Annotated in this window: 48 protein-coding genes and 3 pseudogenes (1 of these 51 running past the window's edge); 21 read left to right on the top strand and 30 right to left on the bottom strand. The window is 71.9% G+C overall.

The genetic code is table 11. The annotated features are described in order from the left end of the window. Positions 1–222: 222 nt before the first annotated feature. On the bottom strand, positions 223–1,611 hold the full coding sequence (locus OG510_RS21965; RefSeq protein WP_406138952.1) for a transcriptional regulator: 1,389 nt from the start codon (positions 1,609–1,611) through the stop codon (positions 223–225). A 258-nt stretch (positions 1,612–1,869) separates the two neighbouring features. On the opposite strand from OG510_RS21965, the gene OG510_RS21960 reads away from it, so the two are divergent. From OG510_RS21960 to OG510_RS21950, 3 genes are all read left to right on the top strand, one after another. Then, positions 1,870–2,538, top strand: coding sequence for a bifunctional DNA primase/polymerase (locus OG510_RS21960; protein WP_406138950.1), 669 nt, complete (start codon positions 1,870–1,872; stop codon positions 2,536–2,538). A gap of 95 nt (positions 2,539–2,633) precedes the next feature. After that, entirely contained in the window at positions 2,634–3,410 is a 777-nt protein-coding gene (locus tag OG510_RS21955) for an ABC transporter ATP-binding protein (protein WP_164267259.1), read from the top strand. Further along, positions 3,407–5,047, top strand: coding sequence for a transporter (locus tag OG510_RS21950; protein ID WP_406138948.1), 1,641 nt, complete (start codon positions 3,407–3,409; stop codon positions 5,045–5,047). The genes OG510_RS21955 and OG510_RS21950 overlap by 4 nt, the downstream gene beginning before the upstream one ends. A 165-nt stretch (positions 5,048–5,212) precedes the next feature. Here OG510_RS21950 and OG510_RS21945 read toward each other — a convergent pair whose 3' ends face one another. Beyond that, entirely contained in the window at positions 5,213–6,079 is an 867-nt protein-coding gene (locus OG510_RS21945) for an alpha/beta fold hydrolase (protein ID WP_406138946.1), read from the bottom strand. A gap of 806 nt (positions 6,080–6,885) precedes the next feature. Continuing rightward, positions 6,886–7,578: a metal-dependent transcriptional regulator gene (locus tag OG510_RS21940; protein ID WP_164267262.1), complete on the bottom strand. Its 693-nt coding sequence runs from the start codon at positions 7,576–7,578 to the stop codon at positions 6,886–6,888. Between the two features lie 126 nt (positions 7,579–7,704). On the opposite strand from OG510_RS21940, the gene OG510_RS21935 reads away from it, so the two are divergent. Together OG510_RS21935 and OG510_RS21930 are read left to right on the top strand one after the other, a co-directional pair. Then, positions 7,705–8,475 carry an SIS domain-containing protein gene (locus OG510_RS21935; RefSeq protein ID WP_406138944.1) on the top strand — a complete coding sequence of 257 codons (771 nt, stop codon included), beginning with the start codon at positions 7,705–7,707 and terminating at the stop codon, positions 8,473–8,475. A gap of 162 nt (positions 8,476–8,637) precedes the next feature. Beyond that, positions 8,638–10,041, top strand: a complete 1,404-nt coding sequence (locus OG510_RS21930; RefSeq protein WP_406138943.1) for a (2,3-dihydroxybenzoyl)adenylate synthase — start codon at positions 8,638–8,640, stop codon at positions 10,039–10,041. Positions 10,042–10,225: 184 nt separating this feature from the next. Here the strand turns inward: OG510_RS21930 and OG510_RS21925 are convergent, their stop codons facing one another. Then, positions 10,226–11,821: a PAS domain-containing protein gene (locus OG510_RS21925; RefSeq protein ID WP_406138942.1), complete on the bottom strand. Its 1,596-nt coding sequence runs from the start codon at positions 11,819–11,821 to the stop codon at positions 10,226–10,228. A gap of 122 nt (positions 11,822–11,943) precedes the next feature. Between OG510_RS21925 and iscB the strand changes: the two genes are divergently transcribed. Then, entirely contained in the window at positions 11,944–13,221 is a 1,278-nt protein-coding gene (gene iscB / locus OG510_RS21920; RefSeq protein WP_406142479.1) for an RNA-guided endonuclease IscB, read from the top strand. A gap of 319 nt (positions 13,222–13,540) precedes the next feature. Here iscB and pdxH read toward each other — a convergent pair whose 3' ends face one another. Next, positions 13,541–14,179: a pyridoxamine 5'-phosphate oxidase gene (pdxH, locus tag OG510_RS21915; RefSeq protein WP_406142478.1), complete on the bottom strand. Its 639-nt coding sequence runs from the start codon at positions 14,177–14,179 to the stop codon at positions 13,541–13,543. Positions 14,180–14,457: 278 nt separating this feature from the next. On the opposite strand from pdxH, the gene OG510_RS21910 reads away from it, so the two are divergent. Then, complete coding sequence (locus OG510_RS21910) at positions 14,458–15,570, top strand: citrate synthase 2 (protein ID WP_164264814.1); 1,113 nt, start codon at positions 14,458–14,460, stop codon at positions 15,568–15,570. A gap of 63 nt (positions 15,571–15,633) precedes the next feature. Here OG510_RS21910 and OG510_RS21905 read toward each other — a convergent pair whose 3' ends face one another. Then, the gene (locus tag OG510_RS21905) at positions 15,634–16,944 is read right to left on the bottom strand and encodes an alpha/beta hydrolase family protein (protein ID WP_406138941.1); all 1,311 of its coding nucleotides are present in this window, start codon (positions 16,942–16,944) and stop codon (positions 15,634–15,636) included. A 184-nt stretch (positions 16,945–17,128) separates the two neighbouring features. Between OG510_RS21905 and OG510_RS21900 the strand changes: the two genes are divergently transcribed. Next, complete coding sequence (locus OG510_RS21900) at positions 17,129–17,788, top strand: TetR/AcrR family transcriptional regulator (protein WP_406138940.1); 660 nt, start codon at positions 17,129–17,131, stop codon at positions 17,786–17,788. Between the two features lie 130 nt (positions 17,789–17,918). On the opposite strand, the gene OG510_RS21895 is transcribed toward OG510_RS21900, so the two are convergent. Both OG510_RS21895 and OG510_RS21890 read right to left on the bottom strand, forming a co-directional pair. After that, positions 17,919–18,914, bottom strand: coding sequence for a pentapeptide repeat-containing protein (locus OG510_RS21895; protein WP_406138938.1), 996 nt, complete (start codon positions 18,912–18,914; stop codon positions 17,919–17,921). Positions 18,915–19,045: 131 nt separating this feature from the next. Beyond that, positions 19,046–20,032, bottom strand: a complete 987-nt coding sequence (locus tag OG510_RS21890; protein WP_406138937.1) for a helix-turn-helix domain-containing protein — start codon at positions 20,030–20,032, stop codon at positions 19,046–19,048. 111 nt (positions 20,033–20,143) lie between these two features. Here OG510_RS21890 and OG510_RS21885 point away from each other — a divergent pair, with 111 nt between their 5' ends. Together OG510_RS21885 and OG510_RS21880 are read left to right on the top strand one after the other, a co-directional pair. Continuing rightward, a complete protein-coding gene (locus OG510_RS21885) occupies positions 20,144–20,920 on the top strand; it encodes an alpha/beta fold hydrolase (RefSeq protein WP_406138936.1) in 777 nt (258 codons plus the stop codon). Between the two features lie 123 nt (positions 20,921–21,043). Continuing rightward, positions 21,044–21,250 (top strand): annotated as a pseudogene (locus OG510_RS21880) (nitronate monooxygenase); the annotation flags it as partial. A gap of 41 nt (positions 21,251–21,291) precedes the next feature. On the opposite strand, the gene OG510_RS21875 reads toward OG510_RS21880, so the two are convergent. The 5 genes from OG510_RS21875 to OG510_RS21855 form a co-directional block, all read right to left on the bottom strand. Beyond that, entirely contained in the window at positions 21,292–22,281 is a 990-nt protein-coding gene (locus OG510_RS21875; RefSeq protein ID WP_406138935.1) for an NAD(P)H-dependent glycerol-3-phosphate dehydrogenase, read from the bottom strand. 145 nt (positions 22,282–22,426) lie between these two features. After that, positions 22,427–23,002: a hypothetical protein gene (locus tag OG510_RS21870; RefSeq protein ID WP_406138934.1), complete on the bottom strand. Its 576-nt coding sequence runs from the start codon at positions 23,000–23,002 to the stop codon at positions 22,427–22,429. Beyond that, the gene (locus OG510_RS21865; protein ID WP_406138932.1) at positions 22,999–24,252 is read right to left on the bottom strand and encodes a hypothetical protein; all 1,254 of its coding nucleotides are present in this window, start codon (positions 24,250–24,252) and stop codon (positions 22,999–23,001) included. Before OG510_RS21865 ends, OG510_RS21870 begins: the two co-directional genes overlap by 4 nt. Continuing rightward, the gene (locus tag OG510_RS21860; protein ID WP_406138931.1) at positions 24,249–24,995 is read right to left on the bottom strand and encodes an ABC transporter ATP-binding protein; all 747 of its coding nucleotides are present in this window, start codon (positions 24,993–24,995) and stop codon (positions 24,249–24,251) included. Before OG510_RS21860 ends, OG510_RS21865 begins: the two co-directional genes overlap by 4 nt. A gap of 140 nt (positions 24,996–25,135) precedes the next feature. Further along, the gene (locus tag OG510_RS21855) at positions 25,136–26,260 is read right to left on the bottom strand and encodes a PP2C family protein-serine/threonine phosphatase (protein ID WP_406138929.1); all 1,125 of its coding nucleotides are present in this window, start codon (positions 26,258–26,260) and stop codon (positions 25,136–25,138) included. A 192-nt stretch (positions 26,261–26,452) separates the two neighbouring features. Between OG510_RS21855 and OG510_RS21850 the strand changes: the two genes are divergently transcribed. Further along, positions 26,453–26,884: a hypothetical protein gene (locus OG510_RS21850; protein ID WP_406138927.1), complete on the top strand. Its 432-nt coding sequence runs from the start codon at positions 26,453–26,455 to the stop codon at positions 26,882–26,884. 105 nt (positions 26,885–26,989) lie between these two features. Here the strand turns inward: OG510_RS21850 and OG510_RS21845 are convergent, their stop codons facing one another. After that, entirely contained in the window at positions 26,990–27,553 is a 564-nt protein-coding gene (locus OG510_RS21845) for a TetR/AcrR family transcriptional regulator (protein ID WP_406138925.1), read from the bottom strand. Between the two features lie 237 nt (positions 27,554–27,790). On the opposite strand from OG510_RS21845, the gene OG510_RS21840 reads away from it, so the two are divergent. Continuing rightward, entirely contained in the window at positions 27,791–29,620 is a 1,830-nt protein-coding gene (locus OG510_RS21840; protein WP_406138924.1) for a flavin-containing monooxygenase, read from the top strand. A 53-nt stretch (positions 29,621–29,673) separates the two neighbouring features. Next, positions 29,674–29,895, top strand: a pseudogene (locus OG510_RS21835) (SDR family oxidoreductase); the annotation flags it as partial. Between the two features lie 47 nt (positions 29,896–29,942). Here the strand turns inward: OG510_RS21835 and OG510_RS21830 are convergent. The 9 genes and pseudogenes from OG510_RS21830 to OG510_RS21790 all read right to left on the bottom strand — a co-directional run bounded on the left by OG510_RS21830 (position 29,943) and on the right by OG510_RS21790 (position 41,540). Next, positions 29,943–30,608 carry a TetR/AcrR family transcriptional regulator gene (locus OG510_RS21830; protein ID WP_406138923.1) on the bottom strand — a complete coding sequence of 222 codons (666 nt, stop codon included), beginning with the start codon at positions 30,606–30,608 and terminating at the stop codon, positions 29,943–29,945. Beyond that, the gene (locus OG510_RS21825; RefSeq protein WP_406138921.1) at positions 30,596–31,366 is read right to left on the bottom strand and encodes an enoyl-CoA hydratase family protein; all 771 of its coding nucleotides are present in this window, start codon (positions 31,364–31,366) and stop codon (positions 30,596–30,598) included. The genes OG510_RS21830 and OG510_RS21825 overlap by 13 nt, the downstream gene beginning before the upstream one ends. Further along, entirely contained in the window at positions 31,363–32,985 is a 1,623-nt protein-coding gene (locus tag OG510_RS21820) for a 4-coumarate--CoA ligase family protein (RefSeq protein ID WP_406138920.1), read from the bottom strand. The genes OG510_RS21825 and OG510_RS21820 overlap by 4 nt, the downstream gene beginning before the upstream one ends. Before the next feature lie 16 nt (positions 32,986–33,001). Beyond that, complete coding sequence (locus OG510_RS21815) at positions 33,002–34,201, bottom strand: acyl-CoA dehydrogenase family protein (RefSeq protein WP_406138918.1); 1,200 nt, start codon at positions 34,199–34,201, stop codon at positions 33,002–33,004. Next, on the bottom strand, positions 34,198–36,249 hold the full coding sequence (locus tag OG510_RS21810; protein WP_406142477.1) for an acetyl/propionyl/methylcrotonyl-CoA carboxylase subunit alpha: 2,052 nt from the start codon (positions 36,247–36,249) through the stop codon (positions 34,198–34,200). Before OG510_RS21810 ends, OG510_RS21815 begins: the two co-directional genes overlap by 4 nt. Before the next feature lie 26 nt (positions 36,250–36,275). After that, a complete protein-coding gene (locus tag OG510_RS21805) occupies positions 36,276–37,877 on the bottom strand; it encodes an acyl-CoA carboxylase subunit beta (protein ID WP_406138916.1) in 1,602 nt (533 codons plus the stop codon). A 230-nt stretch (positions 37,878–38,107) separates the two neighbouring features. Then, a pseudogene (locus OG510_RS21800) lies at positions 38,108–39,748 on the bottom strand (acyclic terpene utilization AtuA family protein); the annotation flags it as partial. A 62-nt stretch (positions 39,749–39,810) separates the two neighbouring features. After that, on the bottom strand, positions 39,811–40,644 hold the full coding sequence (locus tag OG510_RS21795; RefSeq protein ID WP_406138914.1) for a TIGR03084 family metal-binding protein: 834 nt from the start codon (positions 40,642–40,644) through the stop codon (positions 39,811–39,813). Between the two features lie 35 nt (positions 40,645–40,679). After that, the gene (locus tag OG510_RS21790; RefSeq protein WP_406138913.1) at positions 40,680–41,540 is read right to left on the bottom strand and encodes an alpha/beta fold hydrolase; all 861 of its coding nucleotides are present in this window, start codon (positions 41,538–41,540) and stop codon (positions 40,680–40,682) included. A gap of 168 nt (positions 41,541–41,708) precedes the next feature. Between OG510_RS21790 and OG510_RS21785 the strand changes: the two genes are divergently transcribed. After that, positions 41,709–42,146, top strand: coding sequence for a winged helix-turn-helix transcriptional regulator (locus OG510_RS21785; RefSeq protein ID WP_406138912.1), 438 nt, complete (start codon positions 41,709–41,711; stop codon positions 42,144–42,146). Here the strand turns inward: OG510_RS21785 and OG510_RS21780 are convergent. Both OG510_RS21780 and OG510_RS21775 read right to left on the bottom strand, forming a co-directional pair. Next, positions 42,103–42,753, bottom strand: coding sequence for a TetR/AcrR family transcriptional regulator (locus OG510_RS21780; protein WP_406138911.1), 651 nt, complete (start codon positions 42,751–42,753; stop codon positions 42,103–42,105). The genes OG510_RS21785 and OG510_RS21780 overlap by 44 nt on opposite strands. Positions 42,754–42,757: 4 nt before the next feature. Further along, positions 42,758–43,429: an SAM-dependent methyltransferase gene (locus OG510_RS21775; protein WP_406138910.1), complete on the bottom strand. Its 672-nt coding sequence runs from the start codon at positions 43,427–43,429 to the stop codon at positions 42,758–42,760. Positions 43,430–43,533: 104 nt separating this feature from the next. On the opposite strand from OG510_RS21775, the gene OG510_RS21770 reads away from it, so the two are divergent. Then, a complete protein-coding gene (locus tag OG510_RS21770; RefSeq protein WP_406138909.1) occupies positions 43,534–44,106 on the top strand; it encodes a helix-turn-helix domain-containing protein in 573 nt (190 codons plus the stop codon). Between the two features lie 48 nt (positions 44,107–44,154). On the opposite strand, the gene hutG is transcribed toward OG510_RS21770, so the two are convergent. Together hutG and hutU are read right to left on the bottom strand one after the other, a co-directional pair. Continuing rightward, the gene (hutG, locus tag OG510_RS21765) at positions 44,155–45,210 is read right to left on the bottom strand and encodes a formimidoylglutamase (protein WP_406138908.1); all 1,056 of its coding nucleotides are present in this window, start codon (positions 45,208–45,210) and stop codon (positions 44,155–44,157) included. Further along, positions 45,207–46,889: a urocanate hydratase gene (gene hutU / locus OG510_RS21760; protein WP_406138907.1), complete on the bottom strand. Its 1,683-nt coding sequence runs from the start codon at positions 46,887–46,889 to the stop codon at positions 45,207–45,209. The genes hutG and hutU overlap by 4 nt, the downstream gene beginning before the upstream one ends. A gap of 225 nt (positions 46,890–47,114) precedes the next feature. On the opposite strand from hutU, the gene hutC reads away from it, so the two are divergent. Next, a complete protein-coding gene (gene hutC / locus OG510_RS21755) occupies positions 47,115–47,870 on the top strand; it encodes a histidine utilization repressor (RefSeq protein WP_406138905.1) in 756 nt (251 codons plus the stop codon). Here hutC and OG510_RS21750 read toward each other — a convergent pair. Beyond that, entirely contained in the window at positions 47,837–48,697 is an 861-nt protein-coding gene (locus tag OG510_RS21750; RefSeq protein ID WP_406138904.1) for an IclR family transcriptional regulator, read from the bottom strand. The genes hutC and OG510_RS21750 overlap by 34 nt on opposite strands. A 180-nt stretch (positions 48,698–48,877) precedes the next feature. Between OG510_RS21750 and OG510_RS21745 the strand changes: the two genes are divergently transcribed. Continuing rightward, the gene (locus OG510_RS21745; RefSeq protein ID WP_406138902.1) at positions 48,878–50,302 is read left to right on the top strand and encodes an amino acid permease; all 1,425 of its coding nucleotides are present in this window, start codon (positions 48,878–48,880) and stop codon (positions 50,300–50,302) included. A 119-nt stretch (positions 50,303–50,421) separates the two neighbouring features. Further along, on the top strand, positions 50,422–51,966 hold the full coding sequence (hutH, locus tag OG510_RS21740; protein WP_406138901.1) for a histidine ammonia-lyase: 1,545 nt from the start codon (positions 50,422–50,424) through the stop codon (positions 51,964–51,966). 157 nt (positions 51,967–52,123) lie between these two features. Here the strand turns inward: hutH and OG510_RS21735 are convergent, their stop codons facing one another. Then, positions 52,124–52,927: an IclR family transcriptional regulator gene (locus OG510_RS21735; protein WP_406138899.1), complete on the bottom strand. Its 804-nt coding sequence runs from the start codon at positions 52,925–52,927 to the stop codon at positions 52,124–52,126. Positions 52,928–53,050: 123 nt separating this feature from the next. On the opposite strand from OG510_RS21735, the gene hutI reads away from it, so the two are divergent. The 3 genes from hutI to OG510_RS21720 all read left to right on the top strand — a co-directional run bounded on the left by hutI (position 53,051) and on the right by OG510_RS21720 (position 56,011). Continuing rightward, positions 53,051–54,328, top strand: a complete 1,278-nt coding sequence (gene hutI / locus OG510_RS21730) for an imidazolonepropionase (RefSeq protein WP_406138898.1) — start codon at positions 53,051–53,053, stop codon at positions 54,326–54,328. Next, complete coding sequence (locus OG510_RS21725) at positions 54,325–55,116, top strand: HutD family protein (protein ID WP_406138897.1); 792 nt, start codon at positions 54,325–54,327, stop codon at positions 55,114–55,116. The genes hutI and OG510_RS21725 overlap by 4 nt, the downstream gene beginning before the upstream one ends. Before the next feature lie 109 nt (positions 55,117–55,225). Continuing rightward, a complete protein-coding gene (locus tag OG510_RS21720; RefSeq protein WP_406142476.1) occupies positions 55,226–56,011 on the top strand; it encodes a MurR/RpiR family transcriptional regulator in 786 nt (261 codons plus the stop codon). A 67-nt stretch (positions 56,012–56,078) separates the two neighbouring features. Here the strand turns inward: OG510_RS21720 and OG510_RS21715 are convergent, their stop codons facing one another. Beyond that, positions 56,079–57,028, bottom strand: partial view of a Glu/Leu/Phe/Val dehydrogenase dimerization domain-containing protein gene (locus OG510_RS21715; protein ID WP_406138895.1) — the 3' portion only. The gene runs 301 nt beyond the window's last position; only the last 950 of its 1,251 coding nucleotides appear in the window; its start codon lies off the right edge, out of view; the stop codon is at positions 56,079–56,081.

Here is a 57,028-nt window from a genome sequence, read left to right as displayed (position 1 = left end):
GCGCTGTACTTGGGGCGGTGGACGCCTGCGTACGCGCCCCAGTGGCTTGTTCTCGCCCCTGCCGTACACGGATCCCACAGCCCGCACACAGACCGGCCGGGCAGACCAGGGCGGGCAGACCAGGGCGGAGGCAGGGCGGTACGCGGTCGCCCGGGCACCGCCACACCTCCGCCTCCGCCCCCTCCTCCAACTCCTGGCACTCCCCCGCCGGCCCGCCGTGCGCTACGCCGCCCGGATGTCCATCCGCGCCCCCAGCTCCCGGACCACCGGCTCCTCCGCGAACGGCTCCAACCGCCCCCGCAGGTCGTCCAGATAGTCCGACCCGCGGCCCGACCGCACCGTGTCCAGCAGCTCCACCGCGCGGGTCCCCGTCCGGCACGCCTGTTCCACCTCGCGCTGCTGGAGCTGCGCCGTGGCCAGCAGGACCAGGCCGATCCCCCTGCGCCTGGTCTTCGTCTCCGGAAGGCCCGCCAGGGCCTCCTCGGCCCGGCTCTCGCCCGCCGCCCCCTGGCCCAGGTCGCGGTGGCAGTGCGCCAGCTCGTCGGCGAGGTACGCGCCGTCGAAGTGGGCGATCCACTCCGGGTCGTCGCCCGCGTCCGTGGCGGACTCCGCGCGGTCCATCGCCGCCAGGGCCCTCCCGGCCACCTCCTCGGCCGCGCGGGCGTCCCCCATCAGCGCGTGGCCGCGCGCCTCCGCCGCGTAGAACATCGACTCCGCCCGTGGCGTGACCCTCCCCCGCGCGCCCTCCTGGGCCGCCCGCGCCAGCTGCGCGATCTCGCGCGGGGTGCCCAGCTCGGCGGCGAGATGGCTCATCGAAGCGGCCAGCACATAACCGCCGTAGCCGCGGTCGCCCGCCGCCTGGGCCAGCCGCAGCGCCTGGATGTAGTAGCGCTGGGCGAGGCCCGGCTGACCGGTGTCGACCGCCATGTAACCGGCGAGTTCGGTCAGTCTGGCGACCGCGGCGAACAGCTCGCGGCCCACCCCGTCGCGGTACGAACCGGCCAGCAGCCCGGACACCACGCTGTTCAGGTAGTGCACGACGATCGGCCGCACATGGCCGCTGCCGAACCGGTGGTCAAGCTCGGTCAGCGCGGCGGTCGTCGCCCGCACCGCCTGTACGTCGGACGGCCCGACCCGCGCCCCCGCGGCCCGCGCCACCTGTGCGTCCGCTCCGGTGATCAGCCAGTCCCTGCTCGGCTCGACCAGCGCGGACGCGGCGACCGTGGAGCCGGAGAGGAAGTCCCGCCGGCCCACATCGCTGCGCCACAGCTCACAGACCTGCTCGATCGCGCCGAGCACGGTCGGCGAGAACTGCAGACCGACCCCGGAGGCCAGATTCTTCCCGTCGGCCATCCCGATCTCGTCGATCGTGACCGTACGGCTGAGTTTGCGGCCCAGCGCCTCGGCGATGATGCCCGGCGCCCGGCCGCGCGGCTGCTGCCCGCGCAGCCATCGCGCGACGGACGTCTTGTCGTAGCGGAGGTCGGCACCTCGCTCCGCCCCCACCATGTTCACGCGGCGGGCGAGGCCGGCGTTGGAGCAGCCGGCTTCCTGGATGAGTGCCTGCAGCCGTTCATTGGGCTGACGGGCGACGAGCGGCCTGGCGGCCATGAATACCCCCTGAGACGTGCGGCGATCACTGATCCGGTCGGGTTGATCACTGCCCGGGAAATGTCGGGAGAATGCGGTGGAAGACGGGAGTAATCCCGGCATTCTCCTTGCGTCCCGCTGAGGAATACCCGTTCCGGGGGGTGCATTCGCCTGCGCGCCCCCGCCCATGCCTCCATGCGCCCCACATGCCGTCAAACCGCTGCTCTGCCCCGCCCGTTGACCCCGTAACCCCAGGTGACGGCGGGAGTTGAGCTGTTCGTGAAAGAGACCACCACGGGCACGCAGGCCGCACCGATCCCCAGGCAGCGCACAGAACCGCTGCTGGACAGCGCCGTACGGTACGCGGAGGAGCGGCACTGGGACGTGCTTCCCGGCACCTGGCTGGAGGCGGTGGCGGGCGTCGAGCGGTGCTCCTGCGGCGACACCGCGTGCTCCGCGCCCGGCGCACACCCCACGCGCCCCGACTGGGCGGCGGAGGCCACCGGCAGCGCCGTCGCCGCCCGCGCCCTGTGGTCCGGCGAGCCGCGGGCCTCGGTCCTGCTGCCGACCGGGCGGACCTTCGACGCCGTCGACGTCCCCGAGACCGCGGGCTTCCTGGCGCTGGCCAGGATGGAGCGGATGGATGTGACGCTCGGCCCGGTGGCCCGCACACCCGACCGCCGGATGCTCTTCTTCGTCCTGCCGGGCGCCGGGGCCAAGGTGCCCGGTCTGGTACGGAGGCTGGGGTGGACGCCGTCCGCGATCGATCTGGCGGTGCGCGGCGAGGGCGGCTACGTCCCCGCGCCGCCCACCCGGGTCGGGTCCGCCGGTGCGGTGCAGTGGGCCCGGCGGCCGACGGCCGTCAACCGCTGGCTGCCCGACGGGGAGGAGCTGGCCGGGCCCCTCGCGTACGCCTGCGGCCAGGAGGCGCGGGACGGCCGCGGGTAGCGGGAGGGAGAGGGGCGGAGACGGCAGGGCCCCGGTCCGGTGGCGGCCGACCGTAGGGTGGTCGCAAAAGCTGGGACTCCGAAAGGCGCTGCACCATGCAGGACCAGGCAGCCGTACGGGTAAAAGGACTGTGGAAGCGGTTCGGGGAGCAGATCGCGGTCGCCGGGATCGATCTCGACCTGCCCGCAGGCCAGTTCATCGGTCTGGTCGGCCCCAACGGCGCGGGCAAGACCACCACACTCTCCATGGTGACGGGCCTGCTCAGGCCCGACCAGGGCACGGTCTCCGTGGCAGGCCACGACGTCTGGCAGGACCCCGTCGCGGTCAAGTCACGCATCGGCGTCCTGCCCGAGGGCCTGCGGCTGTTCGAACGCCTCTCGGGGCGTGAACTCCTCGCGTACAGCGGGCGGCTGCGCGGGCTGCCCGGCCCCGAGGTCGACAAACGGGCCACCCAGCTGCTGGACGTACTCGACCTGGCGGGCTCCCAGCACAAGCTCGTCGTCGACTACTCGACCGGGATGCGGAAGAAGATCGGGCTGGCCGCGGCGCTGCTGCACAACCCCGAAGTGCTCTTCCTCGACGAGCCCTTCGAAGGCGTCGACCCGGTGTCCGCGCAGACGATCCGCGGTGTCCTGGAGCGCTACACCCGCTCCGGGGCGACGGTCGTCTTCTCCAGCCATGTGATGGAGCTGGTCGAGTCGCTCTGCGACTGGGTGGCGGTGATGGCGGGCGGCCGGATCCGCGCCCAGGGCCCGCTGGCCGAAGTACGCGGGAGCGCGCCGTCCCTCCAGGAGGCGTTCCTCGAACTGGTCGGCGCGCAGGGCAGGAACGCCGGGGAGAGCCTCGACTGGCTGGGCGGTGGCCCGCGATGACCGCACCGGCCGCAGCGGCAGCCCCGAGCGCCTCCGGCACCTCACCGGCCCCGGCGTCGCTCACCTCCGTCGTCATCCGGCTGAAGCTCTCCCTGCTCCGCAACGGACTGCGCCAGTCGTCGGGCCGCAAGGCCGCGTACATCGCGTCCGTCGCCGCCGCCCTGTTCTTCGCCGCGCTGCTGCTGCTCGGCCTGGTCCTGCTGCACGGCCACGCGCACGCCGGCACCCTGACCGTCATCCTCGCGCTCGTCCTCGCGATCGGGTGGGCCGCGATGCCGCTGTTCTTCCCCAGCGGGGACGAGACGCTGGACCCGAGCCGTCTGGTGATGCTGCCGCTGCGGCCCGAGCCGCTGGTACGGGCCCTGCTCGCCGCCTCACTGGTGGGCATCGGGCCGCTGTTCACGCTCTGTCTCGCGGTCGGCGCCGCCTTCGCCGTGGCGACGAACGCGGCGGCCGCGGTGACCGCCGTCATCGCCGTACCGCTGACCGTGCTGGTCTGTGTGGCGCTGGCCCGGGCGGTGGCCGCGGCCAACGTCCGGCTGCTCACCTCGCGCAAGGGCCGCGATCTCGCCGTACTGAGCGGCCTGGTGATCGCGATCGGCATCCAGGCGGTCAACTTCGGTGCCCAGCGGCTCAGCAGGGCGGGCGGTCTCGCCGCGCTCGACCCGACCGGGGACGTGGTGCGGTGGCTGCCGCCGTCCTCCGCGATCGGCGCGGTCGGCTCGGCGAGCGCCGGGTCGTACGGAACGGCCGTGGCCCAACTCGCCATCACCGCGGCCTTCCTGGTGATCATGCTCCGCGTCTGGCGGCGCACCCTGGTCCGGCTGATGACCTCGCCGGACGGCTCGACGCTCGCGGCGGCCGGAGCGAGCCGCAAGGAGTCGGCGGGCGGCTTCTCACGGCTGCTGCCCGAGGGGCGTACGGGCACGGTGATGCTCCGCACCCTGCGCTACATCTGGCGCGACCCGAAGACCAAGGCCGCGTGGATCGCCTCGCTCGCGATCGGGCTGATCGTGCCGCTGCTCAACGCGGTGCAGGGCAGCGGCTCCATCTACTTCTCGTGCTTCGCGGCGGGGATGCTGGGCATCCAGATGTACAACCAGTTCGGCCAGGACACCTCGGCGTTCTGGATGGTCGCGCAGACCATCGCGTCGCCCCGGGACGCCTTCGCCGAACTGCGGTCGCGCGCGCTGGCGCTCGCGCTGGTCACCGTCCCGTACACCGCGCTGGTCACGGTGGTCACGGCCGGGCTGCTCGGCGACTGGGGCGCGCTGCCCGAGGCGATGGGGCTGGCCTTCGCGCTGCTCGGCGCGATGCTGGGGACGGGCGCCGTGACCTCGGCGCGCTTCCCGTACTCGATCCCGCAGGACAACGCCCACAAGAACGTCGCCCCGGGGCAGGCGGGGCTCGCCTGGATCTCGATCTTCGGCGGCATGGTCTCGGCCGCCCTGCTCTGCTCACCGGTGATCGCCCTGCTGATCGCCCTGCACGTCACGGGCAACGAGCCGTATCTGTGGATCCTGCTGCCGCTGGGCGCGGTGTACGGGGCGGGGACGGCCTGGGCGGGACTGCGGGCGGCCGCGCCCCAGGCGGCCGGCCGCCTGCCGGAGATCCTCCTGGCGGTCAGCAAGGGGTGAGGCGGTGCCCTGCTGTGGTGGGGTGGCGCGGGGTTGGTGGCGCAGGGTTGGTGGCGCGGGGTTGGTGGCACCGCGCGCGGGGTCGGTGGTGCGGGTGGGGCTCGCGGGGTGGGCCCTGCCGCTGTGGGCGGCCACCACCCCGAGTCCGTCCCGCTGGGTCAGGGCCTACGGGGCGACCACCGCGTCCAGGAACGGTTCTATCGCCGCGCGCCATGCCTCGGGCTGGTCGTAGTGGACCAGATGCGCCGCGTCGGCCACTTCCGCGTACTCCCCCCTGGGCAGCACCCGGACCATCTCCTGCGACTCCGCGCGGCCCAGCTCGCCGTCCAGTCCGCGGACCACCAGCGCCGGGCACTGCACCTGGGCCAGCTCCTCCCAGTGCGCGTCGAAGACCCAGGTCTCGCGGGACTTCAGCATCTGGCGGCGGGAGAAGACCGGCCGCCAGCCGTCGGCGCTCTCCGCCATCACCTCGGCGAAGAACTCACCGCGGGACGGATTGGGGCGCTCCACCCACGGGTCGTCCTCGCCGAACCACTTCCGTACGTCGGCGAGCGTCGCGAAGGGGACGGGCCAGGACATGAACCAGTCCTCCCATTCGCGCTGGGAGGCTATCCCCAGGGCGGAGGCCCGCATGTCGCAGATGACCACGGCCCGGACCAGGTCGGGCCGCTTGGCCGCGAGCTGCCAGGCGGTGAGGGCGCCCATCGAGTGGCCGATGAGGGTGACGGGCGCGAGCCCCAGCTGGATGATCGCGGCCTCGGCGTCGGCCACATAGGCGTCCCGGGTGTACGGGCCGTCGGCCGGCTTGTCGCTGCGGCCGTGGCCCCGCTGGTCGAGGGCGACCGCGCGGTGGCGCCCGGAGAGCCAGCGGGCGGTGGAGGCCCAGTGCGAGGCGCGGCCCATCAGGCCGTGCAGCAATAAGACACCGGGAGCATGCCCGGCGTCCCCCTCGGCCTCCTTGGGCGGGTCGGCGAACTCCCAGGCAGCGAGGCGTACGCCATCGGGTCCGGTCACGTCGATGCGCTGCACCATATGTTCAGGCACCCCCTTCAGTCCCCCGGGTGGTCGGTCCCGCACCTGCGGCAGGCCGCTCAGGATGGATCCGTAGCTGATTCACGGAGCTGATTCACACAGGCTATCGAACTCGCATTCGAAAATGCGGTTCCCTTGCTCAACACCCCACCTTCGAGTGACAACGCCCAAGGATTGAGGGTTGCTGCCCGGGGGAGATTTGGTGCGGGGGGCGGACCACTCGGGGATGAGGGTCCGGCCAGACCGACCTTGAGAGCTCGGGGCTCCAGGTCGGTGCGGGGGAGGTCAGGCCCCGGCGCTCACGAGCGCCGGGGCCCTCGCCGTCCGGGACCGGGCCGGCGAACCGACCCGAGACGTGATCCGAGACGTGATCCGAGACCTGGTCCCAGATCGGGACCCGGGACGAGATCGGGGCTCCAGGTCGGCACGAGGCCGAGGCCGAGTACGAGGTCAAGTACGCGGCCGGGTTCGAGACCCGGTGAGGCCATGACGGACGCATGCACCGCTCCCTCCCTGCCGGATGGGCGGACCACATGGGGTCGCATCGCGCCGGACCGGCACCGTCGTCAGGTCACAGGCGCCAGCCTCGCACGGCTTGCGGGCGGCCGGGGCGGTTCCCGCACCATTGCGCGGACCGGCCACCACCGCCCGCCCGGCCAGTACCGGACGGACCCCTGCCCCTGCTCCACTGCTCTCGACACAGCTCGCGTCTCGATACAGCTCCACGTCTGCATACAGCTCGCGTCTATACACAGCTCGCGCCGCTTCTCGCGCTACCGCTGCGCAGCCGCCGAGCCACCGCTTTCCTACTGCTTGGCGACAAAGACGTGCGAAGCCACCTCGGGGTTGAGCTCGGCGGCCTCTCCGCCGCTGCCCACCAGGACCCCGCCGGCCGACTCCGTGACACTCACCACCGAGCCGGGCTGCACCCCCGCGCGACGCAGCGTGTACATCAGCTGGGCATCGGTCTGGATCGGCTCACCGATCCGGCGCACCACCACATTCTTCCCGTCCGGCCCCGGGTCGAGCTCGGCCAGGCTGAGCAGGCCCTCGTCGAGGAAGGGATCCGCCTCGGCCTTCTCGCCCAGCTCCTCAAGGCCCGGGATCGGATTCCCGTACGGCGACTCCGTGGGGTGACGCAGCAGCTCAAGGACCCGCCGCTCCACCGCCTCGCTCATCACATGCTCCCAGCGGCACGCCTCGGCGTGGACCTGCTCCCACTCCAGGCCGATCACGTCGACGAGGAGACACTCGGCGAGGCGGTGCTTGCGCATCACGCGCGTCGCCAGCCTGCGGCCCTCCTCCGTCAGCTCCAGATGCCGGTCGCTCGCGACGGCCACCAGGCCGTCACGCTCCATGCGCGCCACGGTCTGGCTCACCGTGGGGCCGCTCTGGTCGAGCCGCTCCGCGATGCGGGCGCGCATGGGCACCACACCCTCCTCCTCCAGCTCGAGGATGGTGCGGAGGTACATCTCCGTAGTGTCGATCAGCCCACTCATACGTGCCCCTATGTTCCGCTACCGCTATGGCCCTCATCCAATTCTGACGCATACCTCCGACAACCGGCCCGCGCAGGACCGGGGCGGTATTGACACTGCCGTGGTACGGACCGCACCGTGATGCGCATGAGCAGCGAGAACAGCGGGAACAGCGGCCTCGCCGGCGAGTTCTTCGACGCCGCGATCGACCTGCTGCGGCGCGTACGGGACGAGGAGTCACCGAGCGTGACGGCGGCCGGTTCCGCGATAGCCGACACCGTGCAGGCGGGCGGCCGCCTCTTCGCCTTCGGCGCGGGCCACTCCTCACTCGCCGCCCAGGACGTGGTCTACCGTGCGGGCGGCCTCGCCCTGATGAATCTGCTCGGCGTTCCCGGCACCCTCGGCGTCGACGTCAGGCCGGCCACCCTCGGCTCGGCCCTGGAGCGGGTCACCGGTCTCGCGAGCGCCGTGCTCGAAGCCGGCCCGGCGGCGGCAGGCGACGTCCTCGTGATCATCTCGCTCTCCGGACGCAACGCACTGCCCGTGGAGATGGCGATGAGCGCCCGCGCACTGGGCCTGAAGGTCATCGGCGTGACATCCGTGGCGTACACGCAGCAGACGGCGTCGCGGCACTCCTCAGGTACGTACCTCAAGGACCACTGCGACATCGTGCTGGACAGCCGGATCGCGGTGGGCGACGCGGAGCTGACCGCCGAGGGCGTCGAAGCCCCCTTCGCCCCGGCGTCGACCGTCGTCACGAGCGCCCTGATGCAGGCGATGATGGCCTCCGCCGCGGGCGAACTGGCCCAGCGGGGCATCGAGCCCCCGCTGCTGCGCTCGGGCAACGTCGACGGCGGGCACGAGTGGAACCGGCGGGTGCTGGCCGAGTACAGCGACCGGATCTTCTACCAGCACTGAGGGAACCCGCGGCGGTAACTGTGCTTTCGTCCAGCCGAGTTGCGCACATATCAACCGGAACTCCCATTGAGTGCACCACGGTCCGGCCATAGGTTCGCGCCGAGACCGATGTGTCCGCCCGCGTCGGGATCACCGCATCCGCGCCCGCAGGAGGACAGGACCATGCTCGACGGCTTCACCCCCTGGCCCGGCGAGGAAGCGGCACGCTACCGGCGGGCCGGGTACTGGCAGGGCCGTACGCTCGGCGGCCTGCTGCGGGACTGGGCGCGGGAACACGGCTCACGGACCGCCCTGGTGCACGGGGAGAGCCGCATGACGTACGCGCGGCTGAACCGGCGGGTGGACCGCATGGCCGCCGGTCTCCGGCTGCGAGGCATCCGTCCGGGGAACCGGGTGGTGGTGCAGCTGCCGAATGTGCCCGACTTCGTCATCACGGTGTTCGCGCTGTTCCGCACCGGGGCGATTCCGGTGTTCGCCCCTGTCACCCACCGTGCTGCCGAGATCCGGAGTCTCGTCCGTACGACCAAGGCTGTCGGCTATGCCGGTCCCACTTCCTACGGTGGTTTCGACCACGCCGGGATGGCGGCCCGGATATCGGACGAATTCCCCTTTTTGCGACGCGTCTTCACCTGGTCCGGACCCGGTCCGCAGACCGGCGGATTCTCCGTGTCGTCGGACGGGTGCCTGTCCTTCCCGCTGAGCTCCATCGACGCCCCGCCGGAGCCCGACCCCTCGCTCGACGCCGGTTCGGTGGCCTTCTTCCTTCTGTCCGGCGCACCGGTGTCCGGCTCTTCGCCGTCCGGCGCACCGGTGTCCGGCTCTTCGTCGTCCAGCGGGCCGGTGTCCGCCGGGACGGCCGCATGGCCCGGGCTGATACCGCGTACCCATGACGACTACGCGTACCAGGCCCGCGCCGCCGGCGAACTCCTCGGGCTCTCCCGGGAGGATGTGTATCTGGCGGTTCTGCCCGCGGAGTCCAACTTCGCCTTCGGCTGTCCCGGCATCGTCGGCACGCTCGCCGTCGGAGGGACCGTCGTCCTGATCGAGGACCCGGATCCCGCGGAGGCGTTCCGCGCCGTCGAAAGGGAACGCGTGACGTTCACGTCCGTGGCGCCGGACATCGCCGCGCAGTGGCTGGACGCGCTGCCCACCGCGGCGGAGGACCTGTCCAGTCTGCGGGTGATGCAGACCGGAGGCGCACCGCTGCACCGTGCGTCGGCTGAACGGCTGCCGCCCGGGTTCGGCTGCCGGTTGCAGCAGGTGTACGAGAGGGCCGAAGGGGTGCTGTCCGCCACCCGCCTCGATGACGCGGAGAACACCGTCCTGGGTACGCGGGGGCGGCCGGTGTCGCCCGCCGACGAGATCCGCATCGACGCGCCCGCCCGCCCCGGGCAGACCGGGGAACTGCTGGCCCGCGGCCCCTACACCTTCCGCGGCTACTACAAGGCGGACGCTCACAACGCCGGCGCCTTCACCGAAGACGGCTTCCACCGCACGGGCGAACTGGCCCGCCTGGACGCACACGGCAACCTCATCGTCCAGGAGAAGGAGCCGTCCCGGGAGTAGCCGCCGAGCGGGGGCAGGGGCGGCGTTCAGGCCGCACCGGATCGGGCGGGACGGGCGGGGCCGGACCAGGCCAGGCCAGGGGCACACCGGATCGGTCCGGGCCAGGACGGGGCACACCGGATCAAGCCGGGCGGACCGGGCCGGACCGGACCGGGCCGGATCGGGTGGGGCCGGATCAGATCCCTCAGGCTCCCGCGCCGGCGCCCGCCCCCAGCGCCAGGGCCAGATCGATCGCGGAAGCCACCCGTAAGGCGACGCTCTCCGCGTACACCGCGTCCGGCCTCTCGAAGGCGCGTCGGCTCGCCCCGCGCAGGAACGTCACGACCCCCAGCGTCCTCCCCCGGCTCCGCAGCACCACGCACAGCGCGTGCACCGTACCCGGCGGCCACCGCCGCTCCGCCGCCCACGCCTCCGCCGCGTCCCCGGCCGGTCCGTCCGTCGGCGCCGACCGACGCGAGGCCGCCGCGCTGGTCCGTACCGCCCCGGTCCTGGCCACCGCCTGGAGCGCCGGATGACCGGCACGGTAACTCACCGGCAGAGCGGCGCCCGCCACCGGCAGACACGGCCCGGAACCACCACCTGACGGCGTCTCGGCCACCCGCACGAGCCGCGCGGCCGGAGGCTCCCCGACGGAGAGACCGGACGACAGGGCGCCGGAAGACAGAGCGCCGGAAGACAGAGCGCCGGAAGTCAGCGCATCGGAAGTCAGCGCGTCGGCGGATATGTCGATCAGCGCGTGGTCCGCGAACCCGGCCAGCGCGAAGTCCAGATACGACGTCGCCGCCTCCATCGGGTCCTCGCACTCCGCGGCCGCCCGCGAGGCGCGGTGCAGCTGATTGCCGCGGAAGCGCAGCTGGTTCGCCTCCTGCTCGGCCTCCCGGGCCGCGGTGATGTCACGGAAGAGCCAGCCCACCCCGAGCGGAACGGGCTCCTCCGCGAGCGGCGATGCCAGCCGCACGAACCCGCTGCGCCAGCAGCGCCGTCGCTCACCCTCAGCGGTCCGCAGCGTCACCCACATCTCGGCGGGCGCGGGAAGCGCCCCTTCGGCCAGTACGTGCTGGAGTGCGCCCTCCAGCTCCTCGGCGCCCTGCACGATCAGGTCGCCCAGCGGGCGCCCGAGCAGCGTGCTGCGCCCCGTCGAGAGGGCCCGCGCGGCATGGGCGTTCACGACGGTCGGCCGCAGATCGACATCGACCAGGACGACCCCCCAGGGCGCGTCGTCGAACATGGCCTCGCTGAGGGCGATCGCCCGTTCCAGATCGATCTGCGCGTGGACCTCGCTGAACGCGCAGTACACCCCGGCCGGTGTGCCGTCAGGTCCGTGCACCCCGGAGGATTGAGTCCGTACGAGCACCCGCCCGCCGTCCTTGCGCAGCAGCGCGAACTCGTGCACCTGGCGCCCCGGGCCGTGCATCGCCGCCATGAGCCGGCCCTGTACGTCGTCGGCGTCGGACGACCGCACCGCCCACCCCGCGAAACCGGCCCGGCCGACGGCTTCGTCGGCGGGCCAGCCGAGGATGCGCTCGGCCTCACGGTTCCAGTGCGTGACCACACCGTCCGCGTCGAACGCGCAGAGCGCGGCGTCCATCCCGTCCAGCAGCGCAGCCAGCAGATCGGAGCCAGGGCCACCCGGAGCACCGGAATCGCCGGAGTCCGCGGTGCCGTCACAAGCACCGGCCGGAACACCGGGCCCAGGAGTCCCACCTGCCCCCGACTGCCCACCGGGCTCGGGCTCATCGGGCCCCAGCGCACTGGCTGCCTCGATCCGGGAACCACTCATCCGGCACCCCCAACAGAACGCGTCCGCCGCATGTACTGCATGTACCGCACGTCGGATCATTCAACGCGAACGTGATGCAGCCCACACCCGACTTTGGGAAATAAGTTCCGGACAGCAACTCCATCCGGCCGGGACATCAGGTTCTGGCCGCCCCCCTCCGGGAGCCTGGTCGCGCCGGGGCATCCGGTGCCCTGTCCGGGATTTCCGCGGAGACCACTCGCACGAGCGGGAAACCCATCACGGTACGGCGAGGGTTGATCACTCTCGAACTCCGGCACCGGGGCGAGCAGATCCGCAGGAACCTGCAGAAGCGGGCCGGCTATCGCCGCAGACGGCGTTCAAAGAACCTCCGCCATCGGGCACCTCGCTACAACAATCGAACCCGCCCGCGAGGCTGGCTCGCCCCCTCTCTGCGCCACCGGGTGGACACGCCCCTGTCGGTCGTGCGCAGGCTGCGCCGACTCGCCCCCGTCATCGATACCGACATCGAACAAGTCGCTTTCGATACTCATGCCATGAGCGTGGGCAGGCCGCTCACCGGAGCCGAGTATCGACGCGGCACTCTCGCCGGTACCGAGATCCGCGAATACCTGCTTGCCGCATGGTCGCGGGCATGCGCGTACTGCGGAGCGACTGGTGTGCCACTGAACATCGACCACATCCGTCCACGCAGCGACGGCGGGTCCAGCCGCATCTCAAATCTGACTCTGGCCTGCGTCAGCTGCAATCAGGCCAAGGGCGCCCACCCGGTGGAGGTCTTCCTCGCGGACAGACCGGACCTTCTGACCCTCATCAGAGGCAGAGCCGAGGCGCCTCTGCGGGACGCGGCCGCCATGAACACCACCCGCCTGCAGCTCACCGACGCTCTCAGCCGACTCGGTCCTGTGCATGCCTGGTCGGGCGGCCGTACCAAGTGGAACCGCACAGCCGTAGGGCTGCCCAAGAGCCACACTCTCGACGCACTCGCCGTCGGCTGCCTCGACCACGAGAGGGGAGACACGATTGTGCGCGTGCCGACGTCCGTGCAGGTCGTCAGGGCAATGGGGCGCGGAACGTACGCCCGCACCACTCCGGACCGTTTCGGTTTCCCCCGCCTGCGCAGAACCCGTACCAAACGCCATCACGGCTACGCATCCGGCGACCTCGTGCGAGCGGTGGTTCCGAGCGGCAGGTGGGAGGGCGCATGGGTCGGACGTATCGCCGTTCGTGCCAGTGGGCAGCACCGCCTCAACGCTCCGACGGCCGGTTTCAGCGTCTCGCACAGACACCTTCGCCTTCTGCAGAGAGGCGACGGTTACGCCTGGTCCACCAAGGGTGAGATCCGGCTCGCCCATGAGGCTGTAGGTGACACCCGATATGCGGCCGTTAATTCGGTTGATCCGGGCCGGAGGGGCTCCTAAAGTCGACAGCACGCTCGAAAGGAGGTGTTCCGGAAGTGATTTCTTCTCGGACTTGCGAGGTGGCTGCGGGCTGACGGCCCGTCGTCGCACTCTGTGCAGTGCCGGCAGACCGCCGGCCGAAATCCCAAGCAGTCACCGACCCGCGGGCTCGCCGGTAAGTCCGGCCGGCTCCTCCGCAAGGAGGGACCAGAGCCCGCGGGTTTCTGCGTTTCTCCAGCGGGTTTCCGCGTTCACGTCCGGGCCGCTGCCGGGCGCGGGCCCGTTTCTCAGCCGCGCCCGGGCACTCCACCCGCGTCCCCGTCGCATCCCCACCCGTCCCTCACGGGCAGAGCCGCTCCACGCGCCACCCGGATGCGGGCTCCCCGTTCCCGGCGCTCACATAGCGCAGCCGGTCGTGCAGCCGGTTCTCGTGGCCCTGCCAGAATTCCGCTGTGCCGGGGGTCACCCGGTAGCCGCCCCAGTTCTCCGGTACCGGTACCTCGGTGCCCTCCGGGTAGCGGGCCGCCAATTCCTCGTAACGGCTCGTCAGTTCCTCCCGTGAGGCGATCACCGACGACTGGGCGCTCGCCCATGCGCCGAGTTGTGAGCCGTGCGGGCGGGTGCGGAAGTACGCCTCGGTCTCCTCGCGGGTGATACGGGCGGCCGTGCCGGTGACCATGATCTGGCGGGCGATCCGGTGCCAGGGGAAGAGCAGTGAGACCTGGGGGTTCGCGGCCAGTTCGCGGCCCTTGCGGGAGCCGTAGTTGGTGTAGAAGACGAAGCCGTCCGCGTCGAAGTGCTTGAGCAGCACCGTCCGGGCGGAGGGGCTGCCCTGCGGGGTCGCGGTCGAGACGATCATCGCGTTCGGTTCGTGCAGGCCGCCCGCGACGGCGTCGGCGAACCAGCGGGCGAACTGGTCCATCGGCGCGGCCGCGAGGTCCGCCTCCGCGAGGACGGCGGAACGGTACTGCTCGCGCATCACCGCGGGGTTCAGGCCGGGGGTCGTCCCCGGAGGCGGACCAGGGTTCGGATCGCGGTTCGGATCGCGGTTCGGGTCGCGGTTCGGGTCAGAGTTCGGCACGGGGCCATCCTGCCGCAAAGGGGATGTGTGCCGGATGTCACGCTTCCCCGCACCGGCGGGAGCCGTCAGACTCGTGCCTCCGCACGCGGACATGACAGCCGACGTGCGCACCGACCAGGAAGACGAACCCGAACCGCCGAACCGACCGACGAAAACGCATCACGAGGAGCCGCCCGATGTCCGACGCCGCAGCCGCTTTCGTACCCGGACTCGAAGGAGTCGTCGCATTCGAGACCGAGATCGCCGAACCGGACAAGGAGGGCGGCGCCCTGCGGTACCGCGGCGTCGACATCGAGGATCTGGTCGGTCAGGTCTCCTTCGGGAATGTCTGGGGCCTGCTGGTCGACGGCGCGTTCAACCCCGGGCTGCCGCCCGCCGAGCCGTTCCCGATCCCGGTGCACTCCGGGGACATCCGGGTCGATGTGCAGTCCGCCCTGGCGATGCTCGCACCGGTCTGGGGTCTGAAACCGCTGCTCGACATCGATGAGCGCACCGCACGCGACGATCTGGCGCGTGCGGCGGTGATGGCTCTCTCGTACGTCGCCCAGTCGGCGCGCGGACAGGGCAGTCCGATGGTTCCGCAGAGCGAGATCGACAAGGCGGAGTCGGTGGTCGAGCGCTTCATGATCCGCTGGCGCGGTGAGCCGGACCCCAAGCACGTCAAGGCGGTTGACGCCTACTGGACGTCGGCGGCCGAACACGGCATGAACGCCTCCACGTTCACCGCCCGGGTCATCGCGTCGACCGGCGCGGATGTCGCCGCGGCGCTGTCGGGCGCGGTCGGTGCGATGTCCGGGCCGCTGCACGGCGGTGCGCCGTCCCGGGTCCTCGGGATGATCGAGGAGATCGAGCGGACGGGCGACGCGAGCGCGTACGTGAAGCGGGCGCTCGACCAGGGTGAGCGGCTGATGGGCTTCGGCCACCGCGTCTACCGCGCGGAGGACCCGCGGGCCCGGGTGCTGCGCCGTACGGCCAGGGAGCTGGCCGCCCCGCGCTTCGAGGTGGCGGAGGCCCTGGAGAAGGCGGCTCTGGAGGAGCTGCACGCCAGGCGCCCCGACCGGGTGCTGGCCACGAACGTGGAGTTCTGGGCAGCGATCGTGCTGGACTTCGCGGAGGTTCCGGCCCATATGTTCACGTCGATGTTCACGTGTGCCCGTACGGCGGGCTGGAGCGCGCACATCCTGGAGCAGAAGCGGACGGGACGACTGGTGCGGCCGTCGGCGACCTATGTGGGTCCTGGGACGCGTAACCCCCGCGACATCGAGGGGTACGACAGCATCACGGGCTGATGTGACGGCGTCACGGGTGTTGATGCGGCGGCGTCACCGGCCGACGCGTCACCAGTCGATGCGTCACCCGCTGAGCGGCTGGGCTGCGGGGGCGCCCTCCCGCTCGGGGTGGAGCCGCTCGTCGAGCCACTCGTGGATGCGGGCGACGGCGTACCGCTGGGCGCCGGCGTGGCAGTGTGCGTCGGCGCCCTCGGCTTCGGTGAACGTCATCAGGGTCTTGTCCTCGGCGGTCAGGTGCGCGTAGACCTGCTCGGGCTGTCCGGCGAAGAAGAGGTCGTTCTCGGCTTCGCAGACCAGCACCGGGCAGGTGATGGACTCGGCGATGCCGTCGCGCAGGTGGTAGTCGAGGGTGCGGGCGAGGAAGCCGCGTGGGGTGTCGCCGCCCATGACGTACTGGCCGTGGGCGAGGGCCCACCGTACGGTGTCGCTCGCCTCGGCGGCCTGCTCCAGGGCTGCGTCGATGTCCGGGGCGGAGTCCGCCCGGAGCCTGGCGCCGACGGTGTCCGCGTCCGCCGCGACTTCGCCGCTGTCACCTTCGCCTTCGCTGTCACCTTCGCCTTCGCTCTCGCCGAACGGTGAGGTGATCGCGGCGCCGAAGTCGTAGATGCCGTCGACCGCGATCACGGCGGCGAGGCGTGGCTCGAACGCGGCCGCGCGCAGACACAGTTGCCCGCCGAGGCTCACTCCGAGCAGGGCGATGCGCTGCGGGTCGACGTCCGCGACGGTCAGCGCCCGGTCGATGGCCGCGCCCACGACCGTCTCCCAGTCCGGCCGGAACAGCAGGCCATGGTGGTGGCGGGTGCCGGGCTGGCCCGGGCCGTCGAAGGTCAGTACGTGGTAGCCGCGCTCCTGGGCGGCGAGCGCGCCCTGGACGTGCAGTTCTTCGGCGCTGCCGTCGAAGCCGCTGTGCATCAGCAGGAGCGGGCGGCGGCCGGGCAGCGGGCTGGGGTAGAAGTAGCCGGGCAGTTCGGCCTGTTCGAACGGGATCCGCACCGGGCGCAGTACGTGGGGGCCGGCCAGGGCGGCGTACTGGCCGAACGCCCCTGTCGCGCGGTCGTAGTTGTCGAGGATGCGCGGGTCGTGGGGATCGCCGTGCAGGAAGAACTCGGCGTTCCGGTAGTAGTTCCACGCCCGCAGGTAGCTGTCGCGGGCGCTGATCCGGTGGCCGCCCGCCAGGGCCCGTTCGGCATCGTCGAAGAGCCGGTCGGCGGTGGCCCGCCAGGCGTCGTGCCAGCTGTCGGGGTCGCCTGGGGTGATCTGTTCGGCGGTGGCGAGCACCTCGCCGAAGTCGGCGCCGCCGTAAGCGATGTGGCTCATCGAACGGACCGTCTCGAACCAGTAGGTGGGGTGGTCGGGGAACATCAGCTGCTTCATGGAGAGCTCCTCGCTGCTCGTTGCTCGTTCCTTGAGCGCGTCGACGCGCTGACGCCTGGCGCGCCGACGCGTCAGGCACCGGCGCGCCGACACTCTTTAATGCGTGTCCACTCGCTATAGCGACCATAGGAGCCACCACCCCTTAACGCAAGTGCTCACGCATTTGCTGCGGTACGGTGGTGTCATGGCTCAGAACCCAGCCCCCCGCAAACGCCCCGGCGGGCGCACGGCCCGCGTAGGACAGGCCGTGCACGAGGCCGTCCGCGACCTGATCGCCGAGCGCGGCAGGGACGGCTTCACCGGCCGCGACGTGGCCGAGCGCGCAGGGGTGCACGAAGCGACGCTCTACCGGCGGTGGGGAACCCTCGACAATCTGGTGCTCGATGTCGCTGTCTCCGTGGCGCAGCTGAACGAGAAGTCCCCGATCCCTGACACCGGTTCACTCCGGGGGGACCTGCGGGCGTGGGCGGCCGCCATCGTGAACGACGTCTCCCGGCCGGACGGGCTCGCTCTGCTGCGTACGGTCCTCGCGGTGCGCACCGACAGCTCCGCGGGGCAGAGCCAGGGCCGGGGCCGGGGCGACGGCCCGAACGACGGCCGCGGCGAGGGCGGGGACGGCGGGGACGGCCAGGACCGTCAGCTCACCGACTTCCTCTCGGCCCGCGCCATGGTGGTGCAACAGGCACTCGACCGCGCGGCCGGCCGCGGGGAGGCCGTCCCCGAACTGACCACCGTGTTCGATCACTTCCTCGCGCCCCTGTACCTCCGGGCGATCTTCGGCTACTGCGATCCGGCCCACGACCTCGACGGCCTCGTGGACCTCACACTCGGCGGCGCCCGGTAGGGCGCGGGGCCCCAACGGCGGCGAACCTGCTACCGCTCAGGCCGCGCACCGACGGTAGAGACGGTGGTCACCGTGGTCACGGGAATCCCCTCACCCCCTCACCCCCTCACCCCCTCACCCCCTCACCCCCTCACCCACCACGGTGAACAGCAGCCGTGGGTGGCGGCGGCTCAAACACGCCCCGCTGGTCGCGCCACTCCCGGCAGGCCGCGAGGCGCGCCATCACCCATGGGTCATGTGCGAGAGCCGGCGGCAGCAGGGTCGCTTCGTCGATCACAGCACCGGCCAGCTGCCGGGCGGTCAGGGACTCGGTGTCCCTGAGGTCCGCCCCGCTGAGGTCCGCGCCGAACAGCCGCGTATCGGAGAGGTGCGCGCCCCGCAGATCGGCCCGTACGAGACCCGCGCCATCGAGGCGGGCCCAGGCGAGCTTTGCCTTGCGCAGGTCGGCGCCGTTGACGATCGCTTCGCTCAGATCGATGCCCCGCAGATCGGCACGGCTCAGATTCGCCCAGGTCAAGAACGCCCGGGAGAGCCGAGGTGGTTCATCGAACTCGAAGGTACGCAGGAGCAGCCCGGCCAGTTCGGTGGAGCGGAGATCTATCCGGCGGGCCTCCTCCCGGTCCGGTCGCCGGGCCAGTACCTCCACGGCCGCCCTGATGTCGGCGGGCGGTTCGGTCCCCCAAGCCGGAACAGGGCGTTGCGGCCCACGAGCGTCCGGGCCGACGGGTTCCGGGCGGGGAGCCGTCCGGGCGTTCTCGCGGACGAAGACCGACAGAACGCCGAGCACCGTGGCGTGGTCCTGGGGTGACTCGGCCATCACGTGCTCCAGTCCGTACACGCCTCCGAGCCGTTCTTCGAGCTTGTCGGAGGCCAACTGCCCGATGGCCACGCTGAACCGGTCGGTCACCTGCCCGCGCCGGGAGAGACGGTAGCCCCGGGCGGTGTATCCCAGCCCGAGCAGTACGGACGCTCCTCCCACGGCGGCCAGCACCGTCTGGCGGACCGCGTTCAGCGCGTCTGCCTGTTCCTTGCCGTGGAGACCCCGGACCGTATCGCCCGCGAGCAGGGACGAGACCGGCCCCAGCAGCAGAACGATGGCCCCGAGGACAGCAACCGCCCCTCCCACCAGCCCGACAGCGACCCCATGGCGACGGAACAGACCCGCCAGCCCCCGCCACGCTCGTCGCACTCGCCGCGCTCGCCTCACCTGCTGATGCCCCATAGGGCGCTATCTCACCGCACCGGGGCAGGGAACGCCTAGCTGTCCGGACATCTGCCCGGCTGCCGTGCGCCTGCCTGCCACGCGCCCGGGCGGCTGCCTGTCGCCTTCCGGAAGAACACCGAGAAGTTGGACGCGTCGGGGAAGCCGAGTGTGCCGGCGCAGTTGGCCGCGGTGAGGCGGTCGTGCGCGAGGAGTCGTTTGGCTTCCAGGACGAGCCGGTCGACGATGTACGCCTTCGCCGTGCGGCCGGTGGCCTGCTGCACCGCTCGGGAGAGGGTGCGGGGCGCGTAGCCCAGCGCCTGGGCGTAGTAGCCGGCGTCGTGATGTTCCCGGAAGTGCGCTTCGACGCAGGCCCGGAACTGCCGGAAGACCGGATTCGCCGCCCTGTACGCCGTCGGCCCACTCGCCGACCCATGCGCCGCCCCCGTCCCGCCGTGCGGTGGCCGCAGCCGGGCGATGAGCGCGGACAGCAGGATGTCGGGCAGCTCCTTCGCCGCCGGCGTCTCTCCGGGCGGGGCGGACGCTTCGAGGAGCAGATGGTTGCGCGCGGCGTCCACGAACGGCCAGTCCGCGTCGGGGATGCGCCACCGCGCGACCAGGTCGGGGGATGCGACGAGCTCCCGGGTGGCGCGGGTGACGGGCGCGGTCGGGACGAACAGCACCACGTGCCCCGTCACTTCGGCGATGTCATCCCAACGGTGCACCGCACCAGGAGCGACCCACACCGCGGACCGCTCCCCGAGCGGGTGTCGGCGGAAGTCCACGGTGACCGATCCGTGCCCGGCATCAACGAGGGCGAGGACGTGGAAGTCGGCTCGTTGGGTGCCGCCGTCGTTCAGCTCGCGAAGGCAGCCGAACGTCATCGTCTCCACGGCGGCGGCACCGGCGTCACCGGCAGCGGCACCGGCACCGGCACCGGCACCGCCGACGGGCTGGTACGTCATCTGCCGGATCCCGGCCGCAGTCCCGGTCCCGGCCACGCCCGCAGTCTCGGTCTCGGTCTCGGTCTCGGTCGCAGTCATGTGTCCAGTTTCCACGATCGGCCGACCAGCCGCGCCGATGCGCCGGGAGGGGCTGCGGAGATTCAATCGCCATGGATGATCCGCCGTGTACCACCGAACCGAGGAGTTGCGATGAGTACGGCCCAGCAGTCACCTCTGCCCACTTACGACCATCGGCCGGGAACCGGACCGACCCTGGTGTTCCTGCACTACTGGGGTGGTTCCGCCCGTACGTGGGACCTCGTCGTCGGCCGCCTCGCGGGGCGCGACGTACTCACCGCCGACTTCCGCGGGTGGAGCCGATCAAGCAATCTGCCCGGCCCCTACACACTCCACCGGCTCGCGGACGACACACTCGCCGTCATCGCCGACGCGGGCGTCACCGACTACGTCCTCGTCGGGCATTCCATGGGCGGCAAGGTCGCGCAGCTGATCGCGGCGGCCCGGCCCGCCGGACTGCGCGGGATCGTCCTCGTCGGGCCCGGTCCGGCGAAGCCCGCCGCGCAGATCACTCCCGCGTACCGGCAACGCCTGTCCCACGCGTACGACTCCGACGCATCCGTCGCCGCCGTACGGGACAACGTCCTCACCGCGACCGAGCTGCCCGTATCGGTCATGTCGCAGATCGTGGCGGATTCGCGTGCCGGTGCCGACGCCGCCCGCGCGGAGTGGCCGCTGCGCGGCATCGCGGAGGACATCACGGAACACACCCGCCTGATCGGCGTCCCCGCGCTCGTCATCGCCGGGGAGAACGACCGCGTCGAGCCCGCCGACGTGCTCCTCGACAACCTGGTTCCCTACCTCGCCGAAGCCGACTTCATGGTGATCCCGGGCACGGGCCACCTGATACCGCTGGAAGCACCGGCCGACCTGGCCGACGCGATCGCAGCCTTCGCACCAGTTGCCTGACCGCCCGCGCGCACCACGGCGGCCCGCTCCCCCGCTCGCTCTCCCTCTCCCTCTCCCTCTCCCTCTCCCTCTCCCCCGGAGGGGGTGCGTGCGTCCGAAGCGCCCCCGGAGCATGCTGAGTTCATGACCTTCAGCACCGCATTCACCGAACTGCTCCCCGTGCGGCACCCGGTCGTCTGCGCGCCCATGGGCGGGATCGTCGGCGGAGCCCTGGCCGCGGCTGTCTCGAACGCCGGTGGGCTCGGCATGGTCGGCGGAGGCCGGGGTGAACCCGACTGGCTGGAGCGGGAGTTGTCCCTCGTCGCGGAGTCGACGGACAAACCGTGGGGGGTCGGTTTCCTGACCTGGGCCATCGGCCCCCAGGCCATCGATCAGGCCAGCGTGGCCATGGCCTCGTCGAGGGTGACCCCCTCGTTCAGCAGGGCGGAGATCACTTCCGTGATCGGCATCTCGACGCCGTGCGCGTGGGCCAGGGCGAGGATCGCTCCGGCGGATTTGACGCCCTCGGTGGTCTGCCGGGTGGCGGTCGTCGCCTCCTCGACGCTCAGTCCCCTGCCGAGGTGGTTGCCGAAGGTGCGGTTGCGCGACAGCGGGGAGGTGCACGTGGCCACCAGGTCACCGAGGCCGGCCAGACCGGCGAGAGTGGCCGGGTGGGCGCCCATGGCCACAGCCAGCCGGGTGGTCTCCGCCAGCCCGCGCGTGATGAGAACAGCTGCGGCGTTGTCGCCCAGGCCCATGCCCGAGGCGATACCGACCGCGAGGGCGATGACGTTCTTCATCGCGCCGCCCAGCTCGCACCCGGTCACGTCGGTGCTGGTGTACGGCCGGAAGTACGGCGTGTGGCAAGCCTGCTGGAAGCGGCGGGCCGCGTCCTCGTCGAGGCAGGCGACAGTGGCGGCAGCGGGCCGGCCATCCATGATCTCGCGAGCCAGGTTCGGCCCGGACAGCACCGCGACCCGCTCCGCGCTCACGCCGGTCACCTCGGTGATGATCCGGCTTGCCCGTTCTCCACTGCCCAGTTCGATGCCCTTCATCAGCGACACGATCACGGTGTCGGGGCCGATGTACGGGGTCCACGCCGTGAGGTTGAGCCGCAGGGACTGCGCGGGGATGGACAGTACGAGGTAGTCCGCGCGGTCCAGGGCCGCCGCCGGGTCGGTCGTGGCCGTCAGGGCGGTGGGCAGCTCGATATCGGGAAAGTAACCGGGGTTGTGGTGGCTGGTGTTGATCGCGTCGGCGATCTCGGTGCGGCGGGCATGCACGATGACGCTGGTACCGGCGTCAGCCAGGATCTTGGCGACGGCGGTTCCCCAGGAACCGGCCGAGAACACCGCCGCACGGGCACTACGGCGGTGGCTCACTGCGGGGCCTCTCGTCGGGGTGGCGGCCGGGGCCGCTGCATCGTATCGCCGCACCGGCCCCGGCCATCTGCGGAACACCGGCAGGCGCACTGGTCGAGATCGGTGAGTTCGCGCAGACCGTTCAGTGACTCGACCACCGCCGGCGTCAGCGGGAAACCGACGTCCGTGGAAATGCCGACGGGAGAGCCAGCGCGAACAGGGCCACCGCCAGCAGCCAAGCGGGCATATTGCCGGACGGATAGAGCACGATCGCCCACCAGGCATGTGTTGAATGGCCGTTGGGCCCAATGGCGCGGCCGAGGATGATGTTGAGGACGAGAAACATCAGCCCTGCTCCCGCTGCCGTGGCTTCGTTGGCCATCCGGCGTACGAGGAGCGCGACGCCGAGAAGGACAGTGACATTGCGGGCGATGTCCATGCCCACCAGGAGTCCGGCCACGTGTGCAAGTGCCACAGTGAGGATGACGGCTCCTTGATCGAGCCGGCGAACCGGCAGGACCGCCGTGGTCTCCACTTCATGCAGTCGCCGTTCCAGGCAGTACATGACGGCGATGACGACAAGGACAGGTGTGAAGTAGGCGAGTTGAGCGCCTCCCGCCCCTCTGGTGAGGCTCGGGACGGGTACTGTGCTCGTCCCGATCGCTGAGCAGATGAGAATGAGCACGGCCAGCGCCGCGGGGACGGCCCACCAGCGGCGCACGGTGATCGCATAACGTTTCACGAGCGAACCTTGCCGCAGTGCTTCAGGCTCACGGACGCACGGGTGAACCAGGCGAGTTGGTCTCCAGCAGGAAGTCGCCGGACACTTCGGAGCGTCGCCCGGTCCTGGGGAGTCAGTGCCTCCCCTACGTCCTTCTCCTTGAGCCCGACCACCAGAGCTGCCCATGCGGCGGGAAGGGATCCCGGCTGTTCGCAGACTCCGACCCCCGCGTGGGCGGCTGTTCCGGTGACCGCCGATTCCGCAAAGTTCGCGTTGAAGTCGGCAGCGTCCGGGTGGGCGCCACGCGGAGGCAGAGACCAGTACAACGGCCAGATACCCGATCTGAGCGGGTCCTGCGCCGAGGCGATACGCAGTTCGTCCGGGGCGGCTATGCCGGCATCCTTCAGCCGCTCGACGGGAGCCAGGGCGTCTTGGCGCAACTGCTGTGCGTACGGCCCGTATTCCGGCGGTACACAGATCCTCGGAGCCTTTCCGGTGCAGTACGGAGCTGCGACACGAAGGTGCGTCGGAGTGCCGTAGCCCCAGTCGATCACGGCGGCACGACCGGCGATGAAGGTGACTGTTGCCACGGCCAAGGCCAGGACAACCGCCACGGCGCGTCGGCGTCTACGGGCCAGGAGCCAGAAGGCGAGGGCCAGGCCGGCGGCCACTCCCCATGGCACCAGATAGACAGCTGGGGAGATCAGGTCGGTGACACTCGACTGCCCGTCGATGAATCCACCCAGGTGACGTATCCAGGCGTTGGACGTCGCCTGTGGAACGGACAGCCACGCCCAGCAGCCGATACCGGCAGCGGGCGCCGCGACACTCCTGGGCAGAACGCAGCCAAGACACCAGCCGATGACCAGCCAGCCCAGGGAAATAACGACCAGGTGCGCCACAGCGAGCCAGCCGGTTCCGCTGGGCATCACGCCCACCGCATGGTGAGCCATCATCAACGCCGCTGCGACGAGTACCACCAGCAGCATCAGGACCGGGGACACAGCGCGCAGGAACCGCGGTAGTGCACTGCGTCGGCCGGTGAACCGCAACGCGCCGAGCCGCCGGTGCCGGCCCGCCTCCCACGCAGCAGCCGCAGCTATCGCCGGGGCGATGATGGCGACGGCGTATGCAGCCGTTTCACCGGACTGAACGCCATATCTCGAAGGTGCAGTAAACGTGACGTCGTCGATATACAGGTAGGTGTATATCAGGATGGGGAGGGCCAGCCAGGGTGCCGCCGAGGCGCGGAGATTCGCCCAGGTAATCATTCGGCCGCCTCCAGGAGCGACGCGTAGGCACTCTCCAGGCGTCGCCCGGCCGCACAATCCGGGGCCGCCTGACCGGCGAATTCCTCAACGGTACCCCGGAACCTCGGTTTCCCTGCCTCAAATACCACTACCTCATCGAAAGCCTCGTCGAGGTCGCCGATATCGTGGGTGGAGACGATTACGTGGACACTTCCGCGCAGCGAAATCAGCAAGTCGAGAAACCGGCGACGCTGGTGTGGATCGAGCCCAACGGTCGGCTCGTCGAGAAGCAAGAGCTCAGCATCATGAACGAGCGCCTGGGCAATAGCGATCCGTTGCCGCTGACCACCGGACAGGTTTTTTACCTTGGTGTTGATTTTTTCGGTGAGGCCGACTCGTTCTATCGCCTCTGGAGCCGCATTCCACGCCGCGCTTTCCCGCATACCCTTCAGCCATCCCACATAGGCGACCTGCTCCCTGCATGTCAGCCCGGGGAGAAACCCTGGATGCTGCGGCAACCAGGAAATCTTGCCTCGATAGGACCGCGACTGTTTGCGGCCGGCCGAGTCCAGCCTTCCGTACAGGACACTTCCCGATTGCGGCAGCGCAGCACCGGCACCGAGGGTGAGAAGGGTGCTCTTGCCCGCGCCGTTGGGACCGAGGAGGACGGTATGGCCGGGCGAGAACACGATGTCCAGCCGGTCAAGAACCGGACGTGAACTGCGACCGTAACGAAAGGTGCAGGACTGGTAGTGCAGTGGCATGGAGTACGTCTTTCAAGGGACCGCGGGTATGAACCGTACGCTTCCCGTGAAGGAATAGTGACCAAAAATTACACACGCGATCAGACCCACGTCAACAGACCGTTGAAATTCACCGAGTGCGGACTTCCCCCGCATTTGCCCTATTGCAGTCCGCTTTCGAGGAGGTCGCGCTGGAGAGCGACCACGGCGGCGTCGTCGTCCAGGCGGCCGCCGACGTGAGCGAGCAGGTCGGTCTGCAGGGTGTGGATCAGTGCCGTGGGGGTCTCGTCCGTCCAGACGGCGGCCCGTTCCGTCAGTGGGTAGAAGGCACCGCGGGCGTTACGGGCCTCGATGACCCCGTCGGTGTACAGCACAAGCAGATCTCCCGGCTCCATGGTGAAGGTGTCGACGTGGTAAACAGTGCGGGTCAGCCCGCCCAGGCCCAGTGGTGGGGCGGGATGGACGGCGGGCAGCAGGGTCGCTTGCCCTTCGTGCAGCAGCAGGGGTGGCGGGTGACCGCACGAGACCATTTCCACCCTGGGGGACCCGTCGGGGATGTCGATGACGGCCGCGGTGATGAAGCACTCCCCGGCCGTCTCCGCTTCGATGGGCTCGGTCAGGTTCCAGGACACGCTGTGCTCCAGGTAGGCCATCAGGCCGGGCAGCGTGGCCTGGCGGTGCGCGGCCTCCCGGAAAGCACCCAGCAGGAAGGCCGCGTCGCCGATCGCGGTCAGGCCCTTGCCCTTCACATCGCCGATGATCACCCGGGTGCTTGTCGGGGTGCGTACGGCCGCGTACAGGTCACCGCCGATCGAGGCGTGCTCCTGCGCCGCCATGTACATCGATGCCACCCGCAGCGGGCCGATCCGTCGTGGCAGCGGCCGCAGCACCACTCGCTGTGTCGCCTCCGACACCATCCGTACCTGTGCCAGCTCACGGGCGCGCCGCTCCCGCAGATAGCGGAAGAGAGTCACGAGCGCCGAGACCGCCAGCAGGGCGATGACCTGCTGCTCGAACTGCAGCGTGTCCAGCAGGTGGCTGTTCATGCCGATGACGAGCATGCCCACCACCGCAAGGGCGGCGATCATCCCGGTGACGAGGGTGGAGGCGAAGGACGCGGCGAGCGCGGGCGCCACGACCAGCAGCGAGGGGCCCATCGGCCGGCTGTTGGGCGTCAGTACGTCGGTGAGGACGATGGCCGCGATCAGGCCGAGTGGCAGCGCCACCATGGCGTTACCCGTCTGCCGAGGAGAAAGACGGTACGCGAACGGCTGCCGCAGGCCCATGACATCCGGTGTACACCCTCCGGGGCGGCCCCGCAGATCCGGACCGGCGGGTCCTGAAGGTACGGAAAGTACTGACGTGGCGCCGGTCCGGCGGCGTCAGTGGGACCTGCGCGGATGGGGCGGTGCCGGGATCGCGATGAGGTCCAACCCCCGATCGCTCCGGGAAGTGGGCGGCACACATAGGGTGTTGGGATGTCGCTGAGCCACATAGTTCTCTCGTCCGGTCGCTCGATCGAGCTCACCGAGCTGCGGATGTCCTCGACCTATGGCGGGATGCCGGAGGGCTACCCCTGCAAGCCCATCAACGACATGAAGATCAGCGGCCTCCTGCGGGAGGCCGACAGCGCCTCTCCCTCCGCGCCGGTCCACCTCGTCCCGCCCTTCCGTGAGTACCCGAACCAGGCCGGTCGCGCCCTCGGCCCTGTCGAGGTGCTGCCCTCCGTGGCCTGCATCGGTGTCTTCCACTCGGTGGCGGTCGCTGCCGGGCTCGATCCGGTGCTGCACCGTTCCGCCCTCACCGTCGTCTGGTTCCAGCCCGCCCCGGCCGTACCGTCGGGCGAGGACGCCGACCCCGCGCTCCGCATCATTCACTGGGACGAGCTGGCCCAGGACTACGAGGTCTAGCAGCGTCGGCGCGGTCCTCGACCGCAACGGTCTGCGGCCGCTCGTCAGCGAAGAGATCCGCTGCCGCGCCGGTGCGGGCGGGCCCGCTGCCGGCCCAGCCCTCGCTCACCTGCCCGTGAACAGCGTGCGGTGCAGCATCACGCGTGCGCGGCGGCTCCGGTGCCCGGACTCCGGGCTGTCGGCCGGTGGCATCGCGGCCTCGGCCATCCGGATCGCCGTCAGCACGTCATCGGCCACCACTCCCGGGTGGACGGTGCCGCTCGCCCGGCCGTGTTCCAGTACCGCCGCAAAGGCGTCCGTGGTGCGGGATGCGAGACCGGTGAACCAGGCGATGTCCGCGCCCGCCAGTACGTGGACGAGGCCGCGGTCGTGTTCCAGCATGTCCAGGACGAAGTCGAACAGCTCCATGGCGCCCCGCGGGTGGTCCCGCAGGGCAGCGGCACGCTCCTCGATCCGGGTGACGTTGTCCTCGAAGACGGTCGCCGCGAGCTCCTCGCGTGAGGCGAAATGGCGGTACAGCGTCGTACGGCTGACCGCCGCGGCGCCCGCCACGTCCTCCAGCGGCACGTCGGGACCGCGCTCGGCGAACATCCGGCGGGCAGCCGCGAGCAGCTGCTCGCGATTGCGCGCGGCATCGCGGCGCAGGGTCCTCCCGGCATCCGTTGGCATGCGGGAAGGATATCCGCGCCCCCCTCAGGACAGGTCACACGGAGCCGCGGGACCACCTTCGCGGACCCGCGGGACCACCTTCGCGGACCCGCGGGGCGGCCTTGGCGGAGCCGCGGGGCGGCCTTGGCCCGGAACCGTACACCGATGTACGGTTCTGCAATCGCGGCCGAACCGATCACGGCGGGGCCTTGCCTGCCGGAGGGCGCGGGCGCGTCCGAATCCAGAAGGAGACACCGTATGGCTGCCCCCCGCGCCTCCGCCGGCCTCACCCCTGACGGCCTGTCGGACCCCGGCGTCGATCTCGAAGCACTGCGTGAGAAGTACCGGGCCGAGCGCGAGCGGCGGATCCGCCCGGACGGCAGCGCCCAGTACCGCGGCGCCCGGGGCGAGTTCGGGTACTACGCCCAAGACCCGTACACGGAACCGGACTTCACCCGCGAGCCGCTGCGGGACGAGGTCGAGGCAGTCGTCGTCGGCGGCGGTTTCGGCGGCCTCCTCGCCGCCGCGCGGCTGCGGCAGGCGGGCGTGGAGTCCATCCGCGTGATCGAGGACGGCGGGGACTTCGGAGGCACCTGGTACTGGAACCGGTACCCGGGCATCCACTGCGACATCGAGTCGTACGTCTACATGCCGCTCCTGGAGGAGGTCGGCTACGTGCCGAAGTGGAAGTACGCGCCCGGGGAGGAGATACGGCAGCACGCGCAGGCGATCGGGCGGCACTTCGGGCTCTACGACGACGCCTGCTTCCAGACCCGGGCGACCGGACTGCGCTGGGACGAGGACGCGGCGCAGTGGCTCGTCAGCACCGACCGCGGCGACCACATGCGTGCGCGCCATGTGGTGGTCGCCACCGGAACGCTCAGCCAGGCGAAGCTCCCGGCCATCCCGGGCATCGAGACGTTCACCGGGCACACGTTCCACACCAGCCGCTGGGACTACGCGTACACCGGCGGCGACGCGGACGGGAATCTGCACAAGCTCGCCGGCAAGCGCGTCGCCCTCATCGGCACCGGCGCCACCGCCGTCCAGGTCGTGCCGCACCTCGGCTCCGACGCCGGACACCTCTACGTGTTCCAGCGCACCCCGTCCACCGTCGATGTGCGGAACAACCGCCCCACCGAACCGGATTGGGCCGGTTCGCTCGAACCGGGCTGGCAGCGCCGCCGCATGGAGAACTTCCTCAAGGTCGTCAGCAGTGTCCCGGTGGACGAGGACCTGGTGGACGACGCCTGGACCAGCAGCGCGCGGCTCCAGGAGAAGATGATCCCGACGGACGCCTACGCACAGGTACCGCCCGGCGTGCGGGAGCGTGTCTACGAGATCGTCGACGGCCGGAAGATGAACGAGCTGCGCGCCCGTGTGGACGAGCTCGTACCGGACCCGGAGACGGCCGGGAAGCTCAAGCCCTGGTACCGCTACATGTGCAAGCGGCCCACGTTCAGCGACCACTACCTGCAGACCTTCAACCGGGACAACGTCACCCTCGTCGACACGGCGGACAGCCACGGGGTGGAGCGGTTCACCGGGACCGGCGTCGTGGTCGGCGGGCAGGAGTACGAGGTCGACTGCGTCATTTTCGCGACCGGGTTCGAGGTCGGTGTCTCGGGGATCCTGTCCGGCAGGCTCCCCGTGCACGGGCGGGGAGGCGCCTCCCTCTCCGAGGTGTGGCGGGAGGGCCCGATGACGCTCCACGGCTTCTACAGCCACGGCTTCCCCAACCTCTTCCAGCTCGGCCCGCTCCAGAACGCCTCCGCCGTCAATTTCGTCCACGTACTCGACGAACAGGCCATCCACGTCGCCGAGGTCGTCGCCGAGGCCCGAAGGCGCCGGGCGCGGTACGTCGAGCCGACCCGCGAGGCCCAGGACGACTGGGTGAGCACGCTCAGGAAGAACGCACCCGACCTGAACAAGTTCCAGGCCGAGTGCACCCCCGGCTACTACAACAACGAGGGCATGCCCCGCGCGCGCAACGACAGGTACGCCGACGGGCCGGTCACCTTCCACGCGCTGCTCAGGAACTGGCGCGCCGGCGGCGGCCTAGACGACGTACTCGTCCAGGGCAGGTGAGAGGGGGCTCCACGAACGATGGCCGCGGAAGCCGATGACCTGCCACTCGGGCCCGGGCCAACGCGATAGCCTCGGGCGGCACGGTCACCGGAATCCGGCTCGACGCCGACCCGGACGCCCACGGCCCCCAGGCGCTCTCGGCGTACATGGGCAACGTCGGCCACCCCGCTGCCGCCGAGACGCAGGCCGCCGCGATCATGTTTCTCGCCTCCGACGCGGCGAGCAACATCAACGGCGTTCTCCTGCCGGTGGACGGCGGCTGGGCCGCTGTCTGAGCCGCTGTCCGAGCCGGAGACACGATGCCGGTCCCGCCCCGTCACCCTCAGCCCAGCGCCCGCTCCACCAGTGCGCCCCACTGGGCCACCACGCGTTCGCGGCGCTCCCCGTCGTCCGTGAGCAGGTTCGCCAGGCCGAGGCCCCGGGCCATGTCCAGCAGGCCCTGGACCGTTTCGCGTACGCCGGGCTCCGACTCGTCCGCCCGCAGCAGCTGTACGGCGATCCGGTGCGACTCGCGGCCCACCCGGGCCTCCAGTTCCGTGACCCGGACGTGCAGGTGGGGCTCGTTCGACGCGGCCACCCACAGGTGCAGGGCGGCCCGGAACAGCGGGCCCGTGTAGAGGCCGACCAGGGCCGCCACCACGGTGCGGCGGTCCTGCGGGGGCAGCGTGCGCAGGGCCGTGGAGCGTTCTTCGGCCACGTACTCGACCGCCGCCGTGAACAGGTCCTCGCGGGTCGGGAAGTGGTGCTGCGCCGCGCCCCGGGAGACGCCCGCGCGCTCCGCGACCGCGGAGACGGTGGAGCCCGCCCAGCCGCGTTCGGCCAGGCAGGACACCGCCGCCTCCAGCAGGCGCCGACGGGTCGCGCGGCTGCGGTCCTGCTTGGGACCGTCGCGGGTCGTGCCGGCGTTCCCCGGGCCCTTGTCACCGTCCCGGGCCGTGCCGACGCCTCCCGGACCCGTACCGCCGTCCCGGTTCGTCACAACACCCATGCCGGATCCCGTCGTTCGAGGAAGGCCCGTACGCCCTCGTGCGCCTGGGCGGACGCGAAGAGGGCCGCCGAGTGGGCGATGAGGTCTTCCGTTCTGCGGTCGAAGTTCTCCAGCACCGTAGCGGTGACCAGCGACTTCGATGCGGCCAGGCCCTGCGGGGAGGCCCGGCGCAGTCCGTCGACGACCGGGGCGAGCGCCGCGTCCACATCGTCGGCGGCAGCGGTGATCAGTCCCGTACGGGCCGCTTCCGCCGCGTCGAACCGTTCGCCCGTGAGGTAGTAGCGGGCCGCCGCACGCGCGTCCATGCGCGGCAGCAGCGGCATCGAGATGACGGCGGGGGCCAGGCCGAGCCTGGACTCCGTGAAGGCGAAGGAGGCCCCCGGCCCCGCCATCGCGATGTCACAGGCGCCGAGCAGCCCGAGCCCGCCCGCTCTGACGTGCCCGGTGACCCGGGCGACGACCGGCAGGGGGTGCGCGACGATCGCCCGCATCAGCCGGACGAACGCCGCCGGGTCCGGCGGCCCCTTGAGGTCCGCGCCCGCGCAGAAGGTGTTGCCGGTGTGGGTGAGGACCACCGCGCGTACGGAGTCACCGGCCTCCCCGGCAGCCGCCAGTGCCTGCGTCAGCTCCGCCACCAGCCGCGCGGAGAGCGCGTTGCGGCTCTGCGGCGCGTCCAGGGTGAGGGTGGTGATCCCCCGGTCGTGGGCCGTCCTGACCACGCTGGTGGGCACGGTGGGCGTCGTGGGTGTGGATGTCATACGGGTCCCTCCCCTGTACGGCCCGCCCTGTCCGCCCTGCCCGCCCCGCGCTCCCGTTCGCGCAGTTCACGCCGGAGGATCTTCCCCGAAGTGGCGCGCGGGACCGCCCCGATGAACTCGGCCCGCCGGATCTTCTTGTACGGGGCGACGCGCTCCGCCACGTACGCCATCAGCTCGTCCTCCGTGAGGCGCGCCCCTGGCTGCCGGACCGCGAACGCCTTCGGGACCTCGTTCCCGTCCTCGTCGTACACTCCGATGACCGCCGCGTCGGCGACCTCGGGGTGGGTGAGGAGCAGCGCCTCCAGCTCCGCGGGGGCCACCTGGAAGCCCTTGTACTTGATGAGTTCCTTCACCCGGTCGACGATGAAGAGCCAGCCGTCCTCGTCCACCCGGCCGACGTCCCCGGTGTGCACCCAGCCGTCCCGGTCGATCATCGCGGCGGTGGCCTCGGGCCGGCCGAGGTAGCCCTTCATGACCTGCGGGCCGCGGACGGCGACCTCGCCCTCCTCGCCCACGCCCAGGTCCCGGGCGGGCTCGTCCAGCGACAGGATGCGCATCTCCGTGCCGGGGAACAGCTTCCCGACCGCTCCCGGCGGCGGGTTCTCCGCGTCGAGCGGGACGACATGCGTGCCGGGTGACAGCTCCGTCATGCCGTACGCCTGGCGCACCGGCGGCAGCCCAAGCCGGGCCGAGCACGCGGCGGCGAGACCGGCGTCGAGCGGTGCGGCCGCGCTGACGATGTACTCCAGCGACGACAGGTCGTAGCGGTCGACGGACGGGTGCTTGGCCAGCGCCAGGACGATCGGCGGGGCCACGTAGAGCCCGTTGATGCGGTGCCTCTCGATGGCGTCCAGGAACTGGCCCAGTTCGAACCGGGGCAGCACCACGACCGTCGCGCCGTACCGCAGCGGTGCGTTGAGCAGCGCGGTGAGTCCGTAGATGTGGAAGAACGGCAGTACGGCCAGGATCCGCTCGCCGGGGCCCATGCGGGCGAACGGGTGCAGCTGCGCCAGGTTGGTGGCGAGCGACCTGTGGGTGAGCATGACGCCCTTGGGGGTGCCGGTGGTGCCCGATGAGTACGGCAGTACGGCGACGTCGGCCGCCGGGTCGATCGGCACGGCGAGGTCGGGTACCGGGTCCCCCGGCGCGGCCAGGTCGAGGACCGAGCGGTGTCCTTCGGCGTGGTCGCAGACGAATATCTCCGCGACCCCGCCGGCCAGTTCGGCCGCCCTGCGGGCCACGTCGAGCAGCCGGGAGACGGTGATGATCCAGCGTGCGGCGGAGTCCCCGATCTGCTTGGCGAACTCCTCGGGGGTGGCCAGCGGGTGCACGGTGGTGACCGTGGCGCCCGCCCGGCTCGCGCCGTGGAAGACGGCGGGGTAGGCGATGCTGTTGGGGCTGTGCAGGGCGACCACATCGCCCTTGCCCACCCCGGCGGCGGCCAGTCCCGCGGCCACCGTCCGGTGGAAGGTGTCGAGTTGGCGGTAGCTGACCGTGGTGCCGTCCACCGCGTCGATCAGCGCGGGGGCCTCTCCGTACTCCCGCGCCCGGCCCAGGACCGCTTCGTGGATGGGCTGGTCGAGGACCGGGACGTCTGCGTACTCACTGCGGAACAACACCGGAATCGCGCTCCTGTCAGTAGGACTTGGGGAGACCCAGGGACTGGTGGGACACGAAGTTGAGGATCATCTCCCTGCTGACCGGCGCGATCCGGGCCACCCGGGACGCGGTGATGAGCGCCGCCAGGCCGTACTCGCGGGTGAGGCCGTTGCCGCCGAGTGTGTGTACGGACTGGTCGACGGCCTTCACACAGGCTTCGCCCGCCGCGTACTTGGCCATGTTGGCCGCCTCGCCCGCGCCCAGGTCGTCGCCCGCGTCGTAGAGCGCGGCGGCCTTCTGCATCATCAGCCGGGCGAGTTCCAGCTCGATGTGGGACTGGGCGAGTGGGTGCGCGATGGCCTGGTGGGAGCCGATGGGCTCCTTCCAGACCTGCCGGGTCTTCGCGTAGTCGACGGCCTTCGCCAGGGCGTAGCGGCCCATGCCGATCGCGAAGGCGGCGGTCATGATCCGCTCGGGGTTGAGCCCGGCGAAGAGCTGGAGCAGCCCGGCGTCCTCGCTGCCGACCAGGGCGTCGGCGGGCAGCCGTACGTCGTCGAGCACCAGCTCGAACTGCTTCTCCGGGGCCTGGATCTCCATGTCGATCGGGGTGCGGTGGAAGCCGGGCGCGTCCCTGGGCACGAGGAAGAGGCAGGGCTTGAGACGTCCGGTGCGGGCGTCCTCGGTGCGGCCGACGATCAGGGTCGCGTCGGCCAGGTCGACCCCCGATATGAAGACCTTCCGGCCGGTGAGCAGCCAGTCTCCCCCGCTGTCCCGGCGGGCGGTGGTGGTGATGCGGTGGGAGTTGGATCCGGCGTCCGGCTCGGTGATGCCGAAGGCGAGGGTGAGCGAACCGTCCGCGAGGCCGGGCAGCCAGCGCTGTTTCTGCTCGTCCGTGCCGAAACGGGCGATGACCGTGCCGCAGATGGCGGGCGAGACGACCATCATCAGGAGCGGGCATCCGGCGGCGCCCAACTCCTCCAGGACGATGGAGAGTTCGGCGATGCCGCCACCTCCGCCGCCGTACTCCTCGGGGAGGCTGACCCCGAGGTAGCCGAGCTTCGCCGCTGCGGCCCAGAGCGCCTGCCGGTCGTAGTCGCGGTGGCTCGTGCCCGCGTGGCGCTTGCCGAGGGCGGCCACGGCGGCGCGCAGGGCCGCGCGCTCCTCGGTCTCGACGGCGGTGCCGCCGGTGGCGGTGTTCCCCTGGGCCGTGTTCTCAGTTCCCACGCTGGTGCTCATGACTCCAGAACCTCCTGTGTGTCCGGCTGCGTGCCCGGCTGTGCGCCCGGCTGTTCGGTCCGTACGACGGCGAGCAGTGCGCCGACCTCGACCTGGTGGCCCGGGGCGGCGTGGAGTGCGGTGAGGGTACCGGCTGCCGGGGCGGTGATGCGGTGCTCCATCTTCATGGCCTCCAGCCAGATCAGCGGCTGCCCCGCGGTGACCGTGTCCCCGGCCGCGAGCCCGTCAGCGACCCGGACGACCGTGCCGGGCATCGGTGCGAGCAGCGAGCCGGGCGCCGTGCGGGCGGCCGGGTCGGGGAAGCGGGGCAGCCGGGTGAGGGTGTGCGGGCCGACATGGGCCCGGTCGCCGTGCACCTCGACGTCGAAGTGGCGCAGCACCCCGTCCGCTTCGAGCGAGACCCGCCGGGGTGTGGCGGCGTGCAGCCGCACCCCGGGGAAGCCCTCGGCGCGCAGCCCGTCCCGGGTGAGGCGGTAGCGGATCTCGTACACCTCGCCGTCGGGCTCCGAGCGGTAGCTCTTGGACTGGGGCTGGGACGGTACGTTCCGCCAGCCGCCGATCCTGGCCCCCGCCGCGTCCGCGAGGGCGGCGGCGAGTGCGGCGAGCGGTTCGGGGGCCGGGGTGGTGAGTCCGGGCAGCTGCCGGTCGTAGAAGCCGGTGTCGAGGCGCGCGGCGGCGAAGTCCGGGTGGCGCAGGGACCGTACGAGCAGGTCGCGGTTGGTGACCGGGCCGTGGATACGGGCGTGTTCGAGGGCGTACGCGAGGGTGCGCAGCGCTTCGGTACGGGTGGGGGCGTGGGCGATGACCTTGGCGAGCATCGGGTCGTAGTGGATGCCGATGGTGTCGCCGCCGGTGTAGCCGGTGTCCAGCCGGACGGTGGGCGTTCCGGTGAGGGTCCCGGCGGGCGTTCCGGTGACGGTCCCGGTGGGTGCTCCCGTGCGTGTTCCGGTGGGTGTTCCGGTGGGTGCGCCGCCGTTCGAGGCGCCGGTGCCCGGCACGTCCAGCCGGTGCAGGGCGCCCGTCTGCGGGGCCCAGCCGGCGGCCGGGTCCTCCGCGTACAGGCGGGCCTCCACGGCGTGACCGTGCGGCTGCGGGGGGCCGCCGGGCGGGAGCGGTTCACCCTCCGCTGTCCGGAGCTGGAGCGCGACCAGATCGAGGCCGAACACGGCCTCGGTGACGGGGTGTTCGACCTGGAGCCGGGTGTTCATCTCCAGGAAGTACGCCCGGTCGCCGCTCTCCGAGACGAGGAACTCGACGGTGCCCGCGCCCCGGTACTCCACCGCGCGGGCCGCCGCCGTGGCGGCCTCGCCCAGAGTGGCGCGCAGGGCGTCGGGGAGGCCGGGGGCCGGGGCCTCCTCGATGACCTTCTGGTGGCGGCGCTGGAGGGAGCAGTCGCGGGTGCCGAGCGTCCAGACCGTGCCGTGCGCGTCCGCCATGATCTGCACCTCGACATGGCGCCCGCGCTCCACATACGGCTCGGCGAACACCTCGCCGTCCCCGAAGGCGGACCGCGCCTCGGCGACGGCTGCCGTCACCTCCGCGTCCAGCGCGTCGAGTTCGCGTACGACACGCATCCCGCGGCCGCCGCCGCCCGCCGCCGCCTTGAGCAGCAGCGGCAGATCGGCGGCGGTGGCGGCGGCCGGTTCGACGGGGGCCAGCAGCGGGACACCGGCCGCGGCCATGAGTTTCTTGGCCCGGGTCTTGGACGCCATCGCCTCGATGGCGTCGGCGGGCGGGCCGACCCAGGTGAGCCCGGCGCCGGTGACCGCGCGGGCGAATCCGGCGTTCTCGGAGAGGAAGCCGTAGCCGGGGTGGACGGCGTCCGCGCCCGCAGCGAGCGCGGCGGCGACGACGAGATCACCCCGGAGATAGGTGTCGGCGGGGGCCGCCCCCGGCAGCCGTACGGCGGTGTCCGCCTCCCGTACGTGCAGCGCGTCCGCGTCCGCGTCCGAGAAGACGGCCACGGTCGCGATGCCCAGGGCGCGGCAGGTACGGAAGATACGGCAGGCGATCTCACCGCGGTTGGCGACAAGGAGGGAGCTGATCATCTTCGTTCTTGTCCTCATGTCCGTCCTCACATCCGGAAGATGCCGAAGCCGCCGCGGGCGCCCTCGACCGGTGCGTTGTGGAGGGCGGACAGACACAGGCCGAGCACGGTCCTGGTGTCGCGCGGGTCGATGACCCCGTCGTCGTACAGCCGCCCGGACAGGAACATCGGCAGGGACTCCGACTCGATCTGCTGCTCCACCACGGCGCGCAGTGCGGCGTCCGCCTCCTCGTCGTACGGCTGCCCCTTGGCCCGGGCGGAGGCGCGGGCGACGATCGACAGCACCCCGGCCAGCTGCTGCGGCCCCATCACGGCCGACTTGGCGCTGGGCCAGGCGAAGAGGAACCGGGGGTCGTAGGCGCGCCCGCACATGCCGTAGTGGCCCGCGCCGTAGGAGGCGCCCAGCAGGACGGAGAGATGCGGGACCTTCGAATTGGAGACGGCGTTGATCATCATCGCGCCGTGTTTGATGATGCCGCCCTGCTCGTACTCCTTGCCGACCATGTAGCCGGTGGTGTTGTGCAGGAAGAGCAGCGGGATGTCGCGCTGGTTGGCCAGCTGGATGAACTGGGCGGCCTTCTGGGACTCCGCGGAGAAGAGGACGCCCTGGGCGTTGGCGAGGATGCCGACGGGGTAGCCGTGCAGCTCGGCCCAGCCGGTGACCAGGCTCGGCCCGTAGAGCGGTTTGAACGCGTCGAAGTCCGAGCCGTCGGTGATGCGCGCGATGACCTCGTGCGGGTCGAACGGGGTCTTCAGATCGCCGGGCACGATCCCGAGCAGCTCCTCCTCGTCGTACCGGGGCGGCTCGACGGGTCCCGGCGGATCCGGCTGCGCCTTGCGCCAGTTGAGGCGGGCGACGACACGGCGGGCCTGCCGCAGCGCGTCGGGTTCGTCCAGGGCGAGGTAGTCGGCCAGCCCCGAGACGCGGGCGTGCATCTCGGCGCCGCCGAGCGACTCGTCGTCGGACTCCTCACCGGTCGCCATCTTCACCAGCGGCGGACCGCCCAGGAAGACCTTCGACCGCTCCTTGATCATGATCACGTGGTCGGACATGCCGGGTACGTAGGCGCCGCCCGCAGTCGAATTGCCGAAGACCACGGCGACGGTGGGTATCCCGGCGGCGGAGAGCCGGGTGAGGTCGCGGAAGAGCGCACCGCCGGGGATGAAGATCTCCTTCTGGGAGGGGAGATCGGCGCCGCCGGACTCGACGAGGCTGATGCAGGGGAGGCGGTTGGCGTACGCGATCTCGTTGGCCCGGAACGCCTTCTTCAGCGTCCACGGATTGCTGGCACCGCCGCGCACCGTGGGGTCGTTGGCGGTGATCAGGCACTCGACGCCCTCGACGGTGCCGATGCCGGTGATCATGGAGGCGCCGAGCGGGTGGTCGGTGCCCCAGGCGGCCAGCGGGGACAGTTCAAGGAAGGGCGTGTCGGGGTCGAGCAACAGCTCGATGCGCTCACGGGCGAGGAGCTTGCCGCGCTTGCGGTGCCGCTCGACGTACTTCTCACCGCCGCCCGCGAGCGCTCTGCCGTGCTCGGCCTCCAGCTCGGCGAGCTTGGCGAGCATGGCCTCGCGGTGCGCGGCGTATTCGGCGGACGCGGGGTCGACACGGGTACGGAGGGTGGTCATCGGGGCTCCTGGGACGGGAGGTCCGGCGGTGTGCGGGACGGCTCGGGATGCGGGCGCGGACGGGAGGCATCCGGGGTGGGGGTGGTTCGGGCTTCGGCTTCGGCGGGGGCGGTTCCGCATCCGGCTCCGGCTCCGGCTCCGGCTCCGGCGGATGCGGCCCCTGCTGCGTCAGCGGCCGGTGCGGCAGCGACAGGCGCCGCGCCGGCTCGTGCGTACTCCTCGACCTCCGGCGGTACGTCGACCAGTCGGCTCCGCAGCCACTCCCCCACCCCCTTGCCCTGCGCGTCGAACCGTTCCTGCGCCGCGACGCCCTCCCCCAGCAGGCCCTCCACCACGAAGTTCAACGCCCGCAGATTCGGCAGCACATGGCGCACCACCGCCAGGCCCCGCGTCTCGGGCAGCAGCTCCCGGAACCGCTCGACGGTGAGCGTGTGCGCCAGCCACCGCCACGCCGTGTCCGTGCGCACCCACACCCCCACGTTCACGTCGCCGCCCTTGTCGCCACTGCGGGCCCCGGCGACCCTCCCGAGCGGGACACGCCGTACGGCGCCGCCCCCGGGAAGACCGCCGGGCAGCGGCTCCGGCAGCACGGGCCCGGCAGCGGGCGCCGATGCTGACGCGGACGTACAGACAGGGCGGCCCGGCACCAACACCCTTCCCCCGTCCGGGAGTACGGCCACCTCCTCCACCGCGTCCCGGTCCACGTACACCGCGTCGAAGACCCCGTACGGCGCGCCCTTCCCCGGCGGCGCCGTCACGTGGAATCCCGGGTAGCTGCCGAGCGCCAGCTCGATCGCGGCGCCGCTCACCACCCGCCCGACCGCCTCCCGTTCGCTGTCGCGCACCACGAGGCGGAGCAGGGCGCTCGCGCACTCCTCGCTGTCGGCGTCGGGCCGGTCCGTACGCACCAGCTCCCACCGCACGTCCGCCGGGCGCCGCCGCCCGGGGCCGCCCTCCGCCGCCGCCCCGAAGGCGTCCTCCACCTGGGCGCGGACCAGCGCCGCCTTGGCCTCGATGTCGAGCCCGGTGAGCACGAACACGACCTCGTTGCGCCAGCCGCCGATCCGGGTCACCCCGGCCTTGAGCGTGCGGGGCGGCGGCTCACCCCGTACGCCGGAGATCCGCACCCGGTCCGGCCCGTCCTGGGTCAGCCGTACGGTGTCGAGCCGGGCCGTGACGTCGGGCCCCGCGTACCGGGCGCCGCCCGTCTCGTACAGCAACTGGGCGGTCACCGTCCCGATGTCGACCACACCGCCCGTACCGTCGTGCTTGGTGATGACGGCGGATCCGTCGGCTGCGATCTCCGCGACGGGGAAGCCCGGGTGGCGAATGTCGTGCCCGGTGAAGAAGGAGTAGTTGCCGCCGGTCGCCTGGGTCCCGCACTCCAGCACATGCCCGGCGGCCACCGCGCCCGCGAGCGGGTCGAGGTCGCCGGGCCCCCAGCCGAAGTGCCAGGCGGCGGGCCCGGTGACCAGCGCGGCGTCCGTCACCCGGCCGGTCACCACCACGTCCGCGCCGCCGTTCAGACACGCGGCGATTCCGGCGCCGCCCAGATAGGCGTTGGCGGTGAGCGCGCCGTACGGCAGCGGCAGGGCGTCGCCCTCGACATGGCCGACCCGTACGGGGACACCAACCCGCTCGCTCAACTCCCGTACGGCGTCCGCCAGTCCGGCCGGGTTGAGGCCGCCCGCATTGGTGACGATCCGCACCCGGCGGTCGTGCGCCTCACCGATGCACTCCTCCAGCTGGCGCAGAAAGGTCCTGGCGTAGCCGGCGCGCGGGTCCTTGAGGCGGTCGCGGCCGAGGATGAGCATGGTCAGCTCGGCGAGGTAGTCCCCGGTCAGCACATCGAGCCGGCCGCCGGTGAGCATCTCCCGCAGCGCGCCGAACCGGTCGCCGTAGAAGCCGGAGGCGTTCCCGATCCGCAGCGGCCTCACGCGGACCCCTTCGCGGGGCGCCCGGCGCCGGGCGGTCCGGCGAACGCCTGCGCGATCCCGACCCACCGGTCGGCGTCGGCGCCCGTCGCGCACAGGGCCAGGTCGTCGCGGTGGGCGCGCTGGGTGACCAGCAGGCAGAAGTCGAGCGCGGGCCCGGTCACGCGCTGGACGGCGTCGGCGGGACCGTACTCCCAGAGCTCCCCGCCCGGCGCGGTCAGTTCGACCCGGAACTCCTCGCCGGGCACGTCGAGTCCCCGAGCCCCGAAGGCGAAGTCCCGGGCCCGCACACCGATCCGCGCCACATGCCGCAGCCGCGCGGTCGGCCGGCGCCGCACACCCAGCGCGTCCGCGACGTCCTGGCCGTGCGCCCAGGTCTCCATCAGCCGCCCGGTCGCCATGGACGCGGTACTCATCGGCGGCCCGTACCAGGGGAAGCGCGCGCCGGACGGCGCGGCCCGCAGCGCCTCCTGGAGCCGTTCGCGGCCGTCGCGCCACCGGGCGAGCAGCACGGCGGGGTCGAGCGCCGCGCCTTCCTCCGCGCCCTCGTCCACAAAGGTCGCGGGGGCGGCGAGCGCCTTCTCGACCTCCGCACCGAAGCTGTCCGGTGCGGTCACCGCGAGGTGCGCGGCCCGGTCGGTCCAGGCGAGATGGGCGATCTGATGGGCGACGGTCCAGCGGGGCGCGGGGGTGGCGACGGCCCACTCGTCTCTGCCCAACTCCGCTACGAGAAGGTCCAGTTCGGCACTCTCGCCGACCAGATCATCCAGCACGGCACCTGCATCGGACACGGAACGCTCCCTCCGGGGGCACGGCTTCGTGTCCGGGAGCATGGCAGCGGCCCGAAAAACAAGCAAGCGTGCTTGCATTATTTTTTACGAAGCACCGCCGAGGGCCGGACGTCCAGGAACGGACGCAGCAGCGCGAGCAGGGCCTGCGGCCGGTGCAGAGGAATGATGTGGCCGCAGTCCTCGATGACGTGTCCGGTGAGATCGTCGGTGACCGGGCGGAGTTGGCGTTCCAGCGCGGGGCCGACGGGGCGGGCGCCCAGCGCCATCGTCGGCACCGTCAGACGGGCGGTGGCGGTCGCCCGCTCGATCTGCAGGGCACTCTCGGGCAGGGCCCGGTAGTACGAGAACGCGCGGCCCAGCGCATCGCTGCCCGTGTACGCGCGGACAAACGCGTCCCGGACGGCAGGAGGCACCCCGTCGCCGAGTGTCCCGGTGTCCAGGAACCAGTCGATGTAGTCGGCCTCGTGGCCTTCCAGCACGGTCTCGGCGAGTCCGGGCGCGGCGGTGTGGAAGCCGAACCACCAGGGCGGGCCGCCGGCGAGGAAGTCCTCGGCGCCGGGCAGCCGGCCCAGCAGCGACTCCATGACGACCAGGCGCCGGACGAGACCGGGGCGGCGCAGGGCGAGGAGGAAGGCCGGCGGTGTGCCCGCGTCGATGCCCACCACCGCGGCCGAGGACACACCGAGCGCGGTGAGCAGCGCGGCGGCGTCCTCGGCCAGGGTGCCCGCGTCGTGCCCCGAGGCGGTCCCGCCACTGGCGCCGAACCCCCGCAGGTCGGGCGCGATGACGCGGTAGCGGTCGGACAGATCGGCCATGATCTCGGTCCACAGCTCCCAGGTGTGCGGAAAGCCGTGGAGGAGCAGGACGGCCGGGCCTGATCCGGCGAGGGCGACGTTCAGTTCGACGCCATTGACAGGGATGCGCCGCAGTTCGGGCATGAGGGAGTCCCATGAGTGGTGAGGAAGGGGTGGTGAGGAGAGGGGTGGCGGGGAGGAGAGGTGGCGAGGAGGAGAGGCGGGGGTGGTGAGGAATGGTGACAGGGTCACGGTAGGGAACTACCCTGGTCCGCCCAAGACGGCACTTTCTCCTCAGGTGGTGAGCTCCGGGTGACCACACCCAGGTCCGATGAGCCCGGCCGGCGGCCCCACGAGCGTGGCGATCTGCTGGATCCGGACTGCCCGACCCGCCAGTTGCTCGACCGTATCGGCACCAAGTGGACATCGATGGTGGTCAAGGTGCTGGCCGAGAACGACCCCGAGGAGGTCCGGTTCGCGGAGCTGCGACGTCGCATTCCGGGGATCTCCCAGAAGATGCTGTCCGTCACGTTGCAGGGCCTGGCCCGGGACGGCCTGGTCGCGCGCCGCGTGGAACCCACCGTGCCGCCCGCCGTCCACTATCGGCTGACCGGGCTCGGCCTGTCCCTCGAAGGGCCGCTCTCCGCTCTGAGGGCCTGGGCCGAGACGCACATGCCGGAGATCGACCGCAGCAACCGCAGGAACGTCAGGGCCTGCGCGGAGCGGGAGCCGGGTTCGGCGGTGCAGTAGACGCACGGTCGATGCCGAGTTCGCGCGCCAGCGCCTCGTCCGTCCACTCCAGCATCGTGGCGCGGGCGAGCGAACCGGTGTACCCGGTGTACGAGGTCATCTGCACCGCGAGCCCGTCGAGCAGCGCGGTCAGCCGCCAGGCCGCCGCCGCCGGATCCGGGCAGCGGAACTCGCCCGCAGCGACGCCCTCCGCGATGACCTCGGTCAGCGCGGCCTTCCACTGCCGGTCGAGGCCCCGGGTCACCTCCCGCAGAGCCGGGTCCCGCAGCGCCGCCGACCAGCCCTCGATCCACAGCCGCCAGCCCTTGGCCTGCCCCGTCGGCGCGTACCAGCGCACCGCCGCACGCAGCCGGTGAACCGCCGTGGTGCGGCGCCCGAGCAGCTTCCGCAGCTGGGCGAGGTCGCCCTCGGCGGCGTACTGGAACGCGGCCGCCACCAGCTTCTCCTTGGTCGAGAAGTGGTACAGCACCAGCGCGTTGCTCACCCCGAGCGCCGTGGCCACATCGGCGATCCGCACGGCGGGCACCCCGCGCGCCTCGATCTGCTCGACGGCGGCCCGCAGCATCTCCGCGCGCCGCTCCTCCACGCTCAACCGGACTCTTGCCATGCCGTCACCCTAGGGCGCCGGACCCCCTGACCTCCCGGCCGCCGTCCGCCGTGCGCCGTACGGCGATGACGTTGTCGGTGACGGTCGCGGTCCGGCCCTCGGGGCCGGTGGCCGTCCGCCGGGGCGCGTGGCACCGCTCGGTGTGCCAGCCGGCGTCGAGCCGCAGGGACGCCAGCACTTCATCGGGGGCGGGGAACCGTACGTCCTCACCGGCCTGCCAGGACCAGGGCGCCACCGACGCGTGCTCCACCACGAGCAGCAGACCGCCCGGCGCCACCGCCCGGGCGGCCCGGCGCAGCACCTCGTCGCGGGGGATCTCGACCGGGGTGTGGAAGTAACTGGCGCCGACCAGGTCGAAGGTGCCGTCGGGGAACGTCCTGGCCAGGTCGTGTCTGACCGGGTGGACCCGGTCGGCCGCACCGGCGGCCGCGGCACCCGCGGCGACCCGGTCCAGGGCCGTGGCGGAGATGTCGGCCGCGGTGACGTCCCAGCCGCGTGCGGCGAGCCAGAGCGCGTCGCCGCCGTGCCCGCAGCCCAGGTCGAGCGCCCTCCCCGGACGCGGCGCCAGTACGGGGACGAGTTCGGCCAGGACCGCGTTGGGCCTGGTGCCCCACTGCGAGGGGAGCGTCGCGTAGTGGCTCTCCCAGAAGGACGCGGAGTCGGTGGCGCTGTTCATGGGCACGCCTCTCTGATGGTCGGTCGGTGCGTGTCTGCTGAGGACACTGCGCCGCCCGCCACCGGAGTTGCAAAGGTTCATGCTGTTTCGGCATCGTGAAGGGCATGGTCGCCGTACCGAGGGACGTGCTGGCAGCGGTGGGGCCGCGCCTGCGGGAGCTGCGGCACAGGCGCGGCCTGACACTGGCCGAGCTGGCGGAGCGGACCGCGGTCAACGCGAGCACCCTGTCCCGCCTGGAGAGCGGCGACCGCAGACCGACCCTGGAGCTGCTGCTGCCGCTCGCGGAGATCTACGCGGTCCCCCTCGACGAACTGGTCGGAGCACCGCGCACCGGCGATCCGCGCATCCATCTCCGGCCGGTCACCCGGGACGGCATGACGTATGTGCCGCTCAGCAGCCCCGGCGGCGTACAGGCCCACAAACTGCTGATACCGCCCGGGCCCGGCACCGATCCCGAGCTGCAGACGCACGCCGGTTTCGAGTGGGTCTACGTGCTCGCCGGACGGCTGCGGCTGATCCTGGGGGAGCAGCGCCTGGCGCTGAAAGCCGGTGAGGCGGCCGAGTTCGACACCCACGTACCGCACTGGCTCGGCTCCGACAACGACCGGCCCGTGGAGCTGCTCATCCTCTTCGGACGCCAGGGCGAGCGGGCCCATCTCAGAGCCCGCACCGACTGACCCGGCTGCCTCCGCCCGGTGCCGGGCCGCCGGTCTCCCTGGCGCCGGTCAGGTACGCGGCGCGCCCGCCGACGTCAGGATGCGGTGGATCAGACGGGCGCCCGCCCGCGCGGTGCGGTGGTCGGCGTCGAGGCCCGGGTTCAGCTCGGCGACATCGACCAGCAGGGGAGCCCCGGCGGCCGCCACGCGGGCGCATACGTGCTCGATGATCTCCATCTGCACGCCGTACGCGGCCGGGGCGCTGACGCCGGGGGCCGCACCGGCGGGCAGCACATCGAGGTCGATGCTCAGGTGGACGATGTCGCAGCTCGCCAGGAACGCGTCGACGAACCCGTCGACCAGCGGCAGGTCGAACATGCGGCACTGGGTGTCCGGCAGATACCGCACACCGAGCGCGTCGGCGGTGCGGAACAACCGCTCGGTGTTGCTCGGCTGACTCACCCCGAGCACCCAGTAGTTCAGCTCTTCACCGCGCTGCTGCTCGGCGTGTGCCATCTGGAGGAACGGTGTGCCCGAGCTGGGCCGTACGTCGTCACGCAGGTCGAAGTGGGCGTCGAGGTTGAGAACTCCGAGGCGGCCGCCCTCGCGCACCGCGCGCGTACCGGCCAGCCCGATGTAACTGCCGTAGGCCACCTCGTGGCCGCCGCCGAGCACCACCACCGGGTGGCCGCGGTCGACGAGCGGGGTGATCACCTGGCCGAGGCGGTGCTGCCCCTCTTCGAGATGGCCGTCGGCCACCTCGATGTCGCCGATGTCCAGCGCCCGCAGCGGCCTCGGGAGCGCCATGGGCGCGAGGGCGGCGCGCAGTTCACGCGGTCCTGCCGCCGCGCCCTGGCGGCCCTTGTTCCGGCGGACGCCCTCGTCGCTGCGGAAGCCGACGAACGCCACGTCGCCCGGTTCGGCCCGGTCGGGGTCGAGGCCGGTCACATGGTGCCAGCGCAGATGGTCCGTACCGGGCCCGTCGTCACGGCCCGTCCAGGGCTCGGGCGCCACGTCCGCGGTGGGCACCGGAGCGGTGGCCGCCGTCGGCGCCGCCGCTGTGGTGGCCGCCGGCGCCGCCGCTGTGGTGGCCGCCGTCGGCTCCGGTGCGGTGGTCGCCGTCATCGGTCGTTCTCCTCGGTCATCGGAATGCGCACCCCGCGCTCGCGCGCCACGGATGCGGCGTGGTCGTAGCCCGCGTCCACGTGCCGGATGACGCCCATGCCGGGGTCGTTGGTCAGTACTCGGGCCAGCTTCTGGGCGGCGAGTTCGGTGCCGTCGGCGATGCAGACCTGGCCCGCGTGGATGGAGCGGCCCATGCCGACGCCGCCCCCGTGGTGGATGGAGACCCAGGACGCGCCGGACGAGGTGTTCACCAGGGCGTTGAGCAGCGGCCAGTCGGCGATCGCGTCGGATCCGTCGAGCATCGACTCGGTCTCGCGGTACGGCGAGGCGACGGAGCCGGAGTCGAGGTGGTCACGGCCGATGGCGACCGGGGCGGACAGCTCTCCGGAGGCGACCATCTCGTTGAACCGCAGCCCGGCGCGGTGGCGTTCGCCGTAGCCGAGCCAGCAGATACGGGCGGGCAGGCCCTCGAAGGAGACCCGCTCCCCGGCCATCTTGAGCCAGCGGTGCAGGTGCTCGTTCTCCGGGAACAGCTCCATGATGGCCTTGTCGGTGGCCGCGATGTCCTTGGGGTCGCCGGACAGGGCGGCCCAGCGGAACGGGCCGAGGCCCTCCTCGAACAGGGGGCGGATGTGCGCCGGGACGAAGCCGGGGAAGTCGAAGGCGCGGGCGTAACCGGCCTTGCGGGCCTCGTCACGGATGGAGTTGCCGTAGTCGAAGACCTCGGCGCCGGCGTCGAGGAAGCCGACCATGGCCTCGACGTGCCGGGCCATGGAGGCGCGGGAGCGCTCGGTGAAGTCCGCCGGGTCCTTGGCCGCCTGCTCGTGCCACTCCGCCAGGCTCACCCCGACGGGGAGGTAGGCCAGCGGGTCGTGCGCGGAGGTCTGGTCGGTGACGATGTCCAGGGGCGCGCCCCGCCGCAGCAGCTCCGGGAAGACCTCGGCGGCGTTGCCCGCCAGGCCGATGGAGAGCGGCTTGCGGGCGTCGCGGGCCTCGGTGGCGAGGCGGAGCGCGTGGTCGATGTCGTCGGCCGCGACGTCGAGGTAGCGGTGGGCGATGCGGCGCTCGATACGGGTGGGGTCGACGTCGACGCAGATCGCGACGCCGTCGTTCATCGTCACGGCGAGCGGCTGCGCGCCGCCCATGCCGCCGAGACCGGCGGTCAGGGTGATCGTCCCGGCGAGCGTGCCGTTGAACTTCTTGCGGGCGACGGCGCCGAACGTCTCGTAGGTGCCCTGCAGGATGCCCTGGCTGCCGATGTAGATCCAGGAACCGGCCGTCATCTGGCCGTACATGGTCAGCCCGCGCGCCTCGAGGGAGCGGAACTCCTCCCAGTTGGCCCAGTCACCGACCAGGTTGGAGTTGGCGATCAGCACGCGCGGCGCCCACTCGCTGGTGCGCATGACGCCGACGGGCTTGCCCGACTGCACCAGCAGCGTCTCGTCGTCCTTGAGCGTCTTCAGGGTGCGGACGATGGCGTCGTACGCGGGCCAGTTGCGGGCGGCCTTGCCGGTGCCGCCGTAGACGACCAGGTCCTCCGGGTGCTCGGCGACCTCGGGGTCGAGGTTGTTCATGAGCATCCGCAGGGCGCCTTCCTGCTGCCAGCCGAGGCAGGTCAGTTCGGTGCCGCGGGGCGCCTGGACGGTCCGGGGGCGGGCCTCCGGGGAAACGCTGGTCATGGTGGCTCCTGGGAAGGATCGGGGTGAGGGGGCACCGGTGGTACGGCACCGGCGTGCTCCTCCATCACAGGACGCGGGCCGGGCGGGGGCCATGCCTTCTGCCGCGGTTTCTCGGATCCGAGACCGGGAATCCGGCTCACCTATAATTTCTCCGTCGGGAGGCGCGGAGATTTTCTCCGGCCGGGGGGCGCGGGGACCGACCGGTGACAGGGGAGGGTGAGCGGCGTGACCGTGACGGCTGCGGACCTGGCCCGGCTGTACGGGGAGCGCGCGGCCGGGGCCGTCCCGGCGTACCAGCGGATCAAGGACCTGGTGGCGGAGCAGATCCGCAGCGGGCGCTGGCGCGAGGGCGACCCGCTGCCGTCGGAGAGCCAGTTCGTCGCCTCGCTCGGGCTGTCCCGGATGACGGTCAACCGCGCGCTGCGCGAGCTGGCGGCGCAGGGGCTGATCCGGCGGGTCATGGGCGTCGGCAGCTTCGTGGCCCTGGCCAAGGGCAGTTCGGGCCTGGTCGAGGTGCAGAACATCGCCGACGAGGTCCGCAGGCGGGGCCACCGCTACGACGCCCGGGTGCTGTCGGTCCGTGCCGAGCCGGCCGACCGCAGGGCCGGCGCCGAGCTGGGGGTCGCCGCGGGGCGGCCCGTCTTCCACTCCCGGGTCGTGCACAGCGAGAACGGCGTGGTCATCCAGTTGGAGGACCGCTACGTCAACCCGGCCTTCGCGCCGGGGTACGTGGAGCAGGACTTCACCGAGCGCACACCGTTCGCCTTCCTCTCCGACGTCGCCCCGCTCGACCGCGGGGAGCACATCGTGGAGGCGGTACTGCCCAGCGCCGACGAGTGCGCCCTGCTCGGTGTCGCCCCGTCGGAGCCCTGCCTGCTCATCCACCGCCGCACCTGGTCGCGGGGCGCCCTGGTGAGCATCGCGCGCCTGCTGCACCCGGGCTCGCGCTACCGCCTCGAAGGCGCCTTCGAGGCGGAGTGACCCCCGCCGGGCACCCGTCCGGAGACCGCGGACGTCAGCCGGGCCGCGCCCTGCTGGAGGGCGTCCCGCACCTGGCCGGGGTCGTGCGGGCTGTGGTGCGTGTGCCAGGTGCTGCTGAGCGCCGCGACGGGCCGCCCGTGGTGGTCGAAGGCCGCCACACCCAGCGAGCGGAAGCCACGGGAGACCAGCTCGGTCTCCTCCGACCAGCCGCGTTCCCGGTCCCGGGCCAGTAGGTCCAGCAGCTCGGCGAGCGACCGCGGCCCCTTGCCCGTACGCGTGATGAGGTCGCCCGGCCGCGGGAAGAGGGCCCGTACCTGGGCGTCGGAGTGGGCGAGGATGGCCCGGCCGTTGGCCGTGAGATGGGCCGGCAGCCGGACGCCGATGTCGGTGACGAGGTCGGCGTCCAGATCGCCGGAACGGACCGTCGACGGGCGCTCCTTGAGCAGATAGACCGTCTCGGCGCCGTGCAGGATCCCGAGGTGCACGGTCTGGCCGAGCCGGGCGGCGAGGGTACGCAGCACGGGACGGGCGAGCCGTTCGAGTGGCTCGTGGCGCAGATAGGCGGAGCCGACCTCGAAGGCGGCCATGCCGAGGCCGTACGCCTGCTCCTTGGGCAGGTAGGTGACGAATCCGCGCTCGGCCAGCACCGCGAGGATGTGGTACGCGGAGGAGCGCGGGATGTCCATGTCGCGGGCGATGGCGGCGGTCTTCACCGGCCCGGAGCGCCCCGCCAGGTACACCAGGATGTCCAGGGCACGGCCGACCGCGGGCGATGTGCTCGACGCCGGGCCCTGCGCGGCCCCGTGTTCATTCACTGGGTCGCTCACCGGCTCCACCCATCGGGTTCACTCACTGGATCACCTCTTGACATCACCTGTATATACAGGAATATACAGGGTGCTCCCCACGGTTGCGTGGCGCTCAAGGCGCCGGAGAGCCCCACTCCGCCCTACCTCCCGCAAGCGCCGCGCACCCCCCATCACCGCTGGTCCCAAGGGAGGACACAGTTGGCTTCCGAAAAGGCGACGCTGAGCCGAGGACTCAATTCTCGGCACATACGCTTCATCGCACTCGGTTCGGCGATCGGCACCGGACTCTTCTACGGGTCGTCCGAATCGATCAGAGCGGCCGGGCCCGCCGTGCTCCTGGCCTACCTCATCGGCGGCGCCGCCGTCTTCCTCGTCCTGCGGTCGCTCGGCGAGATGGCCGTCAGCTCCCCCTGCGCGGGCTCCTTCGGCGAGTACGCCACGAAACACCTCGGCCCGCTGGCCGGCTTCACCACAGGCTGGACGTACGCCTTCGAGATGGTCATCGTCTGCATCGCGGACATCACAGCGGTCGGCGTCTACATGGGCTTCTGGTTCCCGGATGTGCCGCGCTGGATCTGGGTGCTGGCCGCCGTCCTCGTCATCGGCGCGCTCAATCTCGTCAGTGTGAAGGTCTTCGGTGAGCTGGAGTTCTGGCTGTCCCTGGTGAAGATCGTCGCCATCGTCGCGATGATCCTCGGGGGCATCGCCGTGATCGCCTTCGGCCTCGGCAGCGGGAGCGACCACGCCGGCCTGTCGAACCTCTGGGACAACGGCGGCTTCTTCGCCCACGGCGCCCACGGCTTCGTCGTCTCCTTCGCCGTGGTCATGTTCGCCTTCGGCGGCACGGAGATCATCGGGGTCACCGCGGGAGAGGCCGACTCCCCGGAGAAGACCATCCCGAGCGCGGTCAACTCCATCCCGGTGCGCATCATCCTCTTCTACGTGCTGACCCTCGCGGTCATCATGGCCGTCAACCCCTGGCAGCACGTCGGCACGTCGGGCAGCCCCTTCGTCCAGATCTTCACCGGCGTCGGCCTCAAGTCCGCCGCCACCGTGCTGAACGCCGTCGTGCTCACCGCGGCCCTCTCGGCGATCAACAGCGACATCTTCGCTGCAGGCCGCATGATGTTCGGCCTGGCGGAGCGCGGCCAGGGGCCCGCGGTCATGCGCCGGCTCAGCCGCAACGGCGTGCCGTGGGTGACCACCCTCATCATGATCGGAGCGCTGCTCATCGGCGTACTGATGAACTACCTGATGCCGGGCAAGGTCTTCCTGATCATCTCCTCGATCGCCACCTTCGCCACGGTCTGGGTGTGGCTGATGATCCTGCTGACCCAGGTGAAGGCCCGCCGGGACATGCCGGACGACGACCGGGCCGCCCTGAAGTTCCCCGTCCCCTGGTGGCCGTACGGGCAGATCGCCGCCGTCGTCTTCATGGTCGGCGTCCTGGTGGTGCTCGGCTTCTACGGGAGCACCCGTATCGCCCTGGTCGTCGGCGTCGTCTGGCTGGCGCTGCTCGCGGGCGTCTTCCGCCTCTGGGTGGGCCCGCGCCTCGCCGCCCGACGGCTCCCGGACGGGGCGGACACGCCCGGGCCTGCGGCCGTTCCGGCGGGCGGGCGGTAACCGGCACCACCGGCGGCCACCCTCGGCGATTGTGTCCGGGATCCCAGACCTCACCCTGTCTGGGATCCCGGACACATCTGTCCCGGCAGCTGTCGCGTCCGGCCCTGACATGCGGCTTCATGGAAGACATGAACATTGTTGTAGGAATCGGCCCTCTCTCCGCCGAAGACGTCGTCGCCGTCGCACGCCACGACGCGCACGTCGAGCTCTCCCCGGAAGCCCTCAAGGAGATCGCGCGCAGCCGCGAGGTGATCGAGAGCCTCGCCGACGACGTGGTCCCCCACTACGGCGTCTCCACCGGCTTCGGCGCGCTGGCCACCCGCCACATCCCCACCGACCGGCGCGCCCAGCTCCAGCGCAGCCTGGTGCGTTCGCACGCCGCCGGTTCCGGCCCCGAGGTGGAGCGCGAGGTGGTGCGCGCCCTCGTCCTGCTGCGGCTGTCCACGCTCGCCACCGGCCGTACGGGAGTGCGCACGGAGACCGCCGAGGCGTACGCGGCGCTGCTCAACGCCGGCCTGACCCCGGTCGTCCACGAGTACGGCTCCCTCGGCTGCTCCGGTGACCTCGCGCCGCTGGCGCACTGCGCGCTCGCCGTCATGGGCGAGGGCGAGGTGCGGGACGCGGACGGCGTACGCAAACCGGCCGGCGAAGCACTGGCCGACGCGGGCCTCACCCCGGTCACGCTGCACGAGAAGGAGGGCCTCGCCCTCATCAACGGCACCGACGGCATGCTCGGCATGCTCGTCCTGGCCGCTCACGACCTGCGGAAGCTGCTGCGCACCGCCGACATCGCCGCCGCGATGAGCGTCGAGGGCCAGCTCGGCACCGACGCCGTGTTCGCCGCCGACCTCCAGGCGCTGCGCCCGCACCCGGGCCAGGCCGACAGCGCGGCGAACCTGCGCGCGCTGATGGCCGGTTCCGGCATCGTCGCCAGCCACCGCGGCCCCGAGTGCACCCGGGTACAGGACGCGTACTCCCTGCGCTGCTCCCCGCAGGTGCACGGCGCGGCCCGCGACACCCTCACCCACGCCGAGACCGTCGCATCGCGCGAGCTGGCCAGCGCCGTCGACAACCCGGTGGTGACCCACGACGGCCGGGTCGAGTCCAACGGCAACTTCCACGGCGCGCCCGTCGCCGCCGTCCTGGACTTCCTCGCCATCTCCGTCGCCGACCTGGCGTCGATCTCCGAGCGGCGCACCGACCGCTTCCTCGACGTGGCCCGCAACAACGGTCTGAACCCGTTCCTCGCCGACGACCCGGGCGTCGACTCCGGCCACATGATCGCGCAGTACACGCAGGCGGCGATCGTCTCCGAGCTCAAGCGGCTGGCCGCGCCCGCGTCGGTCGACTCGATCCCCTCCAGCGCCATGCAGGAGGACCACGTCTCGATGGGCTGGTCCGCCGCCCGCAAGCTGCGCCGCGCCGTCGACGGGCTCACCCGGGTCCTCGCCGTCGAGATCTACACCGCGGCCCGCGCGCTCGACCTGCGGGCCCCGCTGACCCCGGCGCCCGGTACGGGTGCTGTGGTCGGCGCACTGCGCCAGACCGTCGAGGGCCCCGGCCCCGACCGCTGGCTGGCCCCCGAGATCGAGGCGGCCGTGCGCTATGTCGCCGACGGCGCCGCTGTGGCCGCGGCGGAGTCAGCGGTCGGCCGGCTCAGCTGACAGAGGCTGCACACGGGGGGCCGGCCGCGCGGGGGGCGGTATCCGTACGGAGGGCCGGCGCCCCAGAGCCGACGCCTCGGGGGGCCGGCGCCCGTGGGCCGGCGCCCCGGGGGCCGGTATCCGTAACACGTAACGGACGGCCGGCGTCCGGTGGTGCTCACACGCCGCACGCCGGCCCTTCGTCCACGCTCGGTGGCGCCTCCAGCACGCCGCCCACCCGGCGGGTCAGCTCCCTTGCGGTACGGGAGACATGACCCGCGATCCGCTCCCGCTCCTCCGGCCCCACCGCGGCGCCGGGGAAGGTGACCGCGACGCCCGCGATCGGGTGGGCGCTGTGGTCGAGCACAGCGGCGGCGACCGAGGAGAAGCCGCGGGTGACCTCCCCCTCCTCCGTCGCGTAACCGCGCCGCCGCACCCCGACCAGCAGGCTGTGGAGCGCCGACAGCGAGTTCGGCCCGGTCTCGTTACGGGAGACGAACGCCGATGCGTCCGGGAAGAGCGCCCGCACCTGCGCCCGGGACAGCCGCGCGAGCACCGCCCGGCCGCTGGCCGTGAGGTGGGCGGGAAGACGCACCCCCACATCGCTGACCAGCGGCGCCCGGCCCGGCGCGCGCTCCTCGATCACATACAGGACCTCGCGCCCGTGCAGCAGCGCGAGGTGCGCGTTGTGCCCGGTGCGGTCCACGAGCTGCGCGAGCGGCAGCCGGGCCAGCCGCTCGAAAGGCGCCTGCCTGCTGTACCCCGACGCGAGCTCGAAGGCGCTGACACCCAGCCCGTAACGGCGCTCCTCCGGCAGATGGACGACGAAGTCCTCACGGGCGAGGGTGTCGAGCAGGTGGTACGTCGTCGACCGGGGCAGCCCGACGTCGCGGCTGATGGCGGCGGCGGGCACCGGGCCGGCCTGACGGGCGAGATAGCGCAGGATCGCCAGCACCTGGGCGGCGGCGGGCACAGTGGACATATCGCGAGCGTACGCGCGCCGGGCAGCGCAGCCGTGACCCCGGCCGCCACATGTCTCGGATGCCAGACAGTAGGTACTCCACCGACGTGGCGGGACGGCCCGCGGCTGGGGCTACATGGAGACATGGCACCTGCGACCACCACCCTCGTCACGAACATCGGCAGCCTCGTCACGAACGACCCCTCGCTCGGCGCGGGCCCCCTGGGTCTGCTCCGCGACGCCGCCGTCCTGATCGAGGGCACGGACATCGCCTGGGCCGGGCCCGCCGGCACGGCGCCCGCGGCGGACCACCGTGTCGACGCACAGGGGCGCGCCGCCGTCCCCGGCTTCGTCGACTCGCACAACCACCTGGTCTTCGCGGGCGACCGCACCGAGGAGTTCAACGCCCGTATGTCGGGCCGCTCCTACACCGCGGGCGGCATCCGCACCACCGTCGCCGCCACCCGCGAGGCGAGCGACGAGGAACTGAGCGCCACGGTCGGCCGCTACCGCGCCGAGGCGCTCCGGCAGGGAACGACCACGCTGGAGACCAAGTCCGGTTACGGCCTCACCCCCGAGCAGGAGGCCCGTGCGCTGCGGGTGGCGCGGGAGCACACCGACGAAGTGACGTTCCTGGGCGCGCACATCGTGGCGCCCGAGTACGCCGACGACCCCGCCGGGTACGTCGATCTGGTCACCGGTCCGATGCTCGACGCGTGCGCGCCGTACGCCCGCTGGATCGACGTGTTCTGCGAGAAGGGCGCCTTCGACGGCGACCAGGCCCGCGCGATCCTCACCGCCGGCATGGCCAGGGGCCTGCTCCCCCGGATCCACGCCAACCAGCTCTCCTACGGGCCCGGTGTGCGGCTCGCCGTCGAGCTGGGAGCGGCCTCGGCCGACCACTGCACCCATCTGACGGAGGCCGACGTCGACGCCCTCGCCCACGGCAGCACCGTCGCCACGCTGCTGCCCGGCTGCGAGTTCTCCACCCGCGCCCCCTACCCGGACGCCCGGCGGCTCCTGGACGCGGGCGCCACCGTCGCCCTGTCCACCGACTGCAACCCCGGCTCCTCCTTCACGAGTTCCATGCCCTTCTGTATCGCCATCGCCGTACGGGAGATGGGCATGACCCCCGACGAAGCGCTCTGGGCCGCCACCGCCGGCGGGGCGCGGGCGCTGCGCCGCGACGACATCGGCCGCCTCGCACCCGGCGCCCGCGCCGACCTCGCCCTCCTCGACGCCCCCTCCCACGTCCACCTCGCCTACCGGCCGGGTGTACCCCTGGTCTCGGCGGTGTGGCAGGCGGGCCGACGGCACCGTCCGGACGCTTCGCGGGAACTCACCGAGTCCGCGCCGAACGCAACAGGCACCAGCACCAGCACCGTCACAGGCACGAGCACACGAGGAAGCGAACGAGCGTGACCAGCGAAGTGAGCATGACCAGAGAGCCCAGCGCGTCCGGAGCGTCCGGAGCGTCCGGAGCGTCCGGAGCGTCCGGAGCGTCCGGAGTGTCCACGGCGCCCGCCGAATTCACCGAGTCCACGGCGTCCACCGAGCCCACGGAGTCAGGCGAGTGGCGTGTGCTCCGGGCACACGACCGGCCGGTGACGCCCTGGAAGAACGGCGGCGGCATCACCCGCGAGGTCGCCGCAGGCCCGGCCGGGGCGGGCCTCGACGACTTCGCCTGGCGGGTGAGCCTGGCCGAGGTCGGGCAGGGCGGGCCGTTCTCCTCGTTCCGCGGAGTCGACCGGGTCATCACCCTCGTGGAGGGGCCGGGGATGGAGCTCACGGTCGACGGAGCCCCGCACCCGATCGCCGCACCCCACCAGCCCTTCGCCTTCTCGGGAGACGCGGCCACCACCTGCCGGCTGCTCGGCGGGCCCATCGCCGATCTCAACGTCATGACGCGGCGCACCAGCGCCACCGCTCATGTCCGCATGGCCCACGAGGACTTCTCCCTCACCCTCCGCGGTGGAGAGCTGGTCCTCGTGCTCGCCCTGCTGGGCAAGGTGACCTTCGGGGAGCCGGGTGTGGTCCTCGACCGGCTGGACGCGGCCGTGTTCTCCGACAGGCACAACGGCGCGGCACGTACTGCTTCGGCACGTACTGAAGCGGCACATACCGAAGGGGCACATACCGAAGCAGTACGTGTCGACGGCGCGGCGGCGGTCATCACCCTGACCGCGGTTCCCGGCTCGCCCGGCCTGTGACCGGTGGAACACATGGGCACGAGCCGATCCGACGGGGGACGACACGGCCGTGCCGCCACATCAGCGGGCTGACGTCCGGAGCCCCGTCGCCATCCGGCTGCGGGAGCTGATGGAGGGCTGCCGGCTGACCCCCGCCCAGCGCCGCATCGCACACAGCATGCTGCGCAGCCCCGACGACGTACCGTTCCTCTCCAGCGTCGCGGTGGCCGGTCTTGCGGGTGTCAGCCAGCCGTCCGTCACCCGGTTCGCCCTGGCCCTCGACTTCGACGGCTACCCGGCCCTGCGCCGCCACCTGCGGGAGACCGTCACCGCCGGGCCGGAGCTGGAGTCAGGGCCGGGGCCTGAGCCGGAACTTGGACCGGCCGCCGCCCCCGCGAACGCCTACCAGAAGCTGGTCCAGGACGAGATCGACAACCTCCGCGACCTGTCCACGGCCCTCAACGACCCGGGGCCCGTCGTCCGCGCGGCCCGCCTGCTCGCCGCCTCTCACCCGCTGCCGGTTCTGGGTCTGCGGGCCGCCGCGGCCCAGGCCGTCGACTTCGCCCATGTCGCGCGTACGGCGCACCCCGGCATCCGGCTGCTCGACGAGGGCGGCACAGCGCTGACCGACCGCATCGACGACGCCGTGCGGGCCGGCGCATCGGCCCTGCTGTGCTTCGCCGTGCCCCGGCATCCGCGCGAGGTTGTCGACGCCCTCGTCCACGCGCGGGCGGCGGGCCTGGCCGTCGTCACCGTCACGGACAGTTCCTTCGCGCCGGTCGCACCCCACACCGACCTGCTCCTGCCCGTCGGAACGGCGCACCGGTTCGGCACCGCCTGCGCCCCCGCACTGCTCGGCCGCCTCCTCCTGCGGGCCACCGGCCAGGGCGGGACCAGCGCCGCGGACGCCGTCTAGCCGGCCGGCCGTTCCGGCGTGCGGCCCGCGACGGCGGCCTGTGCGCCCGCAGCCATGTGTCCTGTCGTCATCCGTACCACCCGAAGCGCTCCGCGATCACCGGCAGCCGGTCCGCGACGATCGCGTGGGCGGCCGCGCGCGGTGTGGTCCCGTCGGCCTCCGCCCTGGCCAGCATCCGGTCGATGAGGTCCCGCATCGACCGCCTGATGTGCGCGAACGCCTCGTCCGCGTCGGCGCCGATGTCACCGAAGAGCGTCCACCACCACCAGGCGTTCGTGGCGGAGTTGACGACCACGTCGGGCAGTACGGCGATACCGCGCTCCGCGAGCAGTGCCTCAGCCTCCGGCAGTACGGGCATATTGGCGGCCTCGACGATCCAACGCGCCGAGATCCGGGCCTGGTTGGCCGTATCGACCGCGTAGGACACGGCGGCCGGTACGAGCACATCGGCGTCGGCGGAGAGCCAGGCCTCGCCGCCCGGCAGCTCCACGTCTCCGGGGCCGAGCGCGGTACGGTCCACCGCCCCGTACGCGTCCCGCGCGGCCAGCAGCGCCTCAACGTCGAGCCCGTCGGGGTTGGCGACCGTGCCCTTGACGTCGGCCACGGCCACGACCTTCAGACCGGCCGCGGCGAGGAACCGGGCGGTCGCGCCGCCCATCGTGCCGAGCCCCTGCACCGAGACCCGCGTGCCCGCATACGGGACGCCCGCCCGGTCCAGCACCGCCAGCACCGACTCGGCCACACCGCAGCCGCCCGCCAGTTCGTCCAGACCGATGCCGTCCACCTCGACCGCGAAGGCGTCGGCCAGCCGCTGCCGGGCCGCGGCCTCGTCGTCCAGCAGGGGATGGACGGCCTGGACGGAGGAGACCAGGCCGGCCTCGGCCGCGGCCCGGTCCACGGTGTCCTGGCTCAGGCCCAGGTCCTCGCCCGTGGTCCAGAACCTCTCGATGTACGGCCGCATGGCACGCAGATACCGCACCAGTACGCCGTACGCCTCGGGGCTGCGCGGATCGCAGT

Source organism: Streptomyces sp. NBC_01089, assembly GCF_045162975.1.
In the GTDB taxonomy this organism is placed as follows: Bacteria; Actinomycetota; Actinomycetes; order Streptomycetales; family Streptomycetaceae; genus Streptomyces.
Note: the sequence above shows the minus strand (reverse complement) of the source record. Positions and strands in the feature narration are given on the sequence as shown.

Bases quoted from the DNA above. Each gene is read 5' to 3' on its own strand.
- OG510_RS21965 (WP_406138952.1), bottom strand. From the start codon at position 1,611: ATGGCCGCCAGGCCGCTCGTCGCCCGTCAGCCCAATGAACGGCTGCAG.
- OG510_RS21955 (WP_164267259.1), top strand. From the start codon at position 2,634: ATGCAGGACCAGGCAGCCGTACGGGTAAAAGGACTGTGGAAGCGGTTC.
- OG510_RS21950 (WP_406138948.1), top strand. From the start codon at position 3,407: ATGACCGCACCGGCCGCAGCGGCAGCCCCGAGCGCCTCCGGCACCTCA.
- OG510_RS21945 (WP_406138946.1), bottom strand. From the start codon at position 6,079: ATGGTGCAGCGCATCGACGTGACCGGACCCGATGGCGTACGCCTCGCT.
- OG510_RS21940 (WP_164267262.1), bottom strand. From the start codon at position 7,578: ATGAGTGGGCTGATCGACACTACGGAGATGTACCTCCGCACCATCCTC.
- OG510_RS21935 (WP_406138944.1), top strand. From the start codon at position 7,705: ATGAGCAGCGAGAACAGCGGGAACAGCGGCCTCGCCGGCGAGTTCTTC.
- OG510_RS21930 (WP_406138943.1), top strand. From the start codon at position 8,638: ATGCTCGACGGCTTCACCCCCTGGCCCGGCGAGGAAGCGGCACGCTAC.
- OG510_RS21925 (WP_406138942.1), bottom strand. From the start codon at position 11,821: ATGAGTGGTTCCCGGATCGAGGCAGCCAGTGCGCTGGGGCCCGATGAG.
- pdxH (WP_406142478.1), bottom strand. From the start codon at position 14,179: ATGCGCGAGCAGTACCGTTCCGCCGTCCTCGCGGAGGCGGACCTCGCG.
- OG510_RS21910 (WP_164264814.1), top strand. From the start codon at position 14,458: ATGTCCGACGCCGCAGCCGCTTTCGTACCCGGACTCGAAGGAGTCGTC.
- OG510_RS21905 (WP_406138941.1), bottom strand. From the start codon at position 16,944: ATGAAGCAGCTGATGTTCCCCGACCACCCCACCTACTGGTTCGAGACG.
- OG510_RS21900 (WP_406138940.1), top strand. From the start codon at position 17,129: ATGGCTCAGAACCCAGCCCCCCGCAAACGCCCCGGCGGGCGCACGGCC.
- OG510_RS21890 (WP_406138937.1), bottom strand. From the start codon at position 20,032: ATGACTGCGACCGAGACCGAGACCGAGACCGAGACTGCGGGCGTGGCC.
- OG510_RS21885 (WP_406138936.1), top strand. From the start codon at position 20,144: ATGAGTACGGCCCAGCAGTCACCTCTGCCCACTTACGACCATCGGCCG.
- OG510_RS21865 (WP_406138932.1), bottom strand. From the start codon at position 24,252: ATGATTACCTGGGCGAATCTCCGCGCCTCGGCGGCACCCTGGCTGGCC.
- OG510_RS21860 (WP_406138931.1), bottom strand. From the start codon at position 24,995: ATGCCACTGCACTACCAGTCCTGCACCTTTCGTTACGGTCGCAGTTCA.
- OG510_RS21855 (WP_406138929.1), bottom strand. From the start codon at position 26,260: ATGGGCCTGCGGCAGCCGTTCGCGTACCGTCTTTCTCCTCGGCAGACG.
- OG510_RS21850 (WP_406138927.1), top strand. From the start codon at position 26,453: ATGTCGCTGAGCCACATAGTTCTCTCGTCCGGTCGCTCGATCGAGCTC.
- OG510_RS21845 (WP_406138925.1), bottom strand. From the start codon at position 27,553: ATGCCAACGGATGCCGGGAGGACCCTGCGCCGCGATGCCGCGCGCAAT.
- OG510_RS21840 (WP_406138924.1), top strand. From the start codon at position 27,791: ATGGCTGCCCCCCGCGCCTCCGCCGGCCTCACCCCTGACGGCCTGTCG.
- OG510_RS21830 (WP_406138923.1), bottom strand. From the start codon at position 30,608: ATGGGTGTTGTGACGAACCGGGACGGCGGTACGGGTCCGGGAGGCGTC.
- OG510_RS21825 (WP_406138921.1), bottom strand. From the start codon at position 31,366: ATGACATCCACACCCACGACGCCCACCGTGCCCACCAGCGTGGTCAGG.
- OG510_RS21815 (WP_406138918.1), bottom strand. From the start codon at position 34,201: ATGAGCACCAGCGTGGGAACTGAGAACACGGCCCAGGGGAACACCGCC.
- OG510_RS21810 (WP_406142477.1), bottom strand. From the start codon at position 36,249: ATGATCAGCTCCCTCCTTGTCGCCAACCGCGGTGAGATCGCCTGCCGT.
- OG510_RS21805 (WP_406138916.1), bottom strand. From the start codon at position 37,877: ATGACCACCCTCCGTACCCGTGTCGACCCCGCGTCCGCCGAATACGCC.
- OG510_RS21795 (WP_406138914.1), bottom strand. From the start codon at position 40,644: ATGCTCCCGGACACGAAGCCGTGCCCCCGGAGGGAGCGTTCCGTGTCC.
- OG510_RS21790 (WP_406138913.1), bottom strand. From the start codon at position 41,540: ATGCCCGAACTGCGGCGCATCCCTGTCAATGGCGTCGAACTGAACGTC.
- OG510_RS21780 (WP_406138911.1), bottom strand. From the start codon at position 42,753: ATGGCAAGAGTCCGGTTGAGCGTGGAGGAGCGGCGCGCGGAGATGCTG.
- OG510_RS21775 (WP_406138910.1), bottom strand. From the start codon at position 43,429: ATGAACAGCGCCACCGACTCCGCGTCCTTCTGGGAGAGCCACTACGCG.
- OG510_RS21770 (WP_406138909.1), top strand. From the start codon at position 43,534: ATGGTCGCCGTACCGAGGGACGTGCTGGCAGCGGTGGGGCCGCGCCTG.
- hutG (WP_406138908.1), bottom strand. From the start codon at position 45,210: ATGACGGCGACCACCGCACCGGAGCCGACGGCGGCCACCACAGCGGCG.
- hutU (WP_406138907.1), bottom strand. From the start codon at position 46,889: ATGACCAGCGTTTCCCCGGAGGCCCGCCCCCGGACCGTCCAGGCGCCC.
- hutH (WP_406138901.1), top strand. From the start codon at position 50,422: ATGGAAGACATGAACATTGTTGTAGGAATCGGCCCTCTCTCCGCCGAA.
- OG510_RS21735 (WP_406138899.1), bottom strand. From the start codon at position 52,927: ATGTCCACTGTGCCCGCCGCCGCCCAGGTGCTGGCGATCCTGCGCTAT.
- hutI (WP_406138898.1), top strand. From the start codon at position 53,051: ATGGCACCTGCGACCACCACCCTCGTCACGAACATCGGCAGCCTCGTC.
- OG510_RS21720 (WP_406142476.1), top strand. From the start codon at position 55,226: ATGGAGGGCTGCCGGCTGACCCCCGCCCAGCGCCGCATCGCACACAGC.